This is a genomic window from Pseudomonas sp. ES3-33, from assembly GCF_000952175.1.
Lineage (GTDB): Bacteria > Pseudomonadota > Gammaproteobacteria > Pseudomonadales > Pseudomonadaceae > Aquipseudomonas > Aquipseudomonas gregormendelii.
The window spans coordinates 1-57,671 of record NZ_JZRI01000010.1; the positions used below are offsets into that span (position 1 = coordinate 1).

Consider the following 57,671-nt stretch of genomic DNA (forward strand, 5'->3'; position numbering starts at 1 on the left):
TTGCTCGGTCAGCGCTTGCTGGAGGTGTGGTCCGGGTTGCCGGTGCTGTACCTGCTGATCATTCTCTCGGGGTTCGTCGAGCCCAATTTCTGGTGGCTGCTGGGGATCATGGCGCTGTTCTCCTGGCTGGCCCTGGTGGACGTGGTGCGTGCCGAGTTCCTGCGCGGGCGCAACCTCGAATACGTCAAGGCTGCGCGAGCGCTGGGGCTGACCGATCGAAAGGTGATCGTGCGGCACATCTTGCCTAACGCCATGAATGCGACTTTGAGCTATCTGCCGTTTATCCTGACCGGCGCGATTTCCACGCTGACGGCCCTGGACTTCCTCGGTTTTGGCATGCCCGCCGGGAGTGCATCCCTGGGCGAACTGATTGGCCAGGGCAAACAGAACCTGCAGGCACCCTGGCTTGGGCTGACGGCGTTTTTCACCCTGGCACTGATTCTTTCCTTGCTGGTTTTTATCGGTGAGGCATTGCGCGATGCTTTTGATCCGCGATCTTGAATGACGGACCGTTGATATGAGTAACCTGATCGAAATCCGTGACCTCTGCGTGGCCTTCAGCGGCCAGACCGTGGTGCGCAATCTGTGCCTGGACATTCGCCCCGGCGAATGCCTGGCACTGGTAGGCGAGTCCGGCTCCGGCAAATCGGTGACCGCGCATTCGATCCTGCAACTGCTGCCCGAGACCGGCACCGAGACCACCGGCAGCATCCGCTATCATGGCAAAGAGCTGCTCGGCGCCGACCCCAAGGTGCTGCGCGAATTGCGCGGCAACCGGATAGCGATGATCTTCCAGGAGCCGATGACGTCGCTCAACCCCCTGCACAGCATCGAGAAGCAGATCGGCGAAGCGCTCCTGCTGCACAAGGGCCTGACCGGCAAACCGGCCCAGGCACGTATCCTCGAGTTGCTGCACCTGGTGGGCATTCAAAAACCTGCGGAGCGGCTCAAGGCCTACCCGCATCAACTGTCCGGGGGGCAACGGCAACGGGTCATGATCGCCATGGCCCTGGCCTGCGAACCGCAGCTGCTGATCGCTGACGAGCCCACCACCGCGCTCGACGTCACGGTGCAGCGCAAGATTCTGCTACTGCTCAAATCCCTGCAGCAGCGCCTGGGCATGTCCCTGTTGCTGATCAGCCACGATTTGAACCTGGTGCGCAGCATCGCCCAGCGCGTGTGCGTGATGAAGGCCGGGGAGATCGTCGAACAGGCGCCCTGCGAAACCCTGTTCAACGAACCGAAACACCCCTACAGCTGCGTCTTGTTGAATGCCGAGCCGGAAGGCGAAGCATTGCCCCGGGACGAGCGCGAGAATGTGCTGGAAGTCGATGACTTGAACGTCAAGTTCCTGCTCGGTAGCGGGCTGTTCCAGCGCAAGACCTACCTGCACGCCGTCGATGGCATCAGCTTGAACATCCAGCGCGGCAAGACCCTTGGCATAGTCGGCGAGTCCGGTTCGGGCAAGTCGACATTGGGCCAGGCGATCCTTCGCCTGCTCGACTCCGAAGGCAGCATCCGCTTTCAGGGCGCGGCGCTGGACGGTCTCACGCAAAAACAGCTAAGGCCATGGCGCAAGAAAATGCAGGTGGTGTTCCAGGACCCCTTCGGCAGCCTGAGCCCTCGCATGTCGGTGGCGCAGATCATCAGCGAAGGTCTCGAAGTGCACAGCCAACTGAGCGCTGATGAATGCCAGGCCGAGGTGATCCGGGCGCTGGAAGAAGTCGGCCTGGACCCGCAAAGTCGCCATCGTTATCCCCACGAGTTCTCAGGCGGCCAGCGCCAACGTATCGCCATTGCCCGGGCGCTGGTGCTGAAACCGGCGCTGATCCTGCTCGACGAGCCGACCTCGGCACTGGATCGTACCGTGCAAAAACAAGTGGTCGCCCTGCTGCGTCAGCTCCAGGAAAAACATGGCCTGACGTACCTGTTCATCAGCCACGACCTGGCCGTGGTTCGCGCGCTGGCCCACGATATGATCGTGATCAAGGACGGCAAGGTGGTGGAACGCGGGGCCAGCCATGAGGTGTTCGATTCACCGCAGCATCCGTATACCAAGGAGTTGCTGGCCGCGGCGCTGCTTGGCGGGCCCCCATCATGAACACCACCGAAAGCCTCAAGGACTACCAGCGCGTGCGCCTGCTGGCGATCCGCTCGCTGTTCGAGATCATCGAGCAATCGAGCGAAGGCACGGTCATCGTCGACCGCGATGCCAACATCGTCTGGATGAACGAGCGCTACGCCCGCCGCTTTGGCCTGGAATCGGCTGAAGTGGCTATCGGCAAGCCATGCGAAAGCGTGATCCCCGGCAGTCTGCTGCGCGAGGTGGTGCGCACCGGCCGGCCGATCCTGCTCGACATGCAGGACACCCCCAAGGAGCCCCTGGTGGTCATGCGCCTGCCTATCCATGACGATACCGGTGTGGTGATCGGCGCCATCGGCTTTGCGCTGTTCGACGAGTTACGCAGCCTCTCGCCCATGCTCAAGCGCTACATGAGCATGCAAGAGGAACTGGCCTCGACCCGCTCGTTGCTGCGGGCACGCCAGAGCAAGTACAACTTTGCCCACTTTATTGGCACCAGCACCGCGACCCTCGAAGTCAAGCGCCGTGCCCGACGCGGTGCCAGCGCCGATTCTCCGGTGTTGCTGCTCGGCGAAACCGGCACCGGCAAGGAACTGCTCGCCCAGGCGATCCACGGCGCGTCACCCCGGGCCCACAAAGCCTTTGTCAGCATCAACAGCGCGGCCATCCCCGAAGCACTGCTGGAAGCCGAATTCTTCGGCACCGCTCCCGGTGCGTTTACCGGCGCAGACCGCAAGGGTCGCATCGGCAAGCTGCAATTGGCGCAAGGAGGCACGCTGTTCCTCGACGAGATAGGCGACATGCCCCTGCCCCTGCAGAGCAAGTTGCTGCGCGTGCTTCAGGAGAAGGAGTTCGAGCCAGTGGGCTCCAACGAAATGATCCAGAGCGATGTGCGCGTCATCGCGGCGACTTCCACGGACCTGGAAGCGGCGATCAAGCGCGGCGAGTTTCGTGCCGACCTGTATTACCGCCTCAATGTCTTGCCGATCCATGTGCCGCCGTTGCGTGATCGCCCAGGCGACCTGCCAGCCCTGAGCGAGGCGATCCTTGAAGAGCTGCGCAGCCAGCATGAACTCAACCAAGAGGCCCTGGCGCTGTTGGCGCAACACGCTTGGCCGGGCAACATTCGTGAATTGCGCAATGTGCTGGAGCGGGCGGCATTGCTCAGTGATGATCTGATCCTCGACGCCCAGGAAATACGGGCGGCAATCGGCACGTTGACCCCGGTGGAGCGTGCGGCGCCACCGGTGATCGTGACAGCTGCGCATGAGACGTTCAGCCAGGCGCGGGAGCGTTTTGATCGACAACTGATTGAATCAGCCCTGGCGCAATGTAGCGGCAAGGTCATTGATGCGGCAGTACTGCTGGGGTTGGGGCGGTCGACGTTGTACAAGAAGATGGTCGCTTTGGGGATTGCCGAGTCTCCAATATGAGACATGGGTCTCTATTGGTAGATAGACCCTCATCGCGGGCACGCCTTGCTCCAACAGGTGCGAGGCCTAGCACAACTTTTGCAGTCTTCAGGGTTCTGTAGGAGCAAGGCTTCCCCTCGATGGCTCCCCCACAGCCGAAGCAATTCTCCAATCCGAGACAAAAACCTTCACGCCAATCTCAATGAAACAACATTTTCCTTATATTTCAATGAGTTGTACCACTGGCACGAAACTCGCTAAAGCGTCTCCTACGAAGCCTCACCCAAAAAAATAACAATTCAGGAGACACACCATGAGTGTGATCATCGCCTTGGCAGCCCTGGCGCTGCTAATGCTGGCCGCCTACCGCGGCTACAGCGTCATCCTCTTCGCCCCTATCGCCGCCCTCGGCGCCGTCCTGCTCACCGACCCTTCCGCCGTTGCACCTGCCTTCACCGGCGTGTTCATGGAAAAAATGGTCGGTTTCATCAAACTGTACTTTCCGGTATTCCTGCTCGGTGCGGTGTTCGGCAAGCTGATCGAGCTGTCCGGCTTTTCGCGCTCTATCGTCGCCGCAGCGATCCGCATGCTCGGCACCCGCCAGGCGATGCTGGTGATTGTGATGGTGTGCGGGCTGCTGACGTATGGCGGCGTGTCGCTGTTTGTCGTGGTGTTCGCGGTCTACCCGTTCGCCGCCGAAATGTTCCGCCAGAGCAATATCCCCAAGCGCCTGATCCCGGCAACCATCGCCCTCGGTGCCTTTTCGTTCACCATGGACGCGCTGCCCGGCACTCCGCAAATCCAGAACATCATCCCCAGCACCTTCTTCAACACCACCGCATGGGCAGCGCCCTGGCTGGGATTGATCGGTTCCATATTCGTGGTGTGCGCCGGCATGCTGTTCCTGCAGCGCCAGCGCAACAAGGCCCAGCGCGCGGGCGAAGGCTATGGCACCGAGCTGCGCAACGAGCCGGAGACAGCCGAAGACATCAAGCTGCCAAACCCCTGGATCGCCCTGTCGCCACTGTTGGCCGTGGGCGTCATGAACCTGCTGTTCACTCACTGGATTCCCCAGTGGTACGGCAAGACTCATAGCCTCGCCCTGCCGGGCATGAGCGCACCGGTCACCACCGAAATCGCCAAGCTCACGGCGATCTGGGCGGTACAGGCTGCCCTGCTGATCGGCATCCTCATGGTTCTGGCATTTGGCTTCAAGGCGATTCGCAGCAAGCTCGCCGAAGGCAGTAAAAGTGCTGTAAGCGGCGCGCTGCTGGCAGCCATGAACACTGCATCGGAGTACGGTTTTGGCGCAGTGATCGCCTCGCTGCCGGGCTTTCTGGTATTGGCCGACTGGCTCAAGAACATCCCCAACCCACTGGTCAATGAGGCGGTTACCGTGACCTTGCTCGCGGGGATTACCGGCTCGGCGTCCGGGGGCATGAGCATTGCCCTGGCGGCCATGTCAGAACAATTCATCAGCGCAGCCAATGCCGCCAACATTCCCCTGGAAGTGCTGCACCGGGTGGCCGCCATGGCCAGTGGCGGCATGGACACCTTGCCGCACAACGGCGCGGTGATCACCTTGCTGGCCGTTACCGGCCTGACGCACCGGGAAGCTTACAAAGACATTTTCTGTATTACGCTGATCAAGACCCTGGCGGTTTTCGTGGTCATCGGCACTTTCTACGCCACTGGCATTGTGTGAGGTATTCATGACCACTCTTTCGGGCAAGACCGCACTGGTTACCGGTTCCACCAGCGGCATTGGCCTGGGCATTGCCCTGAGCCTGGCCAAGGCCGGCGCCAACGTGGTGCTCAACGGCTTTGGCGATGCCACGGCAGTGATCACCCAGGTAGAGCAATTTGGCGGCAAGGTAGGCCATCATCCGGCTGATGTGAGCGATCCATCGCAGATCGCCGAGATGATCGCCTACGCCGGGCGCGAGTTCGGCGGCATCGACATTCTGGTGAACAATGCCGGCATCCAGCACGTCGCGGCCGTGGAGGATTTTCCCGTGGAGCGCTGGGATTCGATCATCGCGATCAATCTTTCGTCGGTGTTCCACAGTACGCGCCTGAGCCTGCCCGGCATGCGCGCGAAGAACTGGGGGCGGATCATCAACATCGCCTCGGTGCATGGCCAGGTGGGTTCCACTGGCAAGGCTGCGTATGTGGCTGCCAAGCATGGGGTCATTGGCTTGACCAAGGTGGTCGGCCTCGAAACCGCGACCACCGGGGTGACCTGCAACGCGATCTGCCCAGGCTGGGTGCTGACGCCGCTGGTGCAGAAACAGATCGATGATCGCATTGCCAAAGGCGTTGACCCGCAGCAGGCGCAGCATGATTTGCTGGCGGAGAAACAGCCGTCCCTGGAGTTCGTCACGCCGCCGCAACTGGGTGAACTGGTGCTGTTCCTGTGCAGTGACGCGGGCAGCCAGGTGCGGGGGGCCGCTTGGAATATCGATGGTGGGTGGTTGGCTCAGTAGCCAGGTAGGGCCAAAGTCTGCTCCCTCAGACAATATGCAAGACCTGTGGGAGCAAGGCTTGCCCGCGATTGGATTTCAAAATAAAAAAAGAGGCCAAGCCATGTCCACCATCCTTTGGCAACCCGATGCCGACCGCATTGGCAAGACACGCATGGAAGCGTTTCGGCGCTTTATCAATCAACGCCATCACCTGCATGTCGATGACTACCCTGCCCTGCACCAATGGTCCATCGATCAGCGCGCGGACTTCTGGCAAGCCATTGTCGACTTTTTCGACATCCGCTTTCACCAGCAACCGGACTGCGTTCTGCTCGAAGGCGCACAGATGCCCAGCGCCCAGTGGTTCCCCGGCGCCACGCTGAACTTCGCCGAGCACCTGTTGCGGCGCCGCGACGATGCGGTGGCCGTGGTCGCCATCGCAGAAAACGGTCAGCGCGAACAGCTGACCTGGGCGCAACTCAGTGAACACGTCGCCGGATTGCAGAACAGCCTCAAGGCTGCCGGCGTCGGCCTGGGTGACCGGGTGGCCGCATGCATGCCCAATACCTGGCAAACCCTGGTGGCGATGCTCGCCACCACCAGCCTGGGGGCCATCTGGTCCTGCTCCTCACCTGACTTTGGCACCCAGGGCGTGATCGACCGCTTTGGCCAGATCGAACCAAAAGTGCTGATCACCTGCGCCGGATACCGCTACGCCGGCAAGGACATCGAGCAAACCGTCAAGGTCAATGAAATCCTCGTACGGCTGCCGTCCTTGCAACAGCTGATCGTTGTTCCTTACGCTCGGCCACAGGCGCGTATCGACGACTTCCATACTCCGGCCAATGTCAGCCTGTGGGAAGACTTCTACGAAGTCGGTGGCGAGCCTGATTTTATTGCCGTGCCTTTCGCGCACCCGCTCTACATCCTCTACTCCAGCGGCACCACCGGCGTACCCAAGTGCATCATCCACAGCACCGGTGGCGTGCTGCTGCAGCATGTGAAAGAACATGGCCTGCACGCCGACCTGGGAGTCGGCGACCGGTTGTTCTACTACACCACCTGCGGCTGGATGATGTGGAATTGGCTGGTCTCGGCCCTGGCGGTCGGCAGCGCGGTGGTGCTGTACGACGGTTCGCCGTTCCATCCTGGTCCGGAACGCCTGGTCGACCTGATCGACGATGAACGCATCAGCGTCTTTGGCACCAGCCCGAAGTTTCTCGCGACCCTGGAAAGCAGCGGCCTGAAGCCCCGGCACAGCCACGACCTGGGCAGCCTGAAAACCCTCCTGTCCACGGGCTCGGCCTTGTCGCCGCAAAGCTACGACTACGTCTACCGCGACATCAAGAGCGACCTGTGCCTGGCCTCAATGTCTGGGGGCACCGACATCGTCTCGTGCTTCGTCATCGGCAACCCGCTATTGCCGGTGCGCCGTGGCGAAATGCAGGGCAAGAGCCTGGGTATGGCCATTGAAGTGTGGAACGACGAAGGCCATCCGGTCATCGGCGAGAAAGGCGAGCTGGTGTGTACCCGGCATTTTCCGGCGATGCCGATCGGATTGTGGCATGACGCCGATGGCGAGAAACTGCGGGCCTCCTATTTCAGCCAGTTTCCCGGCGTGTGGGCCCAAGGCGACTACGCCGAGCAACTGGTGCATGGCGCAATGATGATCCACGGCCGGTCGGACGCGGTGCTCAACCCGGGCGGTGTACGCATCGGAACGTCAGAGATCTATCGCCAGGTCGAAAAAGTCCCGCAGGTCGTGGACAGCGTGGCCATCGGTCAACAGTGGCAGGATGATGTGCGGGTGGTGCTGTTCGTGAAACTGCGCGAGGGAGTGTCGCTGGATGAAGGCCTGCAACAACAGATCCGCCAGATCATCCGCGCCAATACCACGCCACGGCATGTTCCGGCGAAGATTGTCGCGGTCACCGACATTCCTCGCACCATCAGCGGCAAAGTGGTGGAGTTGGCGGTGAGGAATGTGGTGCATGGGCAGCAGGTCAAAAACACCGATGCACTGGCCAATCCCGAGGCGCTGGAGCAATACCGCAACCGCCCCGAATTGCACAACTGATAGCCGTTGTAGGAGCGAGCTCGCTCACGATGGTGGTCAACGATGACACGGGAAAACTGACACCCCGCAGCGTTCTCAGGTTTTTCGCGAGCAAGCTCGCTCCTACATGAAAAATGTCACCCATAAGCCCGACATACACCATATCGGTCCATGAGCCCGTCTAGCCCAGGTCAATCCATCAGCCCCCATTCGCCAGAGGCCGGCGCCGCCCCCGGCGTCACCTCCCCATGCAACTTCAGTCGCAAGCGCAGATTGTTCACTGAATCCGCATGCTTCAACGCCTCCTCCTCATCGATCGCCCCTTCGACCACCAGCCCGAACAGCGCGCCATCAAACGTCTGCATCCCCTGCTCGGCCGATTTTTCCATGATGCCTTTGAGCTCATCCAGCTCATTGCGCCGGATCAGGTCGGCGATGGTCGGCGTGCCCAGCATCACTTCTACCGCGGCCCGACGCTGGCCACTACGGCTGCGCACCAGGCGCTGGGAAACAAACGCCTTGAGGTTGTTGCCCAGGTCATGCAGCAACTGGGGGCGGCGTTCGTCCGGGAAGAAATTGACGATGCGGTCCAGTGCCTGATTGGCGTTGTGGGCATGCAGCGTGGAAATCACCAGGTGCCCGGTGTCGGCAAATGCCAGGGCATGCTCCATGGTTTCGCGGTCGCGGATCTCGCCGATCAGTACCACGTCCGGGGCCTGGCGCAAGGTATTCTTCAGCGCGGCGTGAAAGCTGCGGGTATCGACCCCCACTTCGCGCTGGTTGATGATAGAACGCTTGTGCCGATGGATATATTCGACCGGGTCCTCGATCGTGATGATGTGCCCGCTGCTGTGGCGATTGCGGTAGTCGATCAACGCGGCCAGGGAAGTCGACTTGCCCGACCCGGTGGCGCCTACGAACAGCATCAGGCCTTGCTTGAGCATGATGGTATCGAGCAGCACCGCTGGCAGGTTGAGGTCTTCGAAGCGAGGAATGTCGAGCTTGATATTGCGCGCGACGATGGACACGTCGTTACGCTGTTTGAAAATATTGACGCGAAAGCGCCCCACCCCCGGCAACGAGATCGCCAGGTTCATCTCCAGCTCCCGATCGAACTCCAGGCGCTGTTCGGCGTCCATGATGGACGCGGCAATGGCGGCGATCTCTCCCGCCTTGAACGGTTGCTCGGCCAGTGCCTGCAATATCCCATCGAACCGGGCGCTGGGCGGCGCGCCTGTGGAGAGGTACAGATCGGAGCCGTTACGGCGGGCCAGCAGCGTTAACAGTGCAACGATTTCCATGGCAAAAAACACCCGCGAAGCATTCAATTGGACAGTATGACCCCAACAGGCCACCCAGCGTCTACCACCTTGCAAGCATAATAGACGCCGCCAGACCGACATTACTGCAGGACAATTTGATGAACGCATCACCGACCGGCAGCGATGCCCAGGCCTTGATCGCCCGCACCGACTGGAGCCGCAGTGCGCTGGGCGCTGCCAGCACCTGGCCGCAAAGCCTGCGAACCGCCGTGGACATCGTGCTTCATTCGCCCATGCCCATGCTGTTGATGTGGGGGCCAGACCTCACGCAGATCTACAACGACGGGTTTGCCCTGCTGGCGGGCAGCAAACATCCCCATGCGTTTGGCCAACCGGCACATCAGGTCTGGCCCGAACTCAAGGACTTCACCAATCCGATCTATAGTGCAGTGCTGCAAGGCCAGGTGCGCACCTACAGCGAACAGCGCTTTATCTTGCAGCGTGACGGCGTTGATGCGGAATTCTGGCTGGACCTGACCTACAGCCCGATCCGCGACGAAGCCGCGCAGGTCGCCGGCATCCTGGTCACAGCCATTGAAACCAACGAGCGCCGGCGCATTGCCGTGGAGCTCGAGCAGCGCTCGGCAGCCAGCCTCAAGGCCCAGCGCGAAACCGAAGAGCGCCTGCAGCTGGCACTCGCCGCGACAGATGCGGTTGGCACCTGGGACTGGGACATCAACGAAGACCACTTCATAGCCGACACCCACTTCGCCCAGCTGCACGGGATCGACCCGCTGCTGTCCAGCCAGTTACCCATCACCGCCTATCTGCAAGGCGTACACCCTGAAGACCGGGCCACCGTCGCGCGGGGCATCAAGCACGCTATCACCCACGGTACTGAATACGCCGAGGAATACCGCCTGCTGCAGGCTGACGCCCAGGTGCGCTGGGTGTTCGCCCGCGGGCGGTGTTACAAGGATCACCACGGGCGGCCGATCCGCTTCCTCGGCGCCGCCCTGGACCTGACCGAACGCAAACACACCGAGCAGGCCTTGCGCCAGAGCCAGACCGAGTTGCAGCTGATCATCAACGCCATGCCGATCCTGATCAGCTACGTGGATCGCGAGGAGCGCTTTCGCCTGAACAATGCCGCCTACCTCGACTGGTACGGCCGCACGCCCCAGGAACTTTACGGGCGCACGATCCGCGAAGTACTCGGCGAGGAAGCCTACGCATTGCGCGCCACGCACATTGCCGACGCCCTGAACGGCAAGACCTGCTGCTTCGGCATCGACACTCGCCACCGTGACGGCAGCTACCGGCATGCCCTGATGAACTACCTGCCGCGCCATGGTGCGGACGGTGCGGTGAACGGTTTCTACATTTTCGTGATTGACGAAACCGAGCGCAAAAACACCGAGGAGGCGCTGCGCAACCTCAATGAAACCCTGGAAGAGCGCGTGGCCGCCCGTACCCGACAACTGGCCGAAACCAACCAGCGCCTGCAAAACGAAATGTTTGAACGCGAACGCGCCGAAGACGCCTTGCGCCATGCACAGAAGATGGAAGCGGTGGGTCAGCTCACCGGCGGCATTGCCCATGACTTCAACAACATGTTGACCGGGATCATCGGCAGCCTCGACCTCATGCAACGCTACATCGCTGACGGGCGTGCCGCCGAGATCGGCCGGTTCACCGAAGCGGCCGTGTCGTCGGCCAACCGCGCCGCCGCCCTGACCCACCGCCTGCTGGCCTTCTCCCGACGCCAGTCGCTGGATCGCAAGCCGTTGAACGCCAACGACCTGGTCCACTCCCTGGAAGATCTGCTGCGCCGCACCAAAGGCGATCACATCGAGCTGCGCCTGCAGCTGACTGAAGACGCATGGCCGGTCAGCACCGACGTCAGCCAGCTGGAAAATGCCCTCTTAAACCTGGTGATCAACGCCCGCGATGCCATGCCGGACGGCGGTGAGCTGCTGATCGAGACGGCCAATGTCTACCTGGAAGACAGCGACATTAACACCCTGGAACCGCTCAAGGCCGGGGATTACCTGATGATTGCCGTCAGCGATAACGGCACCGGGATGACACCTTCGGTACTGGCCAAGGCCTTCGACCCGTTCTTCACCACCAAGCCGATTGGCCAGGGCACAGGCCTGGGCCTGTCGATGATCTACGGGTTTGCCCAGCAGTCCGGCGGGCATGTCCATATCGACAGCGTGCCGGGCCAGGGCACCTGCGTGCGCCTGTACCTGCCTCGCCTGCAAGACATGGAGCAGCCAGACACCCTGCTGCCCTTCACAGGCGAAGCGCCGGCGGCCAATGCCGGTGAGACCGTGGTACTGGTCGAGGATGATCCGGCGGTGCGCATGCTGGTGCTGAACCTGCTCAAGGAGCTCGGTTACCAGGCCCATGAGGCTCGGGATGCGATCGAGGCCCTGCCCTTGCTGGAGTCGGACGCGCGGGTCGACCTGCTGGTGACCGATGTCGGCCTGCCGGGCATGAACGGACGGCAACTGGCGGAAATCGCCCGTCAGCGCCGGCCCGGCCTGAAGGTGCTGTTCATGACCGGTTACGCGGAAAAAGCTGCCGAACGCCAGGGTTTTCTCGAGCAAGGGATGGACATGGTGGCCAAGCCGTTTTCGATCGACCTGCTAGCCAACAAGATTCGCGCGATGCTCGGTCAACCGGGGTAAGTTGAGGCATAATCGCCCGCCCCGCGCTGGCACCCGCCCAGCCACCACCGTTGCAAGGTACTTCCAATGAAAGCTCAAGCCCGCCATATCCTGGTGAAAACCTCGGAAGAAGCCGAGCAGCTCAAACAGCGTATCGCCAAGGGCGAAGCCTTCGATGTGCTGGCCAAAAAATACTCCACCTGCCCGTCCGGCAAACGCGGTGGTGACCTGGGTGAAGTGCGGCCCGGACAGATGGTCGGGGTGATAGACGCAGTGATTTTCAAGAAGCCATTGCGGGTGGTGCACGGGCCGATCAAGAGCAAGTTCGGTTATCACCTGGTGCAGGTATTCTACCGCGATTGATCCTGCGGCCACTGTGGGAGCAAAGCGTGCTCGCGATTGCCGCACCTCGGTCTTGACTGTTAAAAACAGGTTTCCATGGTCTCGATGACATTCAACTGCTCATCCACCAGACACCCTACCCGCCACTTGTCGAACGTCAGGCATGGATGGGAAGTGCCGAAGGAAATGATGTCCCCCACCCGCAGTTCAACCCCGGGCGCCACGGTCATGAACGCATGCTGGTCCATGACCGCAGTCACTTTGCAGGCACCCACGTCGTCGCCCACTGCAGGCACCACCCCCGGCCGGTAACGCCGCAACGGGACCGGCAGTCCGGCGTCATAGGCGACGTCGCGCTTGCCCAGGGCAATCACCGCAAACCCCGGCTCCGGCAGCGACTGCACGTGGGCCCAGACTTCCAGTGCCGGGCGCAGGCCTTCGTGCAAGTCGCTGCGACGCTCGAGCACGCAGCACTGCGCCTCTTTGTAGATGCCGTGGTCGTGGGCCACATAGCTGCCAGGACGCAGCACACTGAGAAAGCGTCCGGCGGCATTCTGCGCCTCGAACGATTCGGCAATCAGGTCGTACCAGGCCGACCCCGAGGCCGTGATGATCGGCTTGGCGATGGCGAATGCGCCGCTGTCCTGCAACTGGACCGCCAGGCGCACCAGGGAGGTGGCGAACGCGCGAATTCCGCTCTCGGCATGATCACCGTGGATCACACCTTCGTAGCCTTCGATACCGGTCAGTGCCAGTGCCGGTTGCGCACAGATGGCTTTGGCCAGATCAAGCACTTCCTGTTCCGTGCGGCAGCCACACCGGCCGCCGACCACACCATATTCGATCATCACGTTCAGGCGCACACCGCGCGAGGCGAAGTAGCCACCGAGGTCGGCGACGTTATCCGGATGATCGACCATGCAGTGAAAATCAAAGCCCGGGTCTGCCAGCAGATCCGCGATCAACGCCATGTTCGGCGTGCCGACCAGTTGATTGGCCATGAGTATCCGCCGCACGCCATGGGCGTAGCCGGCACGGGCCTGGGTTGCGCTGGCCAGGGTAATGCCCCAGGCGCCGGCATCCAGTTGGCGGCGAAACAAAGCCGGCGTCATGCTGGTTTTGCCATGGGGGGCGAGCTCGGCGCCGCTGTTGCGCACAAAATCCTGCATCCAGCGAATGTTGTGTTCCAGCGCTTCCCGGTGCAAAACCAGGGCCGGCAGGCTGACGTCGCGCACCAGGCTGGCGCCGGTGGAGGCCGCACCTTTTTCCACGGCGACGTTGATTGGGGCAGTAGTCATGGTCGAACTCCTCGGATTTCGCGACGTCACACAGCCGCTGTCCTGCATTCGGTGACGATTCAGGCTTTTTTCCTGTAGGCCACGCAATCAATCTCAACCTTGCAGTCGACCATCATGTTCGCCTGCACACACGCCCGGGCCGGGGCATGCTCAGGGCTGAAGTACTCGGAAAACACCTTGTTGAAGCTCCAGAAATCCCGCGGGTCTTCCAGCCACACACCGGTACGAACCACGTCCTTCAGGCCATAACCGGCCTCTTCGAGGATCGCGACCAGATTCCTCATGGTCTGGTGAGTCTGCTCGACGATACCGCCGACGATGATCTCGCCATCCAGCGCCGGGACCTGGCCAGACACGTACAGCCAGCCATCGGCCTCCACGGCGCGGGCGAAGGGCCGCGGCTGGCCGCCGCCTGCAGTGCTGCCGGTGCCGTATCGAGTGATGCTCATGGGTATTTCTCCTGGTCTGGATGCTGGGTGCTGGGTGCGCCGATTCTGAACGTGCGCCAGCTGAGAGATTAAATCGCAAGCAGGCTCGCTCCTACAGGAAATTGTGATCGATCACAAAATCTGCGGGAGCGAGCCTGCTTGCAATGAGGCCTTCAAGGGCCCGGCAAGATTAAACGCTGCGAGGCACCAGCAACACGCGCGTCACCCGGCGCTCCTCAACGGCCATCACGGTCATCCGCCAGCCGTCCCACTCATGACTGTCACCGATGACCGGCAGGCGATCCAGCACACTCACCACCAGGCCGGCCAGGGTCTGATAGTCCTCGGTGGGTTCTGCCGCGAAACCAGTGCGCTGGCGCACCCGCATCAGGTTCAAGGCGCCGCTGACGATGAACCCGCCATTGTCCTCAATCACGTCCGGGCCTTCGATTTCACTGGCGTCAGGCAACTCACCGGCAATCGATTCCAGGATGTCGGTCATGGTCAGCAAACCGACGAAGTCACCGAACTCATTGACCACGAAGGCAATGTGAGTCGAGGCCTTGCGCATCTGCTCCAGGGCATTGAGGATCGAATAGCTGTCCAGCAGGTTGATAGTCTTGCGCGCCAGGTGTTCAAGGTCCGGCTCGTTGCCGGCCAGGTATTCCTTGAGCAATTCCTTCTTGTGCACAAAGCCCAGGGGCTCGTCCACCGCGCCGTCGCGAATCAGCGGCAGGCGCGAATAGGACGAGTGCATCAGCCGCGCGCGAATGGCTTCGGCGTCATCCGCCAGGTCGATGTGATCGATGTCGGCACGGACCGTCATCAAGGTGCGGATCGGCCGCTCGGCCAACTGCAATACACCGCTGATCATCACCCGCTCGCGCCGGTCGAATAGCGCTTCACTCGGTGCCTCGCCATTGTCCAGCAGGTCGGCGATCTCGTCGTCGACCTCCTCCGCTGCCAGCGTGCGCCCGCCCAGCAAACGCATCACGGCATGCGCGGTGCGTTCGCGAATCGGCCGCACGCCCTGCACCGAGCGTTTGCGACGAGCGCGTGCGATCTGGTTAAAGACCTCGATCAGGATCGAGAAGCCGATGGCCGCGTACAGGTAGCCTTTCGGAATATGGAAGCCCAAGCCTTCGGCGGTCAGCGCGAAGCCGATCATCATCAGGAAGCCCAGGCACAGCATGATCACTGTCGGGTGCGCGTTGACGAAGCGGGTCAGCGGCTTGCTGGCGACGATCATCAGGCCAATGGAAATGATCACGGCGATCATCATCACCGCCAGTTCATCAACCATACCCACGGCGGTGATCACCGCGTCCAGGGAGAACACCGCGTCGAGCACGACGATCTGCGCCACGATTGGCCAGAACATCGCGTACGCCGTATTGGACGTGCGCTCGCCGACATGGCCCTCGAGCCGCTCGTGCAGTTCCATGGTGGCCTTGAACAGCAGGAATACACCACCGAACAACATGATCAGGTCGCGGCCGGAGAAGCTCTTGTCGAACACCTCGAACAGCGGCTGCGTCAGGGTCACCAGCCAGGAAATACTGGCCAGCAGGCCCAGGCGCATCAACAACGCCAGGGACAAACCGATGAGCCGGGCGCGGTCGCGCTGCTCGGGGGGCAGTTTGTCCGCCAGAATCGCGATAAACACCAGGTTATCGATACCCAGTACCAGTTCCAGCACAATCAGGGTCAACAGGCCCAGCCACGCGGTGGGATCAGCAATCCATTCCATGAAAATCTCTCTACCTCTTCAGTTGATTCAGAATGCCAGGCACGGCAAAGCGCGGCGCACAGGCCGTGAAAATACTTGGGAAATGGATATCTGGGGGCGGAAGACTGGGTGCTTCGCGTGCATCAAGACTGCGCGGCGGCGCCGGGCGATCGGGTAACTGGGAGGCTCCGAGAGGGTGTTCATGCAATTCCTGCGGGAAAATAAGGATTCCAAGCGTACAGCGGAATCCTATTTTTCCTACACATGGAAATCATTACAAAATCTGTAGGAGCGAGCTTGCTCGCGAAAAACCTGAGGGCGCTGCAGGGTGACAGGCTTGCCGCGCTATCGTTGACGACCATCGCGAGCAAGCTCGCTCCTGCAACGAATCTGCTCGATGTACCGGCCCACCGCCGCAGACTTTTCAAACCGCCGATAGATCAAGGACAACCACGAACTCGCCTCACAGCCGTCAATCTGCCGATACCAGACACCGGGCAAACCCACATGGCCGACCACCGATTCCGGCACTACGGCCACGCCCTGCCCCAGGGACACCAGCGCCAGCACCGCCACCAATCCACCCGGTTGGGCCCCCAGTTTTGGCGCAAAGCCGCCCTCGGCAGCCACCTGCAACGTACCGCTGATCTGCTCGGGCAGAATAAAGGTCTCATCCTGCAGTTGCCTCGGGCTGATCATCGGCAACCGGCTTAGCCATGACTCGCCCGACACCGCCAGGACAAAACCTTCGGCATCCAGGCGTACAGCTTCCAGGCCGTCCGGCAACGTCATGGGCGAGCGCACGTAACCGACGTCATATCGTCCATCCAGGACCATCGCCGGTAGGGCGGCCATCGGGCTTTCGCACACACTCACGCTGACGTCCGGATACTCGCGAGTGAAGGCCTGCACCTGTTTTTGCAGGAGCCCGGAATAGACTGCCGAGGCCACATATCCCAATTCAATGTGGCCGATGTCCCCGCGGCCGGCACGCCGGGCATTATTCTGCGCCGCCTCAAACTGGCGCACGGCAGCGTCCGCCTCGGGCATCAGCGCGACGCCGGCCTCGGTCAGGCTGACGTCACGTTGATGGCGGTTAAACAGCCGGGTGCCGAGTTCGCTTTCCATGTCCTGGATCTGCCGGCTCAGAGTCGGCGGTGCGATACCCAGTTGCTCGGCGGCGCGGGTGAAGTTGCGCTGACGGGCGACGGCCAGGAAATAACGAAAATGACGGATATCCATAGGCGTATTAGCTCAAAGGTAACGAAGTCATGGTGCTCGCCTAACGCGGACAGTAGCTGGCAGCCATAAGCTTGAACGACTCCCACCCTAGAGAACAACCGCCATGCTCGTCAAACCCCGGGTCAGCCCACGCCTGACGTTACTTACAGCCTCAGGCGTTTGCTCACTGATCGTCCTCGACACCAACATCGTCGCCGTCACCTTGCCCACCATTGCCCGCGACCTGGGTGCCAATTTTGCCGACATCGAATGGGTAGTCAGCGCCTACATGCTGGCGTTCGCCGCCTTGTTGCTGCCGGCGGGCAGTATTGCCGACCGATTCGGCCGACAGAAAACCCTCCTGTGGGGCCTGGGCATTTTTATCCTGGCCTCTATCGGTTGCGGGGCCGCACCCAGCGCTTTGGTCCTGGACATCGCGCGGGCGATCAAGGGCGTTGGCGCAGCGCTGCTGCTGACCTCGGCCCTGGCGTCCATCGGCCATACATTTCACGATGAGGTCGAACGGGCCAAGGCCTGGGCGTTCTGGGGTGCCTGCATGGGCGTGGCGATGACAGCCGCACCGACCCTCGGCGGGCTGATCACGGAAACCATTGGCTGGCGCTGGATTTTCTACCTCAATCTGCCGGTGGGAGCGTTCCTGATGGTGATGGTGTGGCGCGCTGTTCCCGAATCGCGCGACCCGCAGTCCGCTCGTCTGGACCCTTGGGGGAGCCTGGCCTTCAGTGCCAGCCTGCTGTGCCTGATCTGGGGGCTGATCGAGGCCAACCGCATTGGCTGGAGCAATCCGCTGACCTACGCCCGGCTCATCGGCGGCGCTTTATTGATGGGGGCGTTTGTGCTCATCGAGCGCATGCAGCAAAGGCCGATGGTCGACCTGCAGCTGCTCCGCCATCCGCGGTTTATCGGCGCCCTGCTCGGCATGTTCGCCTACGCTGGTTGCGCCCAGGTAATGATGACGCTGCTACCGTTCTATCTGCAAAACGGCCTCGGCTTATCTGCCATAAGTTCGGGCCTGGGCATGTTGCCGTTTGCTGCGACCATGCTGATTTTCCCGAAGGTCGGTGCACGCCTGGCCACTAAATTTACGCCAGGCACGTTGATGGCGACCGGGCTGGCCCTGGTCGCCAGCGGCAACCTGTTGAGTGCGTTGGCGGTCAGCAGCGCCAGCTACCTGCCCTTCGCCCTGGCGATTGCAGTCACCGGCGCCGGGGCCGGATTACTCAATGGCGACACCCAGAAAAACATCATGGCGTGCGTGCCCCGCGAACGCACGGGGATGGCATCGGGCATGAGCACCACCATGCGCTTCAGCGCCATCGTCCTGGCAATCGGCGTGTACGGTGCCCTGCTGACGAGCCACTCCTCGCAGGTGTTGCACGCCGAACTGACGAACCAGGGTCCGCAATGGCTGGAGCACACTCAAGGTATCAGCTCGCGAGTGGTCGCCGGGGACATGCCCGCAGCCATGAGCCTGCTGCCCGAGGCCGCTCGCACGTTGGTGGAGCCTCTGGCCCGGCAAGCATTCATCAGTGGCTTCAGCTTGTTACTGCTGGTTGCCGGGCTGTTGGCGGGATTGGGCGCGCTGGCAGTCGGCACCTTGATGCGTCATCCGATTCCGGTGCAGAGCGGCTTGTCCCTGAGCGCGAAATAAACAGGGGAGTCATGACCGGCATTGAGTTGTCCTCTTTTAACCCGAGGACAATTCATCGCTCGATTTTTGGAAAACGGAGTACCCCATGGCGAAAATCACCCTTGCCCAGCTACTGGCAACCACCCTTGAACAGGCCGGCGTCAAGCGCATCTGGGGCCTGACGGGCGACAGCCTCAACGGCCTGACCGAAGCGCTGCGCACCATGGACAGTATCGAGTGGATGCACGTGCGCCATGAGGAGGTCGCCGCCTTCGCCGCCGGTGCCGACGCGGCGGTCACTGGCGAACTGGCGGTGTGCGCCGGCAGTTGCGGGCCGGGTAATCTGCATTTGATCAACGGGTTGTTCGACTGCCACAGGAACCACGTGCCAGTGCTGGCAATTGCCGCCCAGATCCCATCGTCGGAGGTCGGCCTTAATTACTTTCAGGAAACCCATCCCCAGGAACTGTTCAAGGAGTGCAGCCATTTCGTCGAACTGGTGAGCAACCCGGCGCAGATGCCCCAGGTGCTGCACCGGGCGATGCGCAGCGCAATCCTCAACCGCGGCGTGGCGGTGGTGGTGATTCCCGGTGACGTGGCGTTGCAGGAAGTTGACGACGCCTTCAAGCCCTGGCCCGCGCTCGCCCAACCCCGCATCCTGCCGGCGCCCCATGACCTCGATCGACTGGTCGAGCTATTGAGCCAAAGCAAGGCCGTTACCCTGATGTGCGGAGCCGGCTGCGCGGGCGCCCATGATCAGGTGGTGGCCTTGGCCGACGCCCTTGGCGCGCCAGTGGTGCATGCCTTGCGCGGCAAGGAACACGTGGAGTGGGACAACCCGTTCGACGTAGGCATGACCGGCCTGATCGGTTTCAGCTCCGGTTACCACGCCATGCTCAACTGCGACACCCTGGTGATGCTCGGCACTGACTTTCCCTATCGCCAGTTCTATCCCACCGACGCAACCATCATCCAGATCGACCACGACCCGCAGGCCCTCGGGCGGCGCACGGCCCTGGACCTGGGCATAGTCGCCGACGTCAGCGAGACGCTCGCGGCCCTGTTGCCACGCCTGCCCTATCGGGCTGATCGAAGCTTCCTGGAGTCATCACTCAAGCACTACGCAAAAGCCCGTCAGGGCCTGGATGACCTGGCCCAGCCGTCGGCGCCAGGGCGTCCGATCCACCCGCAGTACCTGACCCGCCTGCTCAGTGAACTGGCGGATGAAGACGCGATCTTCACGGCTGACGTCGGCACGCCAACGGTGTGGGCTGCACGCTACCTGAAGATGAATGGCCAACGGCGCCTGCTCGGTTCCTTCAACCACGGTTCAATGGCCAACGCGATGCCGCAAGCGATCGGCGCACAGGCAGCCTTCCCGGACCGCCAGGTGATTTCCCTGTCGGGTGACGGTGGTTTCAGCATGCTGATGGGGGATTTTATTTCCCTGGCGCAACTCAGGTTGCCAGTGAAAATCATCGTCTATGACAACGCCTCCCTGGGCTTTGTCGCGATGGAAATGAAGTCCAGCGGGCTGCTGGATACGGGCACCGACCTGCACAATCCGGATTTCGCGGCGATGGCCAACGCGATGGGCATCCTCGGGATTCGCGTCGAGGCCAGCGAAGATCTGGACGCGGCATTGCGTCGGGCGCTGGCGCATGACGGGCCGGTACTGGTGGACGTGGTGACCGCAACCCAGGAACTGGCCATGCCGCCGACCATCAAACTGGAGCAGGCCAAGGGTTTCAGTTTGTACATGCTCAAGGCGGTGATGAGCGGGCGCGGGGATGAGGTGATCGAGTTGGCGCGGACTAATCTGTTTCGTTGAGGGCCGGTTACGTCCTGTAGGAGCTGGCTTGCCAGCGATGGTCGTAAACGATGACACGGGGCGGCGGGATGAACCGGTAAAGGCCACGAGATTAAAAGATCGCAGCCTCGTTTCTCTCGGCAGCTCCTACAGGGGGACAAGTTCGTCGATGTGGCGGTAGTCGATGATTAACTCTGCGGCCAATTGCTTCGCTCGTGCCAAGCGAATCGGGCCGCGCTCTATGTCGATCAGCAGCCCGGGGCACTTGAGCGACGTCAGTATCGGCCACTCCTTCAACCGCCCATCGGTGACTAGCAATAGCCGCTGTTGCTCGGCGGGCAAGCGCTTTTGCCGCGTAGCCAGCCATTGTTCCGCCTCGGACAGTGCTGCCAGCAAAGGTGTGCCGCCTCCGGCACCCAATTGATCCAGCCAGGCGTGCAAACCGCTGGACGCCTTTAAACCTTGTACCTGCCAGCTCGGGGTCGTACCGCTGGCGGTCAGCAACGCCAGCCGCGCACGCTGGCGATAGGCGTCATCGAACACCTGCGCGAGCAAACCCTTGGCATCACTCAGTGCCTGGTGGCGACGAGTGGACGCAGAGGCGTCGACGATCACCAGCCACAGTTCATGGGGCGAGCGAGTGCGTGCCTGAAATTGCAAGTCATCACGCTGGCGCGGTCGCCCATTGAGCAAGGTGCCTGGCCAGTTGACCGAACCTTCGCGCGTCACCCGCTGCGGGCCTTGCTTGCCGCTGTCGAGATGTCCGGCGCGGGCTTTGGCATTCGCCCCCGCTGCAGATCGAGGGCGAATGCCTAGGGCTTTTTTGGCCAGCTCGGCACTTCGCGGCGAGCGCCAGTCGGCAGTGCCTGGGCGGGCATTTCGCCCCATTGGCCCTGCCCTTCCCCTGGCTGCGAACCTTGGCTTGTGGGTGGCTGGCTGGCTTGCGGCGCGGGTGGTGTGTGTTCGCGCCGACGATGGCGCAAGGCGAACTCGGCAACCGCTTCAATATCTTCTTCGCCTATCCCTTGTGCACCGCGCCAGGCCGCGTGGGCCCGGGCGGCACGCAACCAGACGAGATCAGCGCGCAAGCCATCGACGCCGGCAGCGAAGCAGCGCTCAGTGATTTTGCCCAAGGCCTGGTCATCCAGAGGAATGCTGGCCAGTACACTCCGGGCCTGCTCACAACGCTCGCGCAAGGCGTGCTGGGCGGCTTCCCATTCGGCGCAAAACGCCGCGGGATCATGATCAAACGCCAGGCGCCGGCGAATGATTTCGCCGCGTTCGGTGGGTACAGTGTGGCCACCGAGCGCAACGTTCAGGCCGAAGCGATCGAGCAACTGCGGACGCAGCTCACCTTCTTCAGGGTTCATGGTGCCGATCAGGACGAATTTCGCCGAATGCCGATGGGAGATGCCATCGCGTTCTATCAGGTTGATGCCGCTGGCCGCCACGTCGAGCAACAGGTCCACCAGGTGATCGGGCAGCAGGTTGACTTCATCGACATACAATACGCCGCCGTCGGCCTTGGCCAGGACGCCTGGCGAAAATCGCGCGCGGCCTTCATTCAGTGCCGCATCAAGATCGAGGGTACCGACCAGGCGCTCTTCTGTCGCACCCAGCGGCAGCGTGACGAACAGGCCGCTGGCGAGCAGGTCCGCCAGGCCCCGGGCCAGGGTGGACTTGGCCATACCCCGGGGGCCTTCGATCAACACGCCGCCGATCTTCGGGTCGATGGCGGTGAGGCACAGGGCGAGCTTCAGATCGTCGGCGCCGACCACGGCGGATAAAGGAAAATGCGGTGTTTCAGTCATTAGTCAGTCTCGGTCATGGTCGCAGTATCGCGAGCAGGCTCACTCCTACAGGGGGGGTAATTGCAGTCTCAAGTATCTTCTTCAATGTCCAGCAGCAGATTCTCCAGCGCCTCCTGGTACTCGCCGGGTTCTTTCCACATGCCGCGCTGCTGCGCCTCGAGCATGCGCTCGGTCATGTCGCGCAGGGCATGGGGATTGTGCTCGCGCACAAACTCGCGGGTCGCCGGGTCCAGCAGGTAAGCATCGGCGAGCAACGCGTACTGGTGATCGTCAATCAACTGCGTGGTGGCGTCGAAGGCGAACAGGTTGTCGACCGTCGCCGCCATTTCGAACGCGCCTTTATAACCGTGGCGCTTCACCCCGTCGATCCACTTGGGATTGGCTGCGCGGGAGCGAATAACCCGGTTGAGTTCTTCCTTGAGGGTGCGGATTTTCGGCAGGTCGGGCTGGCTGTGATCGCCGTGATAACTGGCCGCCGCTTCCCCGCTCAGGCTTTCGACGGCAGCGAGCATACCGCCCTGGAACTGATAGTAGTCGTTGGAATCGAGCAAATCGTGCTCACGGTTGTCCTGGTTTTGCACCACGGCCTGGACCTGACTCAGGCGCTGGGCGAACTGTTCCCGGGCAGCCGTTCCTTCGTCTGAACCGCCATAGGCGTAGCCGCCCCAGTTGAGGTAAACCTCGGCCAGGTCTTCGCGGCTCTGCCACAAGCGACCCTCGACCGCGCCCTGCACGCCAGCACCATAGGCCCCCGGTTTCGCCCCGAAAATCCGCCACCCGGCCTGGCGGCGCGCAGCCTCCTGGTCAAGCCCCGCCAGCAACAGGGTTTCCCGCTCGGCACGCACCTTGGCAGCCAGCGGATTGAGGTCGTCGGGCTCGTCGAGTTCGGCAACCGCTTGCACGGCGGCATCGAACAGCCGGATCAGATTGGCGAACGCGTCGCGGAAGAACCCGGACACCCGCAACGTGACGTCCACCCGTGGGCGGTCCAGCAGGCTCACTGGCAAAATTTCAAAGTCGTCAACCCGCTGACTGCCGGTGGCCCACACCGGCCGCACGCCCATCAAGGCCATCGCCTGGGCGATATCGTCGCCACCGGTGCGCATGGTCGCGGTGCCCCAGACCGACAGGCCGATCTGGCGCAGGTGATCGCCGTGGTCTTGCAGATGGCGCTCAAGGATCAGGTTGGCCGACTGGAAGCCGATGCGCCAGGCGGTGGTGGTCGGCAGGTTGCGTACGTCCACCGAATAGAAGTTGCGGCCCGTGGGCAGCACGTCCAGTCGTCCCCGGCTGGGTGCACCGCTTGGGCCGGCAGGGACGAAGCGGCCGTTCAACGCATCGAGCAGACCGCGCATCTCTGCCGGGCCGCAAGCGTCCAGGCGGGGGGCGACGGCTTCGCGCAGGTGGTCGAGGATGGCCGATACTTGCGCCCAGTTCTCACCTTGCGGGAGCGAATACGGTGTGTCAGGCAAATCAAGTTTGGCTGACACTGCGCTCCCACAGGTGGTTTGCACGATCAGTTGCGTGGCGAACAGTTCCAGGCGTTCGCGGGTGTCGCCCGCGGTGCGCCATGTATCATCATTGATGGATTGCAGTTCAATGGGACGCGGCCCGGTCCACGGCTCGGCCAATGCACAGTCCAGCGGATCAAAGCCCAATTCGAACGCCTTCGCCAGCGCCCGCAGCACGCTCGACTGGGCACCGCGTCCATCGCCACGAGGAATACGCAGCAACGCCAGCAAGGTGTCGATGCGCAGCCGACCGCTCGGCGACTCGCCGAAGATGTGCAGGCCGTCGCGGATCTGCGACTCCTTCAGATCACACAGATAAGTGTCCAGGCGCGGCAGCCAGATGGCCGCGTCGGCATCACTGTCCAGCTGTTCGTCCAGCTGCAGCTCTCGGTCGATATGGCTGTCGCGCACCAGTTGCAGGATGTCGCGCTGCAGCTCCCGCGCCCGACGGGGGTCGAGCAGCTGCGCATCGTAGTACTCGTCGGCGAGCAGCTCCAGGTTGCGCAGCGGGCCATAGGTTTCGGCGCGGGTCAGCGGCGGCATCAGGTGATCGATGATCACGGCCTGGGTGCGCCGCTTGGCTTGGGCGCCCTCGCCCGGGTCATTGACGATGAAGGGATAGATGTTCGGCAACGGCCCGAGCAGCGCATCCGGCCAGCAATGCTGCGACAGCCCGACACCCTTGCCCGGAAGCCATTCGAGGTTGCCATGCTTGCCGACGTGAATCACACCGTGGGCACCGTAGGTGTTGCGCAACCAGAAATAGAACGCGAGATAGCCGTGCGGCGGCACCAGGTCCGGGTCGTGGTACACCGCGCTAGGGTCAACCTGATACCCCCGAGCCGGTTGAATGCCGACAAAGGTCAGGCCAAAACGCAGGCCGGCGATCATCATCCGGCCGCTGCGGAACATCGGATCCTTTTCTGGCGCCCCCCAACGCTGCAGCACGGCCAGCCGGTTGGCCTCAGGCAGCGCGTTGAACATCGCCAGGTAGTCATCCAGCCCGAGGCTTTGCTGGCATGGACGCTGATCAATAGTGTCGAGGTCGTTGCTGACGCCGCCGAGCAGTTGCTGGATCAGCGCGGTGCCGCTTTCCGGCAGTTGATCCGGCAGCGGATAACCTTCCTGGCGCAGCGCGCGCAGGATATTCAGCGCCGCCGCCGGCGTATCGAGCCCGACGCCATTGCCGATGCGACCATCGCGGGTCGGGTAGTTGGCCAGGATCAGCGCAATGCGTTTTTCGCGGTTGGGTACTCGGGCCAGATCGGTCCAACGCCGCGCCAGTTCAGCGACGAAATCCATTCGTTCGGGCTGCGCGCGGTAGCACACCACGTCCGACTGGCTGCGCTCGCTGCGCCACGCCAGGTCCTTGAAGCTGATCGGTCGGCTGATGATCCGCCCGTCCAGTTCCGGCAGCGCAATGTGCATGGCCAGGTCCCGCGGGCCGAGACCCTGGTCGCTGGCTTGCCAACCGGCCTCGTTATCCTGGGCGCAAATGGCCTGGATCACCGGAATATTGCGGCGAAACGGCCGGATATGCGGCGCTTCGGGACTCGACTGGGCAAAGCCGGTAGTGTTGAGAATTACCGAGGCGCTGACTTCGTCCAGCCAGTCCTCGACCACCGCCAGGCAGCCGGGTTCTTTCAGGCTGGCCACGGCAATCGGCAGCGGGTTCAACCCAGCCGCCTGCAGGCGCTGGCAGAAAATATCGATGAAGGCGGTATTGGCCGCCTGCAGGTGCGAGCGATAAAACAGCACGGCGGCCACGGGCTGCCCGGCCTGCCAGTCGGCTTGCCAATCGGCTAGTACAGCTGGGCTTCGCTGCGGATGGTAGATCGCCGTGCGCGGCAAAGCCTGCGGCTCCGCCCAGGGGTAGTCGCGTTCCAGCCAACGACTGGCCAGGCAGCGAAAGAAATCCAGGGCATTGCCCAGACCGCCCTGGCGTAGAAACTGCCAGAGCCGGTCGCGGTCTTCGGCGCCCACGGTACTGAGGTCGCTGAGTTCCGGGTCGGGACGGTCATCGCCTGGCACCAGAATCAGTTGCACGCCACGTTCGGACAATTGCACCAGGCGCTCGACGCCATAACGCCAATAGGCGATGCCGCCGTGCAGCGAGATCAGAATCACCTTGGCATGGCGTAGCACTTCATCGACATACAGGTCGACCGAGGCATGATTCTGCACCTGCATCGGGTTGGCCAGGCGCACGCTTGGATAGTCGTCGGGCAACTGTTGCGCGGCTTCGGCGAGCAACGCCAGGCTGGAGTCGCCGCTGCACAGGATCACCAGCTCAGCAGGGGTCTGTCCAAGATCGGCAATATTGTCATCCGAAACGAAACCGCCGGGCTGGGTCCTGAGCAGGTGCATGGCTTATACGCTGAGCGCGGCGCGCAGTTGTGCTTCGAGTTGGGCGGCGTCCAGCTCCTGGCCGATCAGCACCAGGCGGGTGGTGCGCGCTTCATCGGCGCCCCACTGACGGTCGAAATGCTTGTCGAAACGCGTGCCCACGCCTTGGATCAGCAGGCGCATCGGTTTGTTCGCAATAGCTGCGAAACCCTTGACCCGAAGGATGCCGTGCTTGACTACCAGTTGCGTCAGGGCGTCCAGCAGCAGGCTTTCATCCGCCTGGGGCAGTTCGATGGAGATCGAATCGAAGGCGTCGTGATCGTGATCGTCTTCACCTTCGTGGTGATGATCGTGATGGCTGTGACGGCTGTCGATGTGTTCTTCGGAACCGGCACCCAGGCCAATCAGCACGTCCAGGGGCACACGACCGCTACTGGCTTCGATGACCTTGACCGCCGGCGGCAGTTCCTCGGCGACTTCCAGGCGCACCCGGGCCAGGTCTTGCGGGCTGATCAGGTCGGCCTTGTTGAGGATGACCAGGTCGGCGCTGGCCAACTGGTCGGCGAACAGTTCGTGCAGTGGCGATTCGTGATCCAGGTTCGGGTCGAGTTTGCGCTGGGCGTCAACCTGGTCAGGGAACGCAGCAAAGGTGCCCGCCGCCACGGCCGGACTGTCGACCACGGTGATCACGGCGTCGACGGTGCAGGCGCTGCGGATTTCCGGCCACTGGAAGGCTTGCACCAGGGGCTTGGGCAGGGCCAGCCCGGAGGTTTCAATCAGGATGTGGTCGAGGTCGGCGCGACGGGCCACCAACTCGCGCATCACCGGGAAGAACTCTTCCTGGACGGTGCAGCACAGGCATCCGTTGGCCAGTTCATAGACGCGGCCGCTGGCTTCTTCTTCAGTGCAACCGATGGAGCACTGCTTGAGGATTTCGCCATCGATACCCAGTTCGCCAAATTCGTTGACGATGACCGCGATGCGCCGGCCCTGGGCGTTGTCGAGCATGTGCCGCAGCAAGGTGGTCTTGCCCGAGCCAAGGAAGCCGGTAACGATGGTGACGGGAAGTTTGGCCAGTGTTTTCATCGGATGCCCTTTGGCAAGGTGGCGGGCATACGGGACGACAATCGCTGCGACTGAAGCGCGCGCGGGAGAGTTCGCCACCGGATCACCCCGCCCGGTTGTAGTGAGAATCTGTATCGAGGCAGGTCTCCTGGCTGACGGCGTGCCGGGCATGCAGCCTGGCATTCGCTGCGCCTTCCCGCGAACCCGTTGTACAGGGCTTGCAGTGGCGTGGCAGCGAACATCACCGTTCACAGTTGCGGGGGCAGCCGCGGCATTGACCGCGTTCCCTTCTTAGCTTCGGCCAACGCCGAAGAACCTCGAAAGCGCAAGGCTACGCATGGTATCGGGGCGGGTCAATGCTCCTGCGGTAAACACTATCCCCTGCAGGAGCTGCCGAAGGTTGCGATCAGTTGATTGTGTCTGTCAAACAGCCAGATCAAAAGATCGCAGCCTCCGGCAGCTCCTACCGGGGCCGACCCCCAATTGAGAACCTCTGCCAATTGACGCCAAACCCCGCCTCATGCTCTCCTACGCAACTTGTTACGGGTGCCCTTCACAGGGTGAAACGGGAAACCGGTGAATCATGTGCTTTACTAGAAGCTCATGTCAGTCCGGTGCTGCCCCCGCAACGGTAAGCGAGCGAAGAGTCAGATCCACTGTGCCAGCAGTACGGCATGGGAAGGCGACTCTTGCAGGTACAGGCGCAAGCCCGCACCCCTCGCGAGCCCGGAGACCGGCCCGCAACGCATGGCGAACATCAGGTTCGCTGACCAACAAACCCGCGGTGGGCGGGCGCTGTTTGAGCTTCGGCGTGCCCGTTCGCAGGAGTTTTCCATGCGCTCCATAACCCCGCTGACAGACCAGAGGGAAGCGCCATGTCGACCATCAGCACCACCGGTAGCCGTACCACCAGCAGTACCACGACCCTGACCCAACGCCTGACCGCCGCTGTTTTCGCGTCGATCCTGGGCGCCGGCCTGGTGTATTTCGCCGGTTTCTCGCACATTGAGGCGGTGCACAACGCGGCGCACGATACCCGTCACAGCTCCGCGTTCCCGTGCCACTGAGACCTGCCCAGATGATCAAGCGTATCGCGCAAACCGCAGGTTTTACCGGGTTGCTGGCCGCCCTGCTGCTGACCCTGCTGCAAAGCCTCTGGGTCTCTCCGCTGATTCTGCAGGCGGAAACCTACGAACAATCCGAACCTGCCACGGTTCAAATCCACGAACACGCAGCCGGCGCTACCGCAGCGCACAGCCACGACGCTGAAGCCTGGGAACCGGAAAACGGTTGGCAGCGCCTGCTGTCGACCACTGGCGGCAACCTGGTAGTCGCCGTGGGTTTCGCGCTGATGCTGGCCGGCCTCTACACCCTGCGCGCGCCAACTCGCACGTCCCAGGGCCTGCTCTGGGGCCTGGCCGGCTACGCGACCTTCGTCCTGGCGCCAACCCTCGGCCTGCCCCCTGAATTGCCGGGCACTGCAGCGGCGGACCTGACTCAACGGCAGATCTGGTGGATGGGTACAGCCGCTTCCACAGCGGTCGGTATTGCGTTGATCGTCTTCAGCCGTCACTGGCTGATGAAGGTCCTTGGCGTGGCGATCCTGGCCGTGCCACACGTGATCGGAGCACCACAACCCCAGGTGCATTCGATGCTCGCGCCAGAGGCATTGGAAACCCAGTTCAAGATTGCCTCACAGTTGACCAACGTGGCGTTCTGGCTGGCACTGGGCCTGATCAGCGCCTGGCTGTTCCGGCGCAAAAATCCTGATCAATACCCGGCATGACCCAAGCTGGCAAAGTGCCGACGCTGGTCGTCGGCCTTGGCTGCCAGCGTGGCTGCCCTCTCAGCACGCTGCGGGCGCTGCTGGACCAGGCGCTGCAGGCCCACTCTATCGAGCTCGAGCAGATCAGTGCCCTGGCGAGCATTGACCTCAAGCGAGAAGAGCCAGGCCTGATTGAGCTCGGCGTCCAGCTTGGGCTTGAGGTGCAGTTTTTCAGCAGTGAGGCACTGGCCAGGTATCAGGGCCAGCTCAGCCATCACTCGGACATCGCTTTCGAACGTACCGGCTGCTATGGAATCGCTGAAAGCGCTGCCCTCGCCCTGGCCGAACAGTTAGCCCGCACCCCGGCAATACTCTTGATTTCACGACAAAAATACGCCCAGGCCACCCTCGCATTGGCCCGCGCCGTTTAGAATCCCCGATAATCCCATGCCTGATCATGAGCAATCTTCATCTGAAGCCTGCCCATGTCGCTTTTTCACAGGATACGACGATGACCGTTTACTTCATCGGCGCCGGCCCCGGCGACCCGGAACTGATCACCGTCAAAGGCCAGCGCCTGATTCGCAGCTGCGCCGTCATCATTTACGCCGGCTCGCTGGTGCCCGCCGCCGTGCTCGAAGGCCATCATGCTGAACAGGTGGTCAACAGTGCCGAATTGCACCTGGAACAGATCATCGAACTGATCAAGGCTGCCCACGCCAAGGGCCAGGATGTGGCGCGGGTGCATTCCGGCGATCCGAGCCTGTATGGCGCCATCGGCGAGCAGATTCGCCACCTGCGCGAGCTGGGTATCCCTTTTGAGATCATTCCCGGGGTGACGGCCACGGCAGCCTGTGCCGCGCTCTTGGGTGCTGAATTGACCCTGCCGGACGTTTCCCAGAGCGTGATTCTGACCCGCTACGCCGACAAGACGGCGATGCCGGCCGGTGAAGAACTGGCCAGCCTGGCACAACATGGCGCGACCATGGCGATCCATCTGGGGGTCAGCCACCTGCGCAAGATCGTGTTCGAATTAATCCCGCATTACGGTGCCGACTGCCCGATCGCGGTGATTCACCGGGCCACCTGGCCTGACCAGGATTGGGTGGTGGGGACTTTGGCAGATATTGCCGGGAAGGTGGAAGCGAAGGGTTTCCGGCGTACAGCGCTGATTCTGGTGGGTCGGGTGTTGGGCAGTGATCAGTTCAGCGAGTCTTCGCTGTATCGTGCGGGGCATGCGCATCTGTACAGGCCCCAAGAATAGAAGATCAAAAGATCAAAAGATCAAAAGATCAAAAGATCAAAAGATCGCAGCCTTCGGCAGCTCCTACGGGAGGTGCGTTATTCTGTAGGCGCTGCCGAAGGCTCGGGCCGCGTTCGGACGGTCTTTTGGCTTCAGGCATAAAAAAACGGCACTCACGGGTGCCGTTTTTTTGCTTGCGCAGCGAACACCTTACTTAGTAGTAGGCGTTTTCTTTCTGCGTATGGTCAGTCACATCGCGCACGCCCTTGAGCTCCGGCACACGCTCGAGCAAGGTGCGCTCGATGCCTTCGCGCAAGGTCACGTCTGCCTGGCCGCAGCCCTGGCAACCGCCACCAAACTTGAGGACGGCGATGCCGTCGTCGACCACATCGATCAGGCTGACCTGGCCGCCGTGGCTGGCGAGGCCCGGGTTGATCTCGGTTTGCAGGTAGTAGTTGATGCGCTCGTTGATCGGGCTGTCGGCGTTGACCATTGGCACCTTGGCGTTGGGTGCCTTGATGGTCAACTGGCCACCCATGCGGTCGGTGGCGTAGTCGACTACCGCGTCGTCCAGGAACGCTTCGCTGAACGAATCGATGTAAGCGGTGAAGCTCTTTAGCCCCAGCGCCGTGTCTTCAGGTTTTTCTTCGCCCGGCTTGCAGTAGGCAATGCAGGTTTCGGCGTACTGGGTGCCGGGCTGGGTGATAAAGACGCGAATGCCGATACCCGGGGTGTTCTGCTTGGAGAGCAGATCAGCCAGATAATCGTGGGCGGCGTCAGTGATGGTAATAGCGGTCATGGAAACTCCTCGCAGGCTTGGGCGCAGTTTACGCCAATCAACGCGCGGGACAAAGTCCTAGTATTTTTGTCGGGAAAGAGCCGGCGACGGTTGAGCCTCGGTTTTGCCATCAACACGCTGTTTAAGCCACCGATAGCTGGATTTTTCCACCCAGTGGTAGCTGGCCCAGGAGCCCACGGCGATCGCCAGCACGCACAGCACAAACATGACGTAGGGGTTCACGCCATACCGTTGTGCGATAAAACCACCGGCGGACAGCACCAGCACATGCATCAGGTACACCGAGTAGGAACAATCGCCCAATAGCTTGAGCGTTCGATTGTGTTCAAAGAAACGCTCAAGCGCCATGCACGCCATGACCAGCACCGCGCTTGGCAGGCCCCAGACCACAAAGCGCGGTTGCGGGGGCGAATGGTAGATCATCAGCAACGCGCCGCTGATGCCCACCAGTGGCAGCCACAGGCCCGGGCGGATCCAGCCGCGGCGGTACAGCATGCCGATGGCGATACCCAGCAGGAACTCATAGACGATGTCCGAGCGATAGAACTGGCTGACCCAGCCATAACCCGTCCATGCCTGGCACACCGCGAACAATAACGCCCCGACCACCAGCAGCCTGACCTGCAGGCGGAACAACAGCGCCCAGGCGAACAGCACGTAGAAGAGCATTTCGTAGTTGAGGGTCCAGCCGACATTGAGTGTCGGATAAATGCCGTAGCCGCCGGGGTTTTCGCTGGGAACGAACAGCAGGGACAGGAGGAAGTGCGACCAGTCAACGGTCTGGTCTGGTAGCACCGGCTGGGCGAACACCACCAGTAGCGCCATCAACAGGGTGTAGAACCAGTAGGCCGGAACGATGCGAAACAGTCGATACAACAGGAATTTTCCGGGCGGCAGTGCTTTGCCTTCGGTGGACAGAAAGATCACCAGGCCGCTGATCACAAAGAAAATATCAACGCCCACCGCGCCCTTGTCGATGAACATCTGCCCGATCGGGCCACGGGCCTTGAAGTCGAAGAATATCTGCATGAAATGGTGGCAAACCACCGTCCAGGCGGCCAGGGCGCGTAATGCCTGTACAGAAATCAGCATTGATTGCCCTCCGTTGAACATCCACAAACCACCGCAATCGACCTGTGGGAGCGAGCAGGCTCGCTGCCACAGGTACATAAGTGTGCCCTGTAGATCGGACAACGGCGCGCCGACAAAGGTCTATCAAAGATTCTCGTAGCGGTTCATGTCCAGCACGCCCTCTTCCTCCGGCTGGGTCTCGTGCACATAGCGGCTCAGGTCGTGAAAGTACTGCCAGAACTGCGGATGGCTGCGGCGGATGCCCCAGCGCTCGATGATTATCTCCAGGCGGTTGGCGTCCTTGGCATTCTCCATGGCATCAACGAAAGCTGGCACCTGGTCGGCAGGAATGTTGAAGATGAAATTCGGATAGCTGCTCAGCACACCTGGAAAAATCGTCAGGGTGTCCAGGCCGGGTTGATAACGCAGTGACTCGCCCAGGAGAAACGCGACGTTGCTGTGGGCGCGATTGCGCAGCAGGCTGTAGACCTCACGCTGACCGCTGGCACTCTGCACGCGCAACAGGGTGGCTTCCGGCAACAGGTCGATGACCCTCAGCCCGGCGGCCGGGCGCGAGGTCAAGCGGCTCAAGGCTTGATCGGCATTCTGCAAGTCCGGGTCGATGTTGGGGCGCGAGCAATACGCACCGTCACAGCGATTGATCGGGTCGGGGCTGGCGTTGAGGTCGCCGTAGCGGGCCAGCAACTGCCGGGCAAAGTCACGCTTGGGGTCCTTTTCATCGAGCTTGAGCGCAGTGTCCTTGTCGTCGTCGATGCTCTCGTAATCCAGCCACATCTTGATTTTACCGCTGTTCTGGTACCAGTCGTCGAGGTAGCCCTCCCGGGAATCGGCGGGCATCAGGCGCAGGAAATTCTGCTCGGCGCCATTGCGGATCAGGTCGAAATACAACCGCGTCTGCGCCTGGTGCGACACGTTGCCGAACACGTCGAAGTTGACCGCCAGCTGGTAATAGGTGCGTTCCAGCAGCGGATAATCGAACAGCCACATCGTTTGCGGCACTTCGCCAATCAAGCCCTTGGTCACCGACGCGCTGTCGAAATGGCGGAAGATACTCAGCAGCGCATTGTCATTGCCCGCCCACAGCGTCGACCAGCTCGGCGCCGGCGCGTCGGCATAACTGTCGCGGCGCAAGGCTTCGTACTCATTGCGTTTATTGCGGTAGTCGTGCCACAGGGTCAGCACACTGCCGACTTCATCGTCCTGCCCGGGCATCGCCAGCAGCGGCGTGGCCTGGCCGCGATAGTTGGGGTCGGTGATGTAGAGGTCGTGCTCCGGCGCCTGGAACAGTGCCCAGAAGTTATCGCGGATCACGTCGGTGGCAATCTGGCCACGGCACACCGGACCGCGAATAAAGGTGCGCACGAAGTACTCGGCGTTATCGAGCATGAACTGATAGCGCGCCTGGGCCGGGATCGCTTCGAAGGTACTGAACGGGTTGGCCCGCCGTTCAGGGCCATAGCCGGGCAAGGCATTGACCTGCCAGTTACCGGTGTAGAAAAGGCTCTTGACCCGGGCCATCTTCGGCGCGCTCAAGGGGTAGCTGATGTGAGTCTTGTGCACGATTACCCCTTGCACGGGCCGCAGGCGGTAATACACCTGGGTCCCGGGGTCGTCGTTGGGACGCCGGGTCTTGATCAGGTCGATGGGCTGGCCGGTGGGTGCTCGCGAGCGCACCCACTGGAAAAAGTGCCCGGGCTCGCCGTCCTTGAAGTACAGGTGGGCCAGGAACCAGTGTTCGAACAACCAGCGCCCCACCAGGCTTTCCCGGGCACCCGGCGCATTGAGCAGGTTTTCCCACTGCAGCACCTGCAATGCTTCCCGGGCGGACGGCTGCAGGCCTTGCTCATCAATGGGCGCGCCCGAGGCCAGCCAGCGTTGCAGCGTCTGGTATTGCTGGTCGGTCAGGCCTGTCACTGCAAGCGGCATGCCCTCTTTGGGGTGGGCACCGGCGTAGCCGTCGAATTCGCCCGGCATGGCACACATGTTGGCCCGGTTCAGGCCAAGCGCGATCTCCTCGGGCAGTTTGGCATTGGGCTGCAACGGCGTGCGGTGGCCCAGTTCCAGCATCCGCGCCATCAGGGAAGCCTGGCTCGCCTGAGCGTCGAGCACCGAATAGAAGCCCTTCTGCTGCCAGGCCTGCTTGCCGAACGCATCGTAATACAGCCGGGTTGGCGCGGCCGCGCTGGTGCGTTCGCCGTCGTAGACCGGGGTCTTGCTGGCGCCCCGCGCCGCGCCCTCGCCGCTGCCCAGGTTCAACTGACAGGCGGCGTCATTGCAGGCGTGGCAGGCTACGCACTTTTCGGTGAAGATCGGTTGAATATCGCGGGTATAGGAAATGGCCGGCTCCTGCGCCGCAGCGCCCCAGCTCAAACACAGCACAATCATGCTGGTGACGAAGCGATACGACATGTCCCTGGTCCCGATCATGAGAAAACGCCGCGATTCTACCGGCACGGGGCTATCACCAACATGAGCGATATTCATGCAAAACCGGTACATGCTCTAAAAGCGCGCAGGTTTGCTATGATCCCGGCCCTTCGTAATGGTCTTTCCGAGTAGTCCACATGTCCGATCGCAGTGTTCGCCTTCAAGCTCTCAAGCACGCCCTCAAAGAGCGCATCCTGATTCTCGATGGCGGCATGGGCACCATGATCCAGAGCTACAAGCTCGAGGAGCAGGATTACCGGGGTAAACGCTTTGCAGACTGGCCGAGCGACGTCAAGGGTAACAATGACCTGCTGGTGCTGACTCGCCCGGACGTGATCGGCTCGATCGAAAAAGCCTACCTGGATGCCGGCGCCGACATCCTCGAAACCAACACCTTCAACGCCACCCAGGTATCCCTGGCCGATTACGGCATGCAGGGCCTGGCATACGAGTTAAACGTAGAAGGCGCACGCCTGGCGCGCAAGGTGGCTGATGCCAAGACCCTGGAAACCCCGGACAAGCCGCGTTTCGTCGCTGGCGTGATCGGGCCGACCAGTCGCACCTGCTCGCTGTCGCCGGACGTGAACAACCCCGGCTACCGCAACGTGACCTTCGATGAACTGGTGGAAAACTACACCGAAGCGGCCAAAGGCCTGATCGAGGGTGGCAGCGACCTGATCCTGATCGAAACCATCTTCGATACCTTGAACGCCAAGGCCGCAATCTTTGCCGTGCAGGGGGTGTTCGAGGAGCTGGGCATCGAGTTGCCGATCATGATCTCCGGCACCATTACCGACGCCTCTGGCCGAACCTTGTCGGGCCAGACCACCGAAGCCTTCTGGAACTCCGTGGCCCACGCCAAGCCGATATCGGTTGGCCTGAACTGCGCCCTCGGTGCCAGCGAGCTGCGCCCGTACCTGGAGGAGCTGTCGAACAAGGCAGGCACCCACGTCTCGGCGCACCCTAACGCCGGGCTACCCAACGAGTTCGGCGAGTACGACGAGCTGCCCGCGCAAACCGCCAAGGTCATCGAAGAGTTCGCCCAGAGCGGGTTTCTCAACATCGTCGGCGGCTGCTGCGGCACCACCCCGGGCCACATCGAAGCCATCGCCAAGGCGGTGGCGGGATATGCGCCGCGGCAGATTCCGGACATTCCCAAGGCGTGCCGCCTTTCCGGGCTTGAGCCGTTCACCATTGATCGCAGCTCGCTGTTCGTCAACGTCGGCGAGCGCACCAATATCACCGGCTCGGCAAAGTTCGCCCGCCTGATTCGTGAAGACAACTACACCGAAGCCCTGGAAGTCGCCCTGCAACAGGTCGAGGCTGGCGCCCAGGTGATCGACATCAACATGGACGAAGGGATGCTCGATTCGAAGAAGGCGATGGTGACCTTCCTCAATCTGATTGCCGGTGAACCGGACATCTCCCGCGTCCCGATCATGATCGACTCCTCGAAATGGGAAGTGATCGAGGCCGGCCTGAAATGCATCCAGGGCAAGGGCATCGTCAACTCGATCAGCATGAAAGAAGGCGTCGAGCAGTTCATGCATCACGCCAAGCTGTGCAAGCGCTATGGTGCGGCGGTGGTCGTGATGGCCTTCGACGAAGCCGGCCAGGCTGACACCGAAGCGCGCAAGAAGGAAATCTGCAAGCGCTCCTACGACATTCTGGTCAACGAAGTCGGCTTCCCGCCGGAAGACATCATTTTCGACCCGAACATCTTCGCCGTGGCTACCGGTATCGAAGAACACAACAACTATGCCGTGGACTTCATCAACGCCTGCGCCTATATCCGAGACGAGCTGCCGTATGCGCTGACGTCGGGCGGCGTGTCCAACGTGTCGTTCTCGTTCCGGGGCAACAACCCGGTGCGCGAAGCCATCCACTCGGTGTTTCTGTTGTATGCGATCCGCAACGGCCTGAGCATGGGCATCGTCAACGCCGGCCAGCTGGAGATCTATGACCAGATCCCGGCCGAACTGCGTGACGCCGTGGAAGATGTCGTGCTCAACCGTACCCCGGAAGGCACCGACGCCCTCCTCGCCATCGCCGACAAGTACAAGGGCGACGGCAGCGTCAAGGAAGCCGAGACCGAAGAGTGGCGCGGCTGGGACGTCAACAAGCGCCTGGAGCACGCACTGGTCAAGGGCATCACCACCCACATCGTCGAGGACACGGAAGAGTCGCGCCTGTCGTTCGCCCGCCCGATCGAAGTGATCGAAGGGCCGCTGATGTCCGGCATGAACATCGTTGGCGACCTGTTCGGCGCCGGCAAGATGTTCCTGCCGCAAGTGGTGAAGTCCGCCCGGGTGATGAAGCAGGCCGTCGCCCACCTGATTCCGTTTATCGAACTGGAAAAAGGCGACAAGCCCGAAGCCAAGGGCAAGATCCTGATGGCCACGGTCAAGGGCGATGTGCATGACATCGGCAAGAACATCGTCGGCGTGGTCCTGGGTTGTAACGGCTATGACATCGTCGACCTGGGCGTCATGGTGCCGGCGGAGAAAATCCTCCAGGTGGCCAGGGAGCAGAAGTGCGACATCATCGGCCTGTCCGGCCTGATCACCCCGTCGCTGGACGAGATGGTCCACGTAGCCCGCGAAATGCAGCGCCAGGATTTCCACCTGCCGCTGATGATCGGTGGCGCCACTACCTCCAAGGCACACACGGCGGTGAAGATCGAGCCCAAGTACAGCAATGACGCGGTGATTTATGTCACCGACGCCTCCCGCGCCGTGGGCGTGGCGACCCAGTTGTTGTCCAAGGAGTTGAAACCGGCTTTCGTCGAGAAGACTCGCCAGGACTACGTCGAGGTTCGCGAACGCACCGCCAATCGCAGCGCCCGCACTGAACGCCTTAGCTACCCGGCCGCGATCGCCAAGAAGCCGCAGTTCGACTGGAGCACTTACACGCCGGTCAAGCCGACGTTCACCGGTGCCCGGGTGCTGGATAATATCGATTTGAAGGTGCTGGCCGAATACATCGACTGGACGCCGTTCTTCATTTCCTGGGACCTGGCTGGCAAGTTTCCGCGCATCCTTACCGACGAAGTCGTGGGTGAAGCCGCCACCGCGCTTTATGCGGATGCCCGGGAGATGCTGGACAAGCTGATCAACGAAAAGCTGATCAGTGCCCGTGCGGTGTTCGGCTTCTGGCCGGCCAATCAGGTGCGCGACGACGACATCGAAGTCTACGGCGATGACGGCAAGCCGTTGGCCAAGCTGCATCACTTGCGCCAGCAGATCATCAAGACCGACGGCAAACCAAACTTCTCCCTGGCCGACTTCGTGGCGCCCAAGGACAGTGAGATCACCGACTACGTCGGCGGGTTCATCACCACTGCCGGCATCGGCGCCGAAGAAGTGGCCAAGGCTTACCAGGACGCCGGCGACGATTACAACTCGATCATGGTCAAGGCCCTGGCCGACCGCCTGGCCGAGGCCTGCGCCGAGTGGCTGCACCAGCAGGTGCGCAAGGGTTATTGGGGTTATGCCAAGGACGAGACCCTCGACAACGAGGCACTGATCAAGGAGCAGTACAGCGGCATCCGCCCTGCGCCGGGCTACCCGGCGTGCCCTGATCACACCGAGAAAAGCACGCTGTTCAGCCTGCTCGATCCTGAAGCCAGCGAAATGCAGGCCGGCCGCAGCGGCGTGTTTCTCACCGAGCACTACGCCATGTTCCCGGCTGCTGCAGTCAGCGGCTGGTACTTCGCCCATCCGCAGGCGCAGTACTTTGCCGTGGGCAAGATCGACAAGGACCAGGTGCAGAGTTACACCTCACGCAAAGGCCAGGAGCTCAGCGTGACCGAGCGCTGGCTGGCACCGAACCTGGGTTATGACAACTAAGATCTATAGATCGCAGCCCACGGCAGCCCGCACAAGCCCGTAGGAGCTGCCAAGTGAAACGAGGCTGCGATCTTTTGATCTTCAAACCCGGATCAAAAGATCGCAGCCTGCGGCAGCTCCTACAGGTCATCAGGCTGCGATCTGTTCTGCTTTGTCTATGCTTACCTTTCTCACACAGGTGAAGAGGGATTTATGGACGATCCGGTCGACAACAAACCGCCGAGCTTCTGGCAGATGCTACACAGCGTCATGGCTGCGGCGTTCGGGGTTCAAAGCGGGAAGAATCGGGCACGCGACTTCACCCATGGCAAGCCCAGTCATTTTGTCATCCTGGGCATCCTGTTCACGGCGGTGTTTGCCTTGACGTTGTTTGCCATCGTCAAGCTGGTGCTGCACCTGGCCGGCATCTGAGATCGCTGTCAGTGCATCAGGGTGTGCATGCTGAAGGGGTACCGGTAAGCCGCCGGGCGGCCTTTTGCCGACAGGCGGCGGAAGTTCACCCGGTAATCGGTCGACGTCTGCATGGCCAGCAGACGCCGGGCCTGTGCCTGATCGACCACTTGCAACAGGGCAAGCATCTGGTCCCGTCCACCTTGCCGGTTCAGGTCTACACCGAGCTCATGGTCATGCAACTGCACCAGCGCCCAACCCCCAAGGGTAAAGTGCCCGCCCATCAACACGCTCAGGCGTCCGTCAACCTTGGCTTGCAACGCCGAAGGCGAGGTATTGACCGCGCTGAACAGTGCGTCCTTGCCGGGGACCCCGCCGGTCTCCGAATACGCCTGCATCGCGCCGAATGCCATTTCGTCATTGGCTGACCACACCAGGCTCACTTTGGGGTAGCGCTGGAACAACATTCGGGCTTGCTCGTACGCCCGCTGCCGGGTCCACCCGCTGTACACCAACTGGCGCAAGCGTACCTGCGGATGTTCGGCCAGGGCGCGATACATGCCTTGCTCGCGCAAATGGGCAGAGGGCGTAATTTTCAAGCCGGAAAAGGCCAGTAACTCGATCACTTGGCCGGGTGCGGCGGGCGGATGCTGGCGGATCAACTCCTTGAGCATCAGGTAGCCGCCCTCCTCGTCGTTGGGCACCAGGCTACCCAGCAAGTCCGGACGCTCGCCCAGCAGGCTTTTCTGATTGTCGGTCAGGGACGCGTTGACCATGAACAGCTTGACGCCGCTACCCTGGGCCAGGCGCATGATTTGCGGAGCAACGTATTGCTCGTTGACGAAGATCAGGTAATCCGGACGCTGGGGCCCCTGCAATGCCTCACGGGCTTGCACCACGGTCAATTCCGGCATGCGTTCGCTATAGCGCACCTGCAGGTCGATGCCCAAGTCATCCGCCGCCGCTCGCATGAACTGTGCGTAGGTCACCCAGAAGGTTTCGTTGGTGCCACCGGGACTGAGGAACAGCACCGACTCGGCGCGCGCGGCTGAGCCCCAGGCAGCGCTGAGTGCCAGCAATAGAGTGAAACAGTACTTGAGCATTGGTCGTCCGGGCCCCGAAAATCGCCGCGCATTATAGCCAGCGAAGCCCGGAAAATCGGTCTTTACCGCATGTTTTGTCCGACAATCGTCGAAATCAGGCCCGGACGAGGCGGTTTATTGATGACTGACCCAGAACACGGCAGTGCCCACGACCAGGATGATCAGGAACAAAATCGCCCAGGCATCAACCGTACTGTCGGGTTTTGAAGCTTTGGTAGGGTTGCTCATTGCATCGCCTCTTGTCGGTTTTATCGGTGATTGCACGAAGACTCGCTCACAGTTAAGACGATGATTGCCCACACCACAAACGCGGGTTTGCTAACAACGATTCTCGTTAGTCGTTTTGGTTCTTTACATATACTCAAACATCACTTTTGCGCATAACTACAAACTGGTATCTTGCCCCGGCTCCGTTGGGAGTGCGCGGCCGTGCGCGCAGAATTGCCGAGGCAGTATCGGACTTCAGCAAGCCCCACATGCAGCTGGAACCGACCGGCCCAAGCCTGAGAACAGGACTTATATGTACGTATACGACGAGTACGATCAGCGGATCATCGAGGACCGCGTCAAGCAGTTCCGTGATCAGACCCGACGCTATCTGGCAGGCGAGCTGAGCGAAGAAGAATTCCGCCCCCTGCGCCTGCAAAATGGCCTTTACATCCAGCGTTTCGCGCCGATGTTGCGGGTCGCGGTGCCTTACGGCCAACTGACTTCGCGCCAAACGCGAATGATGGCCAAGATCGCCCGTGACTATGACAAGGGCTATGCCCACATCAGCACCCGGCAGAACGTACAGTTCAACTGGCCGGCGCTGGAAGACATCCCGGATATCCTGGCAGAGCTGGCCACCGTGCAGATGCACGCGATCCAGACCAGCGGCAACTGCCTGCGCAATGTCACCACCGACCAGTTCGCCGGTGTCGCGTTCGATGAGCTGATTGATCCGCGCCCATGGTGCGAGATTGTTCGCCAGTGGACCACCTTCCACCCTGAGTTCGCCTACCTGCCGCGCAAGTTCAAGATCGCGATCAACGGTTCGACCTCCGACCGTGCCGCCATTGAAGTGCATGATATTGGCCTTGAGCCAGTGCACAACGCGGCCGGCGAGCTGGGTTTCCGCGTGCTGGTGGGTGGCGGCCTGGGCCGTACCCCGGTGGTGGGCGCTTTCATCAACGAATTCCTGCCGTGGCAGGACCTGTTGAGCTATCTCGACGCCATCCTGCGTGTCTACAACCGCTATGGCCGTCGTGACAACAAATACAAGGCGCGGATCAAGATCCTGGTCAAGGCGCTGACCCCCGAAGTCTTCGCCCAGAAAGTCGACGCGGAAATGGAGCACCTGCGCGGTGGCCAGACCACGCTGACCGAAGCCGAAGTGCATCGGGTGGCCAAACACTTCGTGGACCCCGAGTACCAGGCGCTGGACAACCAGAGCGCGGCCTTGGCCGAGCTTGACCAGCAGCACCCGGGCTTCGCACGCTGGCGCACGCGCAACACCCTGGCGCACAAGAAGCCGGGTTACGTTGCCGTGACATTATCGCTGAAACCTACCGGCGTGGCGCCGGGGGACATCACCGACAAACAGCTGGATGCCGTGGCTGATTTGGCCGACCGTTACTCGTTCGGTCAACTGCGCACATCCCATGAACAGAACATCATTCTGGCGGACGTCGAGCAGAGCCAACTGTTTACCCTGTGGGGTGAACTGCGCGAGCAAGGGTTCGCCACGCCGAACATCGGCCTGCTGACCGACATCATCTGCTGCCCGGGCGGTGATTTCTGCTCCCTGGCCAACGCCAAGTCGATCCCGATCGCCGAATCGATCCAGCGTCGTTTCGATAACCTGGACTACCTGTTCGACATCGGCGAACTGGACTTGAACATTTCCGGTTGCATGAACGCCTGCGGTCACCACCACGTCGGCCACATCGGCATTCTCGGGGTGGACAAGAAAGGCGAAGAGTTTTACCAGGTCTCCCTGGGTGGCAGCGCCAGTCGCGATGCGAGCCTGGGCAAGATCCTCGGCCCGTCCTTCGCCCAGGAAGCCATGCCTGATGTGATCGAGAAGCTGATCAACGTGTACGTCGAACAACGTACCGAAGACGAGCGCTTCATCGACACTTACCAGCGTATCGGCATCGACCTCTTCAAGGAGCGCGTCTATGCAGCGAATCATTAAGAACAACGAAGTCGTCGACGAAACCTGGCACCTGCTGCCCAAGGACTTCAACATCGACGAGATCAGCAACTGCGACGACCTGATCGTCCCGCTGCAGCTGTGGCGTGAACACAGCCGCATGCTCAAGGCCCGCGATGGCGGCCTTGGCGTGTGGCTGGATGCGGATGAAGAAGCGGAAGAAATCGGTGACGACGTGGACCAGTTCCAGGTCATCGCCCTGAACTTTCCCGCCTTCACCGATGGTCGCAACTACTCCAACGCCCGCCTGCTGCGTGACCGCTACGGCTTCAAAGGCGAGTTGCGGGCAATCGGCGATGTGCTGCGCGACCAGCTGTTCTATCTGCGTCGCTGCGGCTTCGATGCCTTCGCATTGCGCGCTGACAAAGACCCTTACGAAGCGCTGGAAAGTCTCAAGGATTTCTCGGTGACCTATCAGGCCGCCACTGACGAACCGCTGCCGCTGTTCCGTCGTCGCTGATGCTGCAAAGGCATGACCCCGCCCGGGACCATGCCTCATTAAGACTGAGCCCTTTCACCTTCAACAAGTGAAAGGGCTCAGTGGCGACAGGGTTACTTACCAGAAGCGTTGTTGAGTCAACCGGCTCCACCAGGTCAGCAGTACCCGGTCGACTGAACCGCTGGCCGCCATGCCGATGCGTTCCTGCAAGCTTTTACGTTCGGCATAGTGCAGGTGGTACAGCTCGGATTTCTTCGCCCGTTCTGCCAGGTACTCGTCGCTGGTCTTGAGTTCGTCGACCAGTTGCAGGTCCAACGCAGCCATGCCCAGCCAGATTTCGCCGGTGGCGACCTCATCGATGGCCAGTTGTGGGCGGTAACGCGAGACGAAGTTCTTGAACAGCTGATGGGTGATGTCCAGGTCTTCCTGGAATTTTTCCCGGCCCTTCTCGGTGTTTTCGCCGAACACGGTCAAGGTGCGCTTGTATTCCCCGGCAGTCAGCACCTCGAAATCGATATCATGTTTCTTCAGCAGGCGGTTGACGTTGGGCAGTTGCGCAACCACCCCGATGGAACCGAGGATGGCAAAGGGTGCGCTGATGATCTTCTCGCCAATGCACGCCATCATGTAGCCGCCGCTCGCCGCCACCTTGTCGATGCACACGGTCAAGGGCACGCCCGCATCACGGATGCGCGCCAGTTGCGACGACGCCAGGCCGTAGCTGTGCACCATGCCCCCGCCGCTTTCCAGGCGCAGCACCACTTCATCCTTGGGGGTCGCCAGGGTCAGCAATGCGGTGATCTCATGGCGCAGGCTTTCAGTGGCGGAGGCCTTGATGTCGCCATCGAAATCCAGCACGAAAACCCGTGGCTTGGCCTCGGGCTTGTTCTTTTGCTTTTTCTCGGTCTTGGCCTGGGACTTGCGCAGGGCCTTGAGCTGGTCCTTGTCGAGCAAGGTGTGCTCCAGGCGTTCGCGCAGGCCCTTGTAGAAATCATTCAGCTTGCTGACCTGCAACTGGCCGGCGGATTTGCGGCGACCCTTGCTGCGCAATGCCGCAAAACTGGCCATGACCACCAGAATGGCGACCACCAGTGTCACGGTCTTGGCCAGGAAACTGGCGTACTCTGCAAAAAACTCCACAGCAACTCCTTCATTACTAAGCGCGGCATGAAAACGCACGCGGGGTGGTTACCAGCATACCCATGCGCCGGCCTGTCGGCCAGCCGCGAAACCTGTGGTAACAGGCCTGGAACGAGCATTTCAAACAAGCGTATGTTTTTTCATTGACAGCACACCGTCATCCCCCATAACCTCGCCAGACCTTCAACGTACCGGGATGAAGCGGACGTGGGCAGCATCTATCTGATTCGACATGGCCAAGCCTCTTTTGGTGCAGACGATTACGACGTCCTGTCGCCGACCGGGGTGCGCCAGGCGCAAATCCTCGGCCAGCACCTGGCCGAACTGGGTATCAGCTTCGATCGCTGCCTGGCAGGCGACCTGCGCCGGCAACAGGATACCGCCACCGGCGCCCTCGACCAGTTCGCCGCCTTCGGGCTGCCCGTGCCGATCCTGGAAACCGATGCGGCGTTCAACGAATTCGACGCCGATGCGGTCATCCGCGCATTGCTGCCTGAAATGCTGCCGCAAGAACCCCAAGCCCTGCACATCCTGCGCAACGCCGCGCAGAACCGCGGCGAGTTCCAGCGCATCTTCGCGCTGATCATCGAGCGCTGGCTCGCCGGCACCTATGACACGCCGGGCCTGGAAAGCTGGCTGGGATTTGTCGAGCGCGTCCGCGCCGGCCTGCACCGCATCCTCGAAAGCGCCGACAACACCCAGAAAATCGCCGTGTTCACCTCCGGCGGGACCATCACTGCCCTGCTCCACCTGATCACCCAAATGCCTGCCCGGCAGGCTTTTGAACTGAACTGGCAAATCGTCAACACCTCGCTCAACCACCTGAAGTTTCGTGGGCGCGAGGTGGCACTGGCTTCCTTCAACAGCCATGCGCACCTGCAACTGCTGAAGGCCCCGGAACTCATCACATTTCGCTGAGTCCGGACTATTGTGACCCTGGCTGTAATCACCCAGCTCTAATTACCCAAGAAAGGATCAAACCATGACCTCCGTAGCTGACGCCGTACAAGCAATGAAAGCCAAGTTCAACCCAGCCGCTGCTGCCGGTCTGGACCTGGTCTTCGGTTTTCGCATCGACGACACCAAGAACTTCTCGCTGATCGTCAAGGACAGCACCTGCGAGCTGCAGGAAGGCGAAAACCCGGACGCCCAGGTGACCCTGGTGATGGACGGCGAAACCCTGGAAGGCATCGTCAGCGGCGAAACCGACGGCATGCAAGCGTTCATGGGCGGCAAATTGCGCGCTGAAGGCGACATGATGCTGGCGATGAAACTGTCCGAGCTGTTCCCGGCCTAAGCGATGGGCCCCGAACTTCGGGGCCGCGCTGGCTGCAAACGAATCCCGCCCTTCAAGGCGGGATTTGTCGTTTTTCGCCCCGGTAAAAGGCCGTGCGTGGATTTGCCGGCTATATTCCTTCTGGCCGCCTGCTTCAGAATCTGGCTGCCAACGCTAACTTGCGATGAACCCAGTCCTGTGGAGAGCACTGCCATGAGCCCACCTGACGACCACGACGGATTTAACCGCCGCCGTGTACTGCAAGGCCTTTCGGCAGGTGCCGTCGGTGCCTGGATCAGCCCGCTGTTTGCAGGGAGTAAAACCATGCCCGACGCCCCCGCCGACCTCATCTTGTACAATGGACGCCTGCACACAGTCGATCGCAAGAAGCCCCAGGCCAGTGCCGTGGCGATCAAGGACGGGCGTTTCGTGGTGGTTGGCAGCGATGCTCAGGCCATGGCGTTGCAAGGTCCCGGTACGCAAATCGTCGACCTGCACGGACGCACCGTCATCCCCGGCCTCAATGACTCGCACCTGCACCTGATTCGCGGCGGTTTGAACTACAACCTCGAACTGCGCTGGGAAGGCGTCCCATCCCTGGTCGATGCCTTGCGCATGCTCAAGGACCAGGCAGATCGCACGCCAACGCCACAATGGGTACGTGTGGTCGGTGGCTGGAATGAGTTCCAGTTCGCCGAGAAACGCCTGCCCAGCATTGACGAACTGAACAAGGCCGCCCCGGACACCCCGGTATTTGTCCTGCACCTTTACGACCGCGCCCTTCTCAACCGCGCAGCGTTGAAGGTCGTCGGATACACCCGGAACACGCCCAACCCTCCCGGTGGCGAGATCCAGCGCGACGCCAATGGCGATCCAACCGGAATGTTGATTGCTCGACCCAACGCGATGATCCTCTACTCGACCCTGGCGAAGGGGCCCAAGCTCCCGCTGGAATACCAGGTCAACTCGACCCGCCAGTTCATGCGCGAACTTAATCGCCTGGGCGTTACCAGCGCCATCGATGCCGGTGGCGGCTACCAGAATTATCCTGATGATTACCAGGTCATCCAGCAGTTGGCTCGGGACAAGCAACTCACGGTCCGCATTGCCTACAACCTGTTCACACAGAAGCCGAAGGAAGAGCTTGCCGATTTCAAGAACTGGACGAGCACCTCTCGCTACGGCCAGGGCGATGACTTTCTACGGCATAACGGCGCCGGCGAGATGCTGGTGTTTTCCGCAGCCGACTTCGAGGACTTCCTCGAGCCTCGTCCCGACCTGCCGCAAACCATGGAACAGGAACTTGAACCCGTGGTTCGGCACCTGGTGGAACAACGCTGGCCATTCCGCCTGCATGCCACCTACAACGAATCCATCAGCCGCATGCTCGATGTGTTCGAGAAGGTCAATCGCGATATCCCTTTCGATGGGCTGCCCTGGTTTTTCGATCATGCCGAAACCATTACCCCGCAGAATATCGAACGGGTCAAAGCGCTCGGCGGCGGTATCGCGATTCAGGATCGCATGGCGTTCCAGGGTGAGTATTTTGTCGAGCGCTACGGCGCCAAGGCGGCCGAACACACCCCGCCCATCGTGCGCATGCTCGCCGAAGGCCTGCCCGTCGGGGCCGGCACTGATGCCACGCGGGTGTCGAGCTATAACCCCTGGACTTCGCTCTACTGGCTCGTCAGCGGTCGCACCGTCGGGGGTCTGGAGCTGTATCCCCAGGGCCTGAGCCGCGACACCGCGCTGGAACTGTTCACCCATGGCAGCGCCTGGTTTTCTTCCGAACAAGGTAAGAAAGGTCAGATCAAGGTGGGACAACTGGCGGACCTTATCGCCCTTTCAGCCGACTATTTCCACATCGAAGACGAGGCGGTCAAATGGATCGAATCGGTGTTGACGATTGTCGATGGCAAAATCGTCTACGGCACTGCCGAGTTCGGCAAACTCGGCCCCCCGCCAGTGCCAGTGGTGCCTGAATGGTCCCCGGTGGTCACAGTGCCCGGCCACTGGAAACCCCTGGCGCCGCTAACCGCACAGGTTCATCAATGTGTGGGCGCCTGCGCGGTGCACGCCCACAGCCATGAGCGGGCGCGGCTGTCCTCGGCTCCGGTCAGTGATTTCCAGGGCTTCTGGGGAGCGTTCGGGTGTTCGTGTTTTGCATTCTAAGCGACGTTCCAGGTCCCCGTGCATGTGTGACGTGCACTGGGGGCGCCTGGCTTGAGAACACAGTTGCTACAATGCCTGAACCTCCCGCACCGGCCGCCCCATGGACATCGATCTCGCCCGCACCTTCCTCGAAATTGTTCGTCACGGCAGCCTCGCCGCCGCAGCGCAGAAGCTGCATGTTACCCAGACCGCCATCACTGCACGGGTACAAAAACTCGAAAGCCAGCTCGGCAGTACGCTGTTTGTGCGCAATCGCGCCGGCGCCCGCCTGACGCCCAACGGCGAGGCCTTTGTGGTGTACGCCAACCAGCTGGTGCAAACCTGGGAAGCGGCGCGCCGGGATTTGCCGCTGCCCGAGGGTTATCACAATGTCCTGCACATTGGTGGCGAAGTCAGCCTGTGTAACCCGCTGATGCTCGGCTGGGCCGGCGAACTGCGGGAGAAGATTCCCGGCCATGCGCTGCGCATGGAAGTCCGCGATGGCGAACATTTGTTGCGCCAACTGGAGCTCGGGCTACTGGACGCAGCTCTGGTGTATCACCCCGAGTACTGGCCGCGCCTGCAAGTTGAGCAGGTACTGGAAGAAAAGCTGATTCGGGTTCGCCTGGTGGCCAAACCCGACCCTTACGTCTATATCGATTGGGGTCCGGACTTCCGCCGCCAGCACGATGCGGCGCTGCCAGAAAATGCCCGGGCCGCCTTGAGCTTCAACCTTGGCCCGCTTGGCCTGCAATACATTCTCGAACACGGTGGCAGCGGCTATTTCCGCACTCGAGTGGTCCAGAGCTACCTGGAAAGTGGCGTCATGGAAATAGTGCCCAAGGCCCCGGAGTTCAACTACCCGACCTATCTGGTCTACTCCCGCGACCGCGATTCGGCGACGCTGCAGCAGGCATTCGATCTGCTACGCGAAGTCATCAAGCGCGATGGTGACTGGTCACAGCGCTGGGACCCGCTGATCTGAGCGCGCGCTGCACCGGAGCATGGCATTTGTGCCGTCGAGATCAATCCGGGCAGACGCCTGGAATCGGCTAATCTGCTGGGGTGACCATCATCCGGGGTGAATGCAGTGAGGCAGACCACCGATCTATTCCGCAGCCGCTACCGCGCTGCCGTGCACCCGCGCTACAACCCCTGGCTGCACGGCGTTTTTGTACTGGTATTCGGACTGCTGGCCTGTGGCGCATTCTGGAGTACTGTGCAACAGGTCCAGCCAGGGGAATGGCTGGCCGTGCCGCTGACCCTGCTGCTGTTCAACGCCGGCGTCTACCTGGTGCACCGTCACCTCGGGCACCACAAAAAAAGCTTTGCGCGAATGTTCTACGCCCGACACGCCGGCGATCACCACAGTTTCTTCACCCCCGGGCACATGAGCTATGACAGCGCCCGGGATTGGCGCGTGATCCTGTTTCCGGCGTGGTTGATCGTGCTGCACACCCTGGTGATTACCTTGCCCCTGTGGTGGCTGCTGTCGCTGATCAATACCAACGTTGCCGGTTTGTTCGGTGGCTGCCTGGTGCTTGGTTACCTCACCTATGAAGTGTTCCATGCCTGCGAACACTTGCCGCCGAGCAACCGTCTGACCCGGCTGCCGTGGATCCGCCAGATGCGTCGCCTGCACGAATTGCATCACCGCCGCGAACTGATGCAGGAACGCAATTTCAACATTGTCTTGCCCTTGATGGATTACCTGTTCGGCACCCTCTACTGGGAACCGGAACACCTCACCACACCCCCGACGAGTAGGCCCATGACCCGCATGCAGCATCAAGTCGACATCGCCGCAAACCCGATTGAGGTGCTCGCCTACGCCAGCGCCGCAACCCGCTGGCCGGAGTGGCACCCGTCGTCCCTGACAGTCGACGGACAGGCCGGCCCGCTGCATGCAGGGTCACGCTTCGAAGAAGACATTCGCGCCGGAGGCCGTGAAGGTCACCTGAGCTGGGTGGTCGAGGAATACTTGCCGGGACGGCGCTGGATTGCCCGCGCCCAGGGCGATAACGGCCTGTCGCTGGTGCTGACCTATGAGTGCGCGGCCCAGGGCAATGGCACACGGTTTATCCGCACCCTGGACTATCAGTTCGAGAGCCTGGCGATGCGCCTGGCCAATCACCTTCTGCTCAAGCACCGCATTGACCGCGAGTCTGCGCAATCCATGCTGGCCTTGCGCGCAATGGCGCAACAGCACCTGGCCCCCACAGGAGCCACTGCGTGAGTCGATCCATAAGGTTTCGTCATGTCGTATTGCTGGTGCTGGTGGCTATTGCGGCGTTCCTGTTGTTGATGCCCACCAAGGTCCGACCGGTGGCCTGGAACCCGCCACCGGCGCCTTCGCTCACCAGTGGCGTCTACGTAGACAATCAGCGCCTCAACGACGTCGAGCAAGTGGGCGCCGGCAACCTCGAAGGCCCGGAGGCATTGCTGCTCGAAGACAATGCGCTGATCACCGGGCTGCACGACGGTCGGTTGATCCGTACCAGCCTCGACGGCAAGACCACCCAGGTCCTGGCCGACACCGGAGGCCGACCGTTGGGCCTGGCGCGACATCCAAACGGCTTGCTGGTGATTGCCGACGGGGTCAAGGGCTTGTTATCCCTGGATGCCCAGGGCCGCCTGATTCCATTGGTCACAGAGGCCAAGGGAGTGCCCTTGGGTTTTACCGACGACGTGGCCATCGACAAGTCCGGGCACTACGCCTATTTCAGTGACGCTTCCAGCCGGTTCGGCTATGGCAGCGATGGTGATGCCATCATCGAGCATGGCGGTGACGGGCGCTTGCTACGCTACGACTTCCAGACCGGCAAGACAGCCGTGCTGCTGGACAAGCTGGAGTTCGCCAACGGCGTCACGCTGGGCCCGGACGACAGCTTTGTGCTGGTCAACGAAACCGGCGCCTATCGCATCAGCCGCTATTGGTTGAGCGGTCCGAAAGCCGGCACTCATGATGTGTTTATCGACAACCTGCCAGGTATGCCAGACAACCTGTCGTTCAACGGCGAAAACCGTTTCTGGGTGGCGCTCTACGCCCCGCGCAATGCCCTGCTGGATGCCTCGGCGCCGCACCCCTTCGTGCGCAAAATGATCGCCCGGGCCATGAGCGTGCTGCCCAAGCCGGTGGAAAAGCGTGGGTTTGCGCTGGGCATGGATTTGCAAGGACAGGTGATTGCCAATCTACAAGATGGGAGTCGCGACAATTATTCGCCCATCACCACCGTGCGCGAGTATGGCGAGTGGTTGTATTTTGGGTCGCTGAAGGCCAATCACATGGTGCGGTTGCCCCTGGCGAAGGCGCTCCAATAATCGGACTATGCAGGAGCCGGCCAGGTGCAGGCTCCTGCTGTCAGGTTAGTTACCTGGCCTGGAGTTGCTGGACGATCTTGTCCTTGACCTGCAAGCGCTTCTCCTTGAGCTTCTTCAGCGCATCATCACTGGGCGCATCCGACTGGGCGGTCTCTGCCTTCACCACCTCCGCATCGGCCTGCGAATACTTGTTGATCAGTGAATCCAGTAATGGATCCTTGGTGCGTTTTTGCTGGATCTCTTCCTTTGACAGTTTCAGGTCCTGATACAGATCGTGGGTCACCGGCATGGAACACCTCCGTTTGTTGATCGGCAGTGAACGCGATCAATTGCGCTCACCAATTGCCAGAATGGCCTCGGTTGGCAGGTTCTGTCGATACCGGGAGTGTCCGTTCGTCGTCCTGGCGCAAACGCGATCAAACCTTTGGCCATTCATCCCCCTCCATTTATTAACGATCAACGGATCGCTCATAAAAACTGTGTGGAGAATGATCAATGGACGGATTCACCTTGCGTAACCTCGCCCTGGCCGTAGCCTTGAGCACCGGTATGGGCACAGCGTTTGCCGCCACTTCCAACGACTTCGTCGACAATGCCGCCGCTGGCGGGATCGCCGAAATCGAGACCAGCCGACTGGCCCTGGAAAAGAGCTCATCGGCCGATATCAAGGCGTTTGCCAACATGATGATCACTGATCATTCCAAAGCCAACGATGAACTTGCAGCGCTGGCGCGCAAGAACGACATCGAAGTGCCGGACACCACGACCTTGGTGAAGAAGGCCAAGGAAAAGATCCTGGAAGTGCGTGATGAGTCCTTCGACGCCGCCTACGCCAACAATCAGGTGAAGGCACACGAGGAAACCATCGAGTTGTTCAAGAAAGAAGCCAATACCGTGACCGACGACAAGGTAAAAGGCGCCACCGAGCTCAAGGCGTTCGCGCAAAAAATGCTGCCAGCGCTGGAAAAACACTTGGCAGAGGCGAAAAAACTGCAAGCTGCGCATCCAGACAAGTAAGGCGCTCCAACAAAAAGGCCGCATCAATCGATGCGGCCTTTTTCATGTGGCCACAACGCGCCTAGCCGCCATCGGTATCAATATCGCCATCGGTGTTATCACCAGGTTTGGCCCGATCCGGTTCAGGCTTGAAGCCCGGGCTGAATTCATTGTCGTTGTCGTCGTGCTGATTCTTCTGATCCACCGCCGAGTCGGCGCTGTCCGGCTCGCTGGTCTGCTGCTGCGAAGCAGAGTTGTCACCGGGGGTCTGCGGGTCAATCGCCGGATCGTTGCGGTCCACCGCTTGATTTTGTTGCTGCGTCATCGAGTCGTCTTTCATAGGTACCTCATTCATCAGTACAGGGCAGGCTGAGACACTCGCCTTATAGCTTCGAATCTGCGCCTCGAACAACGTTCCATCCATGATCACCTACGCTGTGTGAGATGATAAATAACTGCGCAGCACGACAACTATTTCGAACGGCAAATGTCATTGCTTTGCGCCGATCCAAAATTCACGTAATCGGCCAATAATTTCAAGGAGTTCAGGCACATGGCAGCACTGCAGACCAGCACACTCGATGCAATGAAAATCAACCAGAATCAACTGCTGGCTGATTGGGCGCAGCGCCTGGAAGCCAACGGTGCCTCGCGCAACGTCAAGGAACAGGACCTCAAGCAACAGACTGCGCAATTTCTGCAACTGATCGTCGCCGGCCTGGAACAAGGCAATGGTCAGAACGTTACTGCCCCAGGCTGGGACGAGATTCGCCAGTTCCTCGAGAAGCTGTCCCACAGCCGTGCCCTCCTCGGCCAGGACTCCCATCAGACCGCCAGTTTCATCTTCTCGCTCAAGGGTCCGATGTTTGCGATGCTGCAGAATCATTATCAGGACAACCCTGCACTGCTTGCCGAACAACTGTGGGAAGTCTCCGAGCTGCTCGACGCTCTGGGCATGCACACTATCCGCACCTTCCAGAAATCCCGCGAAGCAGTCATCAAGCGCCAGCAGGAAGAACTGCTGGAACTGTCGACGCCGGTGGTCAAACTCTGGGATGGCGTACTTGCCCTGCCAATGATCGGCACCCTGGACTCCCAACGTACCCAGGTCGTCATGGAGTCGCTGCTGCAGCGCATCGTCGACACTGGCTCGGAAATCGCCATCATCGACATCACCGGCGTGCCGACGGTCGACACCCTGGTCGCCCAGCACCTGCTCAAGACCGTCACCGCGATTCGCCTGATGGGCGCCGATTGCATCATCAGTGGCGTACGCCCGCAGATTGCCCAGACCATCGTGCACCTGGGCCTGGACCTGCAAGGCGTAGTCACCAAGGCTAACCTGGCCGACGCGCTGAAACTGGCCCTGACCCGCCTGGGGTTGACTGTCAGCAAGGCAGGTTGAGCCAATGGAACGCATTCCAATTCTGCAAATGGGCGACTTCCTGCTGGTGACCATCCAGGTCGACATGCACGACCAGTTGGCCCTGACGCTCCAGGATGACCTGTCCGAGCGCATCAGCCGCACCTCCGCTCGCGGCGTGCTGATCGACATTTCGGCGCTGGACATGGTCGACTCGTTCATCGGGCGCATGATCGGCACCATCTCCGGCCTGTCGCGCATCATGGACGCCCAGACCGTGCTGGTCGGCATGCAACCGGCCGTGGCGATCACCCTGGTGGAGCTCGGCATGAGCCTGCCGGGCGTCAGTACCGCCCTGAACGTCGAACGCGGGATGAAACTGCTGCAGGATCGAGTACGTGAACGATGAACGTGCGCAGCAGTGGCAGCCAACCCATTCAAATCGAACAGGACGTGGTCCTCGCGCGCCAGACTGCGCGCAAGCTGGCCACTGAATGCGGCATGCGGTTGATCGACCTGACCAAGATGGTGACCGCGGTCAGCGAGCTGGCGCGCAACACCATGGTGTATGGCGGTGGTGGCGACATGGATTGGCAAATCCTCGATGAAAACGCCCGCACCGGGCTGCGCCTGGTGTTCCGCGACGAGGGGCCGGGCATACCCGATATCAAGCTGGCGATGACCGACGGCTGGACTTCCGGGGGTGGCCTGGGCCTTGGCCTGACCGGCGCCAAACGCCTGGTGGAAGAATTCGAACTCGATACCGCGCCCGGCAAGGGTACTCGCATAACGATCACACGATGGGTATGAACATCAGCGGTTCGATGACGCAAGTACTCCCCATCGAAGACACCAGCCAGATCGGTCACGCCCGCCGTACCGCGCAGCAACTCGCCGAGCAGCACGGCTTCGACGCCACGGATGCCGGGCGCGTGGCACTGGTCGCCACCGAACTTGCCAGTAATATCCTCAAACATGCCGCCAGCGGTGAGTTGCACCTGCGTGTGCTGACTCGCGCAGCCGGTGCCGGGCTTGAAATGCTCGCCATCGACCGGGCCAACGGATTTGACCTGGAGGCCTGCCTGGCCGACGGTTTTTCTACCGGTGGTACCCAGGGCATCGGCCTGGGCGCGGTGTCGCGCCAGACCCAAGTCTTTGATGTGTATGCCGACGCCCGGGGCGCTGTGCTGCTGGCCCGGCTGTACCCACGCAACGACAAGGCTGCGGACCAGCGGTTCGGCGTCAGCCAGCATTCCCTGCGCAACGACCCCGCCTGCGGTGATGTCTGGCACCTGGCCTTTGACGGCCCGCGTATCAGTGCCCTGGTGATCGATGGCCTGGGCCACGGCGAGGACGCCGAACGCGCCGCACGTGCGGGTGAACAGACCTTCGCCTTGGCGCCGTTCACCACGCCGGTGATGCTGCTCGAAGACATCCATCGCGACATGATCGGCACCCGCGGCGGCGCCCTGGCGATTGCACAGTTCGACGGTGACGCCGATGCACTGAAATTCGTCGGCATCGGCAACATCGGTGCCTGCCTGATCGCCCCTGGAAAATCACGCGGCCTGGCGTCCCACCCCGGCATCGTCGGTGGGCAATATCGAAAGGCGCAACCCTTTGACTATGCTCAAGTGAACGGACAACTATTGATCATGTACAGCGACGGCCTGCAGTCCCGTTGGAACCTGCAAGATTACCCCGGCCTGGTGCACCGCCATCCCGCAGTGATTGCCGCCATTTTGCACCGCGATTTTTGCCGCGCAAGCGACGACGTCACGGTCGTGGTCATTGAGCTGGAGGCCCATCATGGCTGATGCACCCATCAATCACGACGAGCAGGCGGCATTGGTCGCGCAGTTGCAGGCCGAGGCCAATGCCCTGCGAGAGGAACTGGACGAGACCAACCAGGGTGTCCTGGCGCTGTATGCTGAACTGGATACCCAGGCCGACCAGTTGCGCCAGGCGTCGGACCTCAAGAGCCGTTTCCTGTCTTACATGAGTCACGAGTTCCGCACACCACTGGGTTCGATCCTGAGCATCACCGGCCTGTTGACCGATGAGCTCGACGGCCCCTTGAGCGCCGAACAGCACAAGCAGGTGGCCTTTGTCAGCACCGCCGCGCGCGAACTCAGCGACATGGTCGACGACCTGCTGGACCTGGCCAAGATCGAAGCCGGGCGCATCAATATCTCCCCCGCCTGGTTCGACATGTTCGACCTGTTCGCCGCGTTGCGCGGCATGTTTCGCCCGATTGTCGATGCCAGCGCCGTGGACCTGATTTTCGAAGAACCGGTGGGCCTGCCGAAGCTGTTCACCGATGACAAGAAGCTCGCACAGATCCTGCGCAACTTCATTTCCAACTCGCTGAAGTTCACCACCCGCGGCGAAGTCCGGGTCTCGGCACGGCTGCACGACGCTACTCACGTACGTTTTGCCGTCAGCGACACCGGAATAGGTATCGCCCCGGAGCTACATGGCGCATTGTTCGAGGACTTTTCCCAGGTCGACTCTCCGCTGCAGAAGCGCCTTCGCGGCACCGGACTCGGACTGTCCCTGTGCAAACGCTTTGCTCAGTTACTGGGTGGCGAAGTCGGCCTGGAGAGCAAGCCGGGCCTGGGCTCGACCTTTTTCGTGATCATCCCGCTGGCAATTGCAATGGAGCCCGTAGATGAAACGTGACATCCGCCTGCTGGTCGTCGATGACAACGTCGCCACGCGCTACGCCTTGCGCCGTCGCCTGGAAAGCCACGGCTATGAGGTGTTGGAGGCCGGCACCGGTGGCGAGGGCCTCGAACTGATCGCCAGTGTCGCCCTCGACGCGCTGATTCTCGACGTGAACCTGCCGGACATGAGCGGTTTCGACATCGTGCGCAAGCTGCGCTGCGACCCCGCCACCGCCCTGCTGCCGGTGATTCACGTGTCGGCGGCGTCGATCCAGACTGGCGATATCATCACCGGCCTGGACGCTGGCGCGGATGCCTACCTGATTCACCCGGTGGACCCGGATGTGCTGCTGGCGACCCTGCGCACCTTGCTGCGGGTGCGTGAAACGGAAAATGCGCTGCGCGAGAGCGAGGCGCGTTTTCGGGAAATCTTTGTCAATGTGTCTGCGCCCATCGCGGTGCTGGACGCGCAGCTCAAGGTGCACGAATGCAATCACGCGTTCACGCAGCTGATGCAGGACAACCTCGACCCGGATGCCCTGCGCGAGTGTTTTGCCCCGGACCAGGGCGCGGTCATTGACGAACTGCGCCTGCGCCTGGCCTATGGCGAGCGCTGGAAAGGCACGCTGAATATGCGCGTGCACGGCGAAGTCCGCGAGACCGAATGGCAGCTCTCACCCTACCGCACACCTGAACTGAGCCTGGTGTTCGTCGAGGACGTCACCGAGCACCGTCATCGTGAGCGCTCGCACCTGGCGCGCCTGGATGACGCCACTACCCAGCTGGCCAACGAAGTCGCACAACGGGCACGCACCGAGGCGCAGCTGCTGCAGGTGCAGAAGATGGACGCGCTGGGCAAGCTCACCGGCGGCATCGCTCATGACTTCAACAACCTGCTGACCGGCATTATCACCAGCCTCGAACTGATCCAGAAGCGCATCGCCGCGTCACGCACCGACAAGGTCCAGTTGTATACCGAAGCCGCCTTGAGCTCTGCCATGAGTGCCGCCTCCCTCACTCATCGCCTGCTGGCCTTTGCCCGCCAGCAGCCACTGGACACCCGGCCGGTGGACATCAACGCCCAGGTGCGTTCGCTGGAAGAATTACTGATGCGCACCATCGGTGAGCGCATCGCCCTGAAACTTGAGCTGACGTCCAAGGCGGCGATCGCCCTGGTCGACCCGGTCCAGCTGGAAAGTGCCGTGCTCAACCTGGTGATCAACGCGCGCGATGCGCTGCCCCAGGGCGGTAATATCTGGGTCAGTACCTATGCCGCCTTCTCCCACGGAGATCCCAACCTGGCGGACGGTGCGTATGTCGCCCTGGCCGTACGCGATGACGGTACGGGCATCGATCACAGCGTCATCGACAAGGTCTTCGATCCGTTTTTCACCACCAAACCGTTGGGCCAGGGCACCGGGCTCGGGTTGTCGACCATCTACGGCTTCGCCCGCCAGTCCGGCGGCGACGCGCACATCCGTAGCGTGGCGCGCCGCGGGACCGAAGTCACGATCATGCTGCCCGCCACTTCCGACCCGACCTCCAGCCAGCCCACCCCACTCACGGCAGATGCTCAGGGCGATGGCGAGCACGTGCTGATCGTCGAGGACATGCCGTCAGTGCGCATGTTCGTCACCGAGGTGCTGATGGACGCTGGTTACCGCTGCACCCAGGTCGGCGACATTGAAAGCGCACTCGAGCGGTTGCAGAACGACACGTCGATCGACCTGCTGCTGACCGACGTCGGCCTGCCGCGCATGACCGGCCGCGAGCTGGCGGACGTAGCCCGAGGCTGGCGCGCGCAGTTGCCGATCCTGTTCATGACCGGCTATGCGGAAAACGCGATCAACCGCCAGGTATTCCTCGGCGATGGCATGGAAATGCTGGTCAAGCCATTCCAGATCAACGAGCTGCTGGACAAGGTGCGGCGTACGATTGATGGGGTTTGATCTACCGTTTGTGCGGGCAAGACCTGTGGGAGCAAGGCTTGCCCGCGATCAAGGCGGCGCGGTGAGTCTGCAAGACCTTGTTATCGTTCATCGCGGGCAAGCCTTGCTCCCACAGAATCTTGCTCTCATGGGCTTGCTTTCATAGGTCTTGTTCTTACAGATCTTGCTCATTCCGGTCTTGCTTCTACAGGTTGAGCGTCCTGGCCAAAAACGGTGCAGTCTTGCTCTTCCTGCTTTTGGCAACTTTCAGCGGCACCCCCGCCACCACAATTTTACCGCCCTGATCCCCTGCCCCGGGCCCGATATCAATCACCCAGTCACTCTGCGCCACCACGCGCATC

48 protein-coding genes and 2 riboswitches (1 of these 50 running past the window's edge) are annotated in these 57,671 nt (G+C 61.5%); of the genes, 31 read left to right on the top strand and 17 right to left on the bottom strand.

Annotation, left to right across the window (positions count from 1 at the left end):
* The 6 genes from UB23_RS01420 to UB23_RS01445 all read left to right on the top strand — a co-directional run.
* Positions 1-501: ABC transporter permease subunit (locus UB23_RS01420; protein ID WP_045057559.1), on the top strand; the 501-nt coding region annotated here is incomplete at its 5' end.
* Between the two features lie 16 nt (positions 502-517).
* Positions 518-2,101, top strand: a complete 1,584-nt coding sequence (locus UB23_RS01425) for an ABC transporter ATP-binding protein (RefSeq protein ID WP_045057560.1) — start codon at positions 518-520, stop codon at positions 2,099-2,101.
* Positions 2,098-3,516 (top strand): sigma-54 interaction domain-containing protein, encoded by a 1,419-nt coding sequence (locus UB23_RS01430; RefSeq protein WP_045057561.1) that lies wholly within the window; start codon positions 2,098-2,100, stop codon positions 3,514-3,516. Before UB23_RS01425 ends, UB23_RS01430 begins: the two co-directional genes overlap by 4 nt.
* 292 nt (positions 3,517-3,808) lie before the next feature.
* The gene (locus tag UB23_RS01435) at positions 3,809-5,200 is read left to right on the top strand and encodes a GntP family permease (protein ID WP_045057562.1); all 1,392 of its coding nucleotides are present in this window, start codon (positions 3,809-3,811) and stop codon (positions 5,198-5,200) included.
* Positions 5,201-5,207: 7 nt separating this feature from the next.
* Positions 5,208-5,981 (top strand): 3-hydroxybutyrate dehydrogenase, encoded by a 774-nt coding sequence (locus UB23_RS01440; RefSeq protein WP_045057563.1) that lies wholly within the window; start codon positions 5,208-5,210, stop codon positions 5,979-5,981.
* 100 nt (positions 5,982-6,081) lie between these two features.
* Positions 6,082-8,037, top strand: coding sequence for an acetoacetate--CoA ligase (locus UB23_RS01445; RefSeq protein WP_045057564.1), 1,956 nt, complete (start codon positions 6,082-6,084; stop codon positions 8,035-8,037).
* 170 nt (positions 8,038-8,207) lie between these two features.
* On the opposite strand, the gene UB23_RS01450 is transcribed toward UB23_RS01445, so the two are convergent.
* A complete protein-coding gene (locus tag UB23_RS01450; protein ID WP_045057628.1) occupies positions 8,208-9,317 on the bottom strand; it encodes a PilT/PilU family type 4a pilus ATPase in 1,110 nt (369 codons plus the stop codon).
* A gap of 119 nt (positions 9,318-9,436) precedes the next feature.
* On the opposite strand from UB23_RS01450, the gene UB23_RS01455 reads away from it, so the two are divergent.
* Positions 9,437-11,974, top strand: coding sequence for a PAS domain-containing hybrid sensor histidine kinase/response regulator (locus UB23_RS01455; RefSeq protein WP_045057565.1), 2,538 nt, complete (start codon positions 9,437-9,439; stop codon positions 11,972-11,974).
* Positions 11,975-12,040: 66 nt separating this feature from the next.
* Entirely contained in the window at positions 12,041-12,316 is a 276-nt protein-coding gene (locus tag UB23_RS01460) for a peptidylprolyl isomerase (RefSeq protein WP_007898282.1), read from the top strand.
* A 59-nt stretch (positions 12,317-12,375) separates the two neighbouring features.
* On the opposite strand, the gene UB23_RS01465 is transcribed toward UB23_RS01460, so the two are convergent.
* From UB23_RS01465 to UB23_RS01480, 4 genes are all read right to left on the bottom strand, one after another.
* Positions 12,376-13,593, bottom strand: coding sequence for an amino acid deaminase (locus UB23_RS01465; RefSeq protein WP_045057566.1), 1,218 nt, complete (start codon positions 13,591-13,593; stop codon positions 12,376-12,378).
* Between the two features lie 59 nt (positions 13,594-13,652).
* Positions 13,653-14,042, bottom strand: coding sequence for a RidA family protein (locus tag UB23_RS01470; RefSeq protein WP_045057567.1), 390 nt, complete (start codon positions 14,040-14,042; stop codon positions 13,653-13,655).
* A 169-nt stretch (positions 14,043-14,211) separates the two neighbouring features.
* Positions 14,212-15,771 (bottom strand): TerC family protein, encoded by a 1,560-nt coding sequence (locus UB23_RS01475; protein WP_045057568.1) that lies wholly within the window; start codon positions 15,769-15,771, stop codon positions 14,212-14,214.
* 324 nt (positions 15,772-16,095) lie between these two features.
* Positions 16,096-16,992: a LysR family transcriptional regulator gene (locus UB23_RS01480; protein ID WP_045057569.1), complete on the bottom strand. Its 897-nt coding sequence runs from the start codon at positions 16,990-16,992 to the stop codon at positions 16,096-16,098.
* A gap of 103 nt (positions 16,993-17,095) precedes the next feature.
* Between UB23_RS01480 and UB23_RS01485 the strand changes: the two genes are divergently transcribed.
* Positions 17,096-18,643, top strand: a complete 1,548-nt coding sequence (locus UB23_RS01485; RefSeq protein WP_045057570.1) for an MFS transporter — start codon at positions 17,096-17,098, stop codon at positions 18,641-18,643.
* Positions 18,644-18,728: 85 nt separating this feature from the next.
* Positions 18,729-20,453 carry a ubiquinone-dependent pyruvate dehydrogenase gene (gene poxB / locus UB23_RS01490; protein ID WP_045057571.1) on the top strand — a complete coding sequence of 575 codons (1,725 nt, stop codon included), beginning with the start codon at positions 18,729-18,731 and terminating at the stop codon, positions 20,451-20,453.
* Positions 20,454-20,579: 126 nt separating this feature from the next.
* Here poxB and UB23_RS01495 read toward each other — a convergent pair whose 3' ends face one another.
* The 4 genes from UB23_RS01495 to cobW all read right to left on the bottom strand — a co-directional run bounded on the left by UB23_RS01495 (position 20,580) and on the right by cobW (position 27,186).
* Positions 20,580-21,320 (bottom strand): vWA domain-containing protein, encoded by a 741-nt coding sequence (locus UB23_RS01495; RefSeq protein WP_082069108.1) that lies wholly within the window; start codon positions 21,318-21,320, stop codon positions 20,580-20,582.
* Entirely contained in the window at positions 21,245-22,243 is a 999-nt protein-coding gene (locus tag UB23_RS01500) for an ATP-binding protein (protein ID WP_045057572.1), read from the bottom strand. The genes UB23_RS01495 and UB23_RS01500 overlap by 76 nt, the downstream gene beginning before the upstream one ends.
* A 68-nt stretch (positions 22,244-22,311) precedes the next feature.
* On the bottom strand, positions 22,312-26,121 hold the full coding sequence (cobN, locus tag UB23_RS01505; protein ID WP_045057573.1) for a cobaltochelatase subunit CobN: 3,810 nt from the start codon (positions 26,119-26,121) through the stop codon (positions 22,312-22,314).
* 3 nt (positions 26,122-26,124) lie between these two features.
* On the bottom strand, positions 26,125-27,186 hold the full coding sequence (cobW, locus tag UB23_RS01510; RefSeq protein WP_045057574.1) for a cobalamin biosynthesis protein CobW: 1,062 nt from the start codon (positions 27,184-27,186) through the stop codon (positions 26,125-26,127).
* 100 nt (positions 27,187-27,286) lie between these two features.
* A riboswitch (cobalamin riboswitch) is annotated at positions 27,287-27,500 on the bottom strand.
* Between the two features lie 192 nt (positions 27,501-27,692).
* Positions 27,693-27,921, top strand: a riboswitch (cobalamin riboswitch).
* Positions 27,922-28,040: 119 nt separating this feature from the next.
* Here cobW and UB23_RS01515 point away from each other — a divergent pair.
* The 4 genes from UB23_RS01515 (at position 28,041) to cobM (ending at position 30,194) form a co-directional block, all read left to right on the top strand.
* Complete coding sequence (locus tag UB23_RS01515; RefSeq protein ID WP_045057575.1) at positions 28,041-28,232, top strand: CbtB domain-containing protein; 192 nt, start codon at positions 28,041-28,043, stop codon at positions 28,230-28,232.
* An 11-nt stretch (positions 28,233-28,243) separates the two neighbouring features.
* The gene (locus UB23_RS01520; RefSeq protein WP_045057576.1) at positions 28,244-28,951 is read left to right on the top strand and encodes a CbtA family protein; all 708 of its coding nucleotides are present in this window, start codon (positions 28,244-28,246) and stop codon (positions 28,949-28,951) included.
* The gene (locus tag UB23_RS01525) at positions 28,948-29,361 is read left to right on the top strand and encodes a cobalamin biosynthesis protein (RefSeq protein WP_045057577.1); all 414 of its coding nucleotides are present in this window, start codon (positions 28,948-28,950) and stop codon (positions 29,359-29,361) included. The genes UB23_RS01520 and UB23_RS01525 overlap by 4 nt, the downstream gene beginning before the upstream one ends.
* 80 nt (positions 29,362-29,441) lie before the next feature.
* Complete coding sequence (gene cobM / locus UB23_RS01530; protein ID WP_045057578.1) at positions 29,442-30,194, top strand: precorrin-4 C(11)-methyltransferase; 753 nt, start codon at positions 29,442-29,444, stop codon at positions 30,192-30,194.
* Positions 30,195-30,387: 193 nt separating this feature from the next.
* Here the strand turns inward: cobM and nfuA are convergent, their stop codons facing one another.
* The 3 genes from nfuA to UB23_RS01545 form a co-directional block, all read right to left on the bottom strand.
* Positions 30,388-30,972, bottom strand: coding sequence for a Fe-S biogenesis protein NfuA (nfuA, locus tag UB23_RS01535; RefSeq protein ID WP_045057579.1), 585 nt, complete (start codon positions 30,970-30,972; stop codon positions 30,388-30,390).
* Positions 30,973-31,029: 57 nt separating this feature from the next.
* Positions 31,030-32,064, bottom strand: coding sequence for an acyltransferase family protein (locus UB23_RS01540; RefSeq protein WP_045057580.1), 1,035 nt, complete (start codon positions 32,062-32,064; stop codon positions 31,030-31,032).
* 123 nt (positions 32,065-32,187) lie between these two features.
* Positions 32,188-34,473 (bottom strand): fatty acid cis/trans isomerase, encoded by a 2,286-nt coding sequence (locus UB23_RS01545; protein ID WP_045057581.1) that lies wholly within the window; start codon positions 34,471-34,473, stop codon positions 32,188-32,190.
* 155 nt (positions 34,474-34,628) lie between these two features.
* Here UB23_RS01545 and metH point away from each other — a divergent pair, with 155 nt between their 5' ends.
* A complete protein-coding gene (gene metH / locus UB23_RS01550) occupies positions 34,629-38,339 on the top strand; it encodes a methionine synthase (RefSeq protein ID WP_045057582.1) in 3,711 nt (1,236 codons plus the stop codon).
* Positions 38,340-38,531: 192 nt separating this feature from the next.
* Positions 38,532-38,750, top strand: a complete 219-nt coding sequence (locus UB23_RS01555; protein WP_045057583.1) for a DUF2970 domain-containing protein — start codon at positions 38,532-38,534, stop codon at positions 38,748-38,750.
* Between the two features lie 8 nt (positions 38,751-38,758).
* Here UB23_RS01555 and UB23_RS01560 read toward each other — a convergent pair whose 3' ends face one another.
* Positions 38,759-39,832, bottom strand: coding sequence for an ABC transporter substrate-binding protein (locus UB23_RS01560; RefSeq protein ID WP_045057584.1), 1,074 nt, complete (start codon positions 39,830-39,832; stop codon positions 38,759-38,761).
* A 520-nt stretch (positions 39,833-40,352) separates the two neighbouring features.
* Between UB23_RS01560 and UB23_RS01565 the strand changes: the two genes are divergently transcribed.
* The gene (locus tag UB23_RS01565) at positions 40,353-42,011 is read left to right on the top strand and encodes a nitrite/sulfite reductase (protein WP_045057585.1); all 1,659 of its coding nucleotides are present in this window, start codon (positions 40,353-40,355) and stop codon (positions 42,009-42,011) included.
* Positions 41,995-42,489 carry a DUF934 domain-containing protein gene (locus tag UB23_RS01570; RefSeq protein ID WP_045057586.1) on the top strand — a complete coding sequence of 165 codons (495 nt, stop codon included), beginning with the start codon at positions 41,995-41,997 and terminating at the stop codon, positions 42,487-42,489. The genes UB23_RS01565 and UB23_RS01570 overlap by 17 nt, the downstream gene beginning before the upstream one ends.
* A 96-nt stretch (positions 42,490-42,585) precedes the next feature.
* On the opposite strand, the gene sohB is transcribed toward UB23_RS01570, so the two are convergent.
* A complete protein-coding gene (gene sohB, locus UB23_RS01575) occupies positions 42,586-43,608 on the bottom strand; it encodes a protease SohB (RefSeq protein WP_045057587.1) in 1,023 nt (340 codons plus the stop codon).
* Between the two features lie 207 nt (positions 43,609-43,815).
* Here sohB and UB23_RS01580 point away from each other — a divergent pair, with 207 nt between their 5' ends.
* The 6 genes from UB23_RS01580 to UB23_RS01605 all read left to right on the top strand — a co-directional run bounded on the left by UB23_RS01580 (position 43,816) and on the right by UB23_RS01605 (position 50,356).
* Complete coding sequence (locus UB23_RS01580) at positions 43,816-44,526, top strand: histidine phosphatase family protein (RefSeq protein ID WP_045057588.1); 711 nt, start codon at positions 43,816-43,818, stop codon at positions 44,524-44,526.
* Between the two features lie 64 nt (positions 44,527-44,590).
* Positions 44,591-44,905: an SCP2 sterol-binding domain-containing protein gene (locus UB23_RS01585; RefSeq protein WP_008154977.1), complete on the top strand. Its 315-nt coding sequence runs from the start codon at positions 44,591-44,593 to the stop codon at positions 44,903-44,905.
* Between the two features lie 303 nt (positions 44,906-45,208).
* Positions 45,209-47,056 (top strand): amidohydrolase, encoded by a 1,848-nt coding sequence (locus tag UB23_RS01590; RefSeq protein ID WP_177328521.1) that lies wholly within the window; start codon positions 45,209-45,211, stop codon positions 47,054-47,056.
* Positions 47,057-47,156: 100 nt separating this feature from the next.
* On the top strand, positions 47,157-48,020 hold the full coding sequence (locus UB23_RS01595; RefSeq protein ID WP_045057590.1) for a LysR family transcriptional regulator: 864 nt from the start codon (positions 47,157-47,159) through the stop codon (positions 48,018-48,020).
* Between the two features lie 105 nt (positions 48,021-48,125).
* The gene (locus UB23_RS01600) at positions 48,126-49,271 is read left to right on the top strand and encodes a sterol desaturase/SRPBCC family protein (protein ID WP_045057630.1); all 1,146 of its coding nucleotides are present in this window, start codon (positions 48,126-48,128) and stop codon (positions 49,269-49,271) included.
* Positions 49,268-50,356 (top strand): SMP-30/gluconolactonase/LRE family protein, encoded by a 1,089-nt coding sequence (locus tag UB23_RS01605; RefSeq protein WP_045057591.1) that lies wholly within the window; start codon positions 49,268-49,270, stop codon positions 50,354-50,356. The genes UB23_RS01600 and UB23_RS01605 overlap by 4 nt, the downstream gene beginning before the upstream one ends.
* Before the next feature lie 49 nt (positions 50,357-50,405).
* On the opposite strand, the gene UB23_RS01610 is transcribed toward UB23_RS01605, so the two are convergent.
* Positions 50,406-50,645 carry a DUF465 domain-containing protein gene (locus UB23_RS01610; RefSeq protein WP_045057592.1) on the bottom strand — a complete coding sequence of 80 codons (240 nt, stop codon included), beginning with the start codon at positions 50,643-50,645 and terminating at the stop codon, positions 50,406-50,408.
* A 206-nt stretch (positions 50,646-50,851) separates the two neighbouring features.
* On the opposite strand from UB23_RS01610, the gene UB23_RS01615 reads away from it, so the two are divergent.
* On the top strand, positions 50,852-51,373 hold the full coding sequence (locus UB23_RS01615) for a DUF4142 domain-containing protein (RefSeq protein WP_045057593.1): 522 nt from the start codon (positions 50,852-50,854) through the stop codon (positions 51,371-51,373).
* A 61-nt stretch (positions 51,374-51,434) separates the two neighbouring features.
* Here the strand turns inward: UB23_RS01615 and UB23_RS01620 are convergent, their stop codons facing one another.
* Positions 51,435-51,677 carry a hypothetical protein gene (locus tag UB23_RS01620; protein ID WP_236695819.1) on the bottom strand — a complete coding sequence of 81 codons (243 nt, stop codon included), beginning with the start codon at positions 51,675-51,677 and terminating at the stop codon, positions 51,435-51,437.
* 228 nt (positions 51,678-51,905) lie between these two features.
* Here UB23_RS01620 and UB23_RS01625 point away from each other — a divergent pair, with 228 nt between their 5' ends.
* From UB23_RS01625 to UB23_RS01650, 6 genes are read left to right on the top strand one after another with little or no spacing between them, the layout of a single operon-like run.
* Positions 51,906-52,757, top strand: coding sequence for an STAS domain-containing protein (locus UB23_RS01625; protein WP_045057595.1), 852 nt, complete (start codon positions 51,906-51,908; stop codon positions 52,755-52,757).
* Positions 52,758-52,761: 4 nt separating this feature from the next.
* Positions 52,762-53,124 (top strand): STAS domain-containing protein, encoded by a 363-nt coding sequence (locus UB23_RS01630; protein WP_045057596.1) that lies wholly within the window; start codon positions 52,762-52,764, stop codon positions 53,122-53,124.
* The gene (locus tag UB23_RS01635) at positions 53,121-53,525 is read left to right on the top strand and encodes an anti-sigma regulatory factor (RefSeq protein ID WP_045057597.1); all 405 of its coding nucleotides are present in this window, start codon (positions 53,121-53,123) and stop codon (positions 53,523-53,525) included. The genes UB23_RS01630 and UB23_RS01635 overlap by 4 nt, the downstream gene beginning before the upstream one ends.
* Positions 53,522-54,532, top strand: a complete 1,011-nt coding sequence (locus tag UB23_RS01640) for an ATP-binding protein (RefSeq protein ID WP_045057631.1) — start codon at positions 53,522-53,524, stop codon at positions 54,530-54,532. Before UB23_RS01635 ends, UB23_RS01640 begins: the two co-directional genes overlap by 4 nt.
* On the top strand, positions 54,525-55,397 hold the full coding sequence (locus UB23_RS01645) for a sensor histidine kinase (protein WP_045057598.1): 873 nt from the start codon (positions 54,525-54,527) through the stop codon (positions 55,395-55,397). Before UB23_RS01640 ends, UB23_RS01645 begins: the two co-directional genes overlap by 8 nt.
* Positions 55,387-57,330 carry a response regulator gene (locus UB23_RS01650; RefSeq protein ID WP_045057599.1) on the top strand — a complete coding sequence of 648 codons (1,944 nt, stop codon included), beginning with the start codon at positions 55,387-55,389 and terminating at the stop codon, positions 57,328-57,330. The genes UB23_RS01645 and UB23_RS01650 overlap by 11 nt, the downstream gene beginning before the upstream one ends.
* Before the next feature lie 184 nt (positions 57,331-57,514).
* On the opposite strand, the gene UB23_RS01655 is transcribed toward UB23_RS01650, so the two are convergent.
* A protein-coding gene (locus tag UB23_RS01655; protein WP_045057600.1) for an excinuclease ABC subunit UvrA crosses the window boundary here: on the bottom strand, positions 57,515-57,671 show its 3' portion. The gene runs 2,465 nt beyond the window's last position; the window shows 157 of its 2,622 coding nt (coding positions 2,466-2,622); its start codon lies off the right edge, out of view — the gene reads right to left on this strand; its stop codon occupies positions 57,515-57,517.

Coding starts and splice junctions, on each gene's coding strand:
- UB23_RS01425 (WP_045057560.1), top strand. CDS start 518: ATGAGTAACCTGATCGAAATCCGTGACCTCTGCGTGGCCTTCAGCGGC.
- UB23_RS01430 (WP_045057561.1), top strand. CDS start 2,098: ATGAACACCACCGAAAGCCTCAAGGACTACCAGCGCGTGCGCCTGCTG.
- UB23_RS01435 (WP_045057562.1), top strand. CDS start 3,809: ATGAGTGTGATCATCGCCTTGGCAGCCCTGGCGCTGCTAATGCTGGCC.
- UB23_RS01440 (WP_045057563.1), top strand. CDS start 5,208: ATGACCACTCTTTCGGGCAAGACCGCACTGGTTACCGGTTCCACCAGC.
- UB23_RS01445 (WP_045057564.1), top strand. CDS start 6,082: ATGTCCACCATCCTTTGGCAACCCGATGCCGACCGCATTGGCAAGACA.
- UB23_RS01450 (WP_045057628.1), bottom strand. CDS start 9,317: ATGGAAATCGTTGCACTGTTAACGCTGCTGGCCCGCCGTAACGGCTCC.
- UB23_RS01455 (WP_045057565.1), top strand. CDS start 9,437: ATGAACGCATCACCGACCGGCAGCGATGCCCAGGCCTTGATCGCCCGC.
- UB23_RS01460 (WP_007898282.1), top strand. CDS start 12,041: ATGAAAGCTCAAGCCCGCCATATCCTGGTGAAAACCTCGGAAGAAGCC.
- UB23_RS01465 (WP_045057566.1), bottom strand. CDS start 13,593: ATGACTACTGCCCCAATCAACGTCGCCGTGGAAAAAGGTGCGGCCTCC.
- UB23_RS01470 (WP_045057567.1), bottom strand. CDS start 14,042: ATGAGCATCACTCGATACGGCACCGGCAGCACTGCAGGCGGCGGCCAG.
- UB23_RS01475 (WP_045057568.1), bottom strand. CDS start 15,771: ATGGAATGGATTGCTGATCCCACCGCGTGGCTGGGCCTGTTGACCCTG.
- UB23_RS01480 (WP_045057569.1), bottom strand. CDS start 16,992: ATGGATATCCGTCATTTTCGTTATTTCCTGGCCGTCGCCCGTCAGCGC.
- UB23_RS01485 (WP_045057570.1), top strand. CDS start 17,096: ATGCTCGTCAAACCCCGGGTCAGCCCACGCCTGACGTTACTTACAGCC.
- poxB (WP_045057571.1), top strand. CDS start 18,729: ATGGCGAAAATCACCCTTGCCCAGCTACTGGCAACCACCCTTGAACAG.
- UB23_RS01495 (WP_082069108.1), bottom strand. CDS start 21,320: ATGGGGCGAAATGCCCGCCCAGGCACTGCCGACTGGCGCTCGCCGCGA.
- UB23_RS01500 (WP_045057572.1), bottom strand. CDS start 22,243: ATGACTGAAACACCGCATTTTCCTTTATCCGCCGTGGTCGGCGCCGAC.
- cobN (WP_045057573.1), bottom strand. CDS start 26,121: ATGCACCTGCTCAGGACCCAGCCCGGCGGTTTCGTTTCGGATGACAAT.
- cobW (WP_045057574.1), bottom strand. CDS start 27,186: ATGAAAACACTGGCCAAACTTCCCGTCACCATCGTTACCGGCTTCCTT.
- UB23_RS01515 (WP_045057575.1), top strand. CDS start 28,041: ATGTCGACCATCAGCACCACCGGTAGCCGTACCACCAGCAGTACCACG.
- UB23_RS01520 (WP_045057576.1), top strand. CDS start 28,244: ATGATCAAGCGTATCGCGCAAACCGCAGGTTTTACCGGGTTGCTGGCC.
- UB23_RS01525 (WP_045057577.1), top strand. CDS start 28,948: ATGACCCAAGCTGGCAAAGTGCCGACGCTGGTCGTCGGCCTTGGCTGC.
- cobM (WP_045057578.1), top strand. CDS start 29,442: ATGACCGTTTACTTCATCGGCGCCGGCCCCGGCGACCCGGAACTGATC.
- nfuA (WP_045057579.1), bottom strand. CDS start 30,972: ATGACCGCTATTACCATCACTGACGCCGCCCACGATTATCTGGCTGAT.
- UB23_RS01540 (WP_045057580.1), bottom strand. CDS start 32,064: ATGCTGATTTCTGTACAGGCATTACGCGCCCTGGCCGCCTGGACGGTG.
- UB23_RS01545 (WP_045057581.1), bottom strand. CDS start 34,473: ATGTCGTATCGCTTCGTCACCAGCATGATTGTGCTGTGTTTGAGCTGG.
- metH (WP_045057582.1), top strand. CDS start 34,629: ATGTCCGATCGCAGTGTTCGCCTTCAAGCTCTCAAGCACGCCCTCAAA.
- UB23_RS01555 (WP_045057583.1), top strand. CDS start 38,532: ATGGACGATCCGGTCGACAACAAACCGCCGAGCTTCTGGCAGATGCTA.
- UB23_RS01560 (WP_045057584.1), bottom strand. CDS start 39,832: ATGCTCAAGTACTGTTTCACTCTATTGCTGGCACTCAGCGCTGCCTGG.
- UB23_RS01565 (WP_045057585.1), top strand. CDS start 40,353: ATGTACGTATACGACGAGTACGATCAGCGGATCATCGAGGACCGCGTC.
- UB23_RS01570 (WP_045057586.1), top strand. CDS start 41,995: ATGCAGCGAATCATTAAGAACAACGAAGTCGTCGACGAAACCTGGCAC.
- UB23_RS01585 (WP_008154977.1), top strand. CDS start 44,591: ATGACCTCCGTAGCTGACGCCGTACAAGCAATGAAAGCCAAGTTCAAC.
- UB23_RS01590 (WP_177328521.1), top strand. CDS start 45,209: ATGCCCGACGCCCCCGCCGACCTCATCTTGTACAATGGACGCCTGCAC.
- UB23_RS01595 (WP_045057590.1), top strand. CDS start 47,157: ATGGACATCGATCTCGCCCGCACCTTCCTCGAAATTGTTCGTCACGGC.
- UB23_RS01610 (WP_045057592.1), bottom strand. CDS start 50,645: ATGCCGGTGACCCACGATCTGTATCAGGACCTGAAACTGTCAAAGGAA.
- UB23_RS01615 (WP_045057593.1), top strand. CDS start 50,852: ATGGACGGATTCACCTTGCGTAACCTCGCCCTGGCCGTAGCCTTGAGC.
- UB23_RS01620 (WP_236695819.1), bottom strand. CDS start 51,677: ATGACGCAGCAACAAAATCAAGCGGTGGACCGCAACGATCCGGCGATT.
- UB23_RS01625 (WP_045057595.1), top strand. CDS start 51,906: ATGGCAGCACTGCAGACCAGCACACTCGATGCAATGAAAATCAACCAG.
- UB23_RS01630 (WP_045057596.1), top strand. CDS start 52,762: ATGGAACGCATTCCAATTCTGCAAATGGGCGACTTCCTGCTGGTGACC.
- UB23_RS01635 (WP_045057597.1), top strand. CDS start 53,121: ATGAACGTGCGCAGCAGTGGCAGCCAACCCATTCAAATCGAACAGGAC.
- UB23_RS01640 (WP_045057631.1), top strand. CDS start 53,522: ATGAACATCAGCGGTTCGATGACGCAAGTACTCCCCATCGAAGACACC.
- UB23_RS01645 (WP_045057598.1), top strand. CDS start 54,525: ATGGCTGATGCACCCATCAATCACGACGAGCAGGCGGCATTGGTCGCG.
- UB23_RS01650 (WP_045057599.1), top strand. CDS start 55,387: ATGAAACGTGACATCCGCCTGCTGGTCGTCGATGACAACGTCGCCACG.